Source organism: Chryseobacterium lactis (genome assembly GCF_003815875.1).
Classification (GTDB): domain Bacteria; phylum Bacteroidota; class Bacteroidia; order Flavobacteriales; family Weeksellaceae; genus Chryseobacterium; species Chryseobacterium lactis.
The window spans coordinates 4267459-4325129 of the sequence record NZ_CP033924.1 but is presented as its reverse complement, the minus strand read 5'-3'; the positions used below and the strand labels follow the sequence as shown (position 1 = coordinate 4325129).

Here is a 57671-nt window from a genome sequence, read left to right as displayed (position 1 = left end):
GCAGGATCACAGCTCCATTTCCTCTGTCATAAGCTTCTCTGCTTTGGGTTTCGGTACTGCCGTCTTTTTTTGAAACGGTATAAGTGACTTTATTTAAAGTATACCAGTTATCTGACAGCACTTCTGTGTTTAGAATTTTAATATCGGGATTTTGCATAAAGAATATCAGTTGTATAGTAAATTATTTTTCCTTTTGTAATAAATCGTGTAATGCTTCTTTCAGATCAGGAAACTTAAATTGAAAACCTGCTTCCTGAATTTTATGTGACGATGCTCTTGAACCTTCTAAAATAGCTGTTGCCAGTTCTCCAAACATCAGTTTTAATGCAAAAGCAGGAACATTGGGCATGAATAATGGTTTTTTCAGTGTCTTAGCAATCTCTGATGTCAATTCTGTATTGGTCGCAGATTGAGGAGAAACTGCATTATAAGCACCGTGAATATTGGATTTTTTTAAAGCAAATTCATAGATCGAACAAATATCATCAATATGAATCCAGGGCATATATTGTTTTCCGCTGCCTAAGGGAGATCCGATATAATATTGAATGGGAGGAATCATCTTCTTCAATGCTCCTTCTTTTTCAGAAAGTACGACTGCAGTACGGATTTTGACTACTCTTTCAGCTAGATTATGTTCTTTAAAATGATCGGCAGCTCTTTCCCATAAAACCACGACTTCGCTTAAAAAATCATTTCCCGGAGGATCATTTTCAGTATAGATTTTCTCTGTTGTATGAGTGCCATAAAAATTGATTCCTGAAGCCGAAATAAATGATTTGAGTTTAATCTCGTTTTTTGTTAATACATGACGCAATAAGGCCGCTGAATCAACTCTGCTGGAAATTAATTCTTTTTTTCTTTCTTCCGTCCAGCGTTTCTCCGAAATATTGGCTCCTGCCAGGTGTATGATATGGGAAATGTTTTCAAAAGCAGCTTCATCAACTGTTTTCTTTCTGATATCCCATTCATATTCGTTGTCATGTTTTTTTTTTCGGGTCAAAAATCTCAGGCTGTAGTCATTTCCGATCTTTTTTGCCAGCTCCTGAGCGATCATACTGCTGGCTCCGGTAATCAGAACAATTTCTTTCATAGTAATAGATTTTAGGTGTGTAAGATTATGCCTGATTTTTAACAATCAAGATAAAATCATCTTCCAGAAGTTTATAACCATAATCATAAATAAATTTATATTCAGAACCATTTTTATAGACTTTCAGATTGGTGAAATAATCGAAATCAAAGCCTAAACTTTCCAGTTTAGACCGGGTTATTTTTGTTTTACCATCGATGTTTACCTCAACAAGGATACGGTAATTTTTGCGGAGTTTGTTGTTAACATTCCGCATCAGATTACTGGAATCTTTATTTTGTTTATTGTTGTAGGCGTTCCGGCAGGCGTCATTGCAGAACTTTTTATCTGATCTTCCGATAATTTTTTCGCCACATTCCAGACAATTCATGATGTTTATTTTTTCAATTTATGTGGATTCACATGTCCGTGAGCATGTTTCTTTCGAAGCAATTTTTTAAATCTACTGTGTGTAGGATAACTTCTGTTGGGAGTAACATTATTAAAAAACAATGCTACAAGCAACAAGATAATACATCCTGAGAGAACAGGGGAGATAACATACCAATATCCTAACTCCGGAATTTTTCCGGTAGAACTCACCGCAATCAAGGCGGTAGCACCTCCTGGTGGATGCAGGGTTTTTGTGTATTGCATTAATACAATAGAAAAGGCAACTGCCAAAGGTGCAGAAAGCCAGATGATATCGGGAACAATTTTATACACCGTCACTCCTACCAGGGCTGAAAGTACATGACCACCCACCAGATTTCTGGGTTGTGCCAAAGGACTTTGAATAGCTCCGTAAATCAATACACTTGAGGCTCCAAAAGAACCAATCAAAAATATATTTTCTGTTTCTGTTAAAGAATGAGATTGGATAAATGCAATCAATCCGATTCCAAAAAATGCTCCCAGGAATGACCAGAAATGTTCTTTGTAATCAACAAGTGTTTCTTTATAGATTACATATTTTGAGACTCTGAACGTTCTTTTTAGGCTCTTCTTCATTTAGTCTTCTTTATTTTTAGTATTTGAATTAAATTTTCTATAATGTAATGAGAACAAAGATATGGATTTATCCGTTTACAAATGGGTAGTCTTTTGTATGTGATTGATTTTTAACAGTAATTTACTTAGTTATACTGATTTGGTAAACAGCCGTCATACCTGAAGTTACGGGTTGCTTATTATCCTGTAAGTAATTTCCTGCTTTAAAATAAACTGATTCTGATTTCCAACTGTTACCAAGATCAAATGTGACAATCTTCTGATTAATCTTCACCTGAATTTCCAGATTGCTTTGTTGAATAGTATAATTAAATATTTGTCCCAGAGCTACATTTTTAAGAAGAGTAATTCTCTGTTCCTTATCATTGATTTCTTTTTTGTATCCAACCTGAAGGTCACCATTATTCCACCAGATTTTTAAAGCTTCTGTTCCTTTGGAATTACCATGTATTTGACCAATAATAATTTTCCCTGTGCTGGGTTGTGTGAGTACAGCCATTTTTACCTGCAGGATATGTTGTTTGTCGAAATGCCATTCATCCGTTTGGCGCAATTCTGTTCTTGGGTAATGAGAACCTTGAGTTGTTTTGCCATCAGAGGTACAAAAGAAACGAATGCTATTATCCTGTGGTGAAAAATAAAAATTCTCTGATGAAAAGTTTGCTATTTGTGCTCCTTTAATAATAGTGATTGAATTATTTTTTTCAACGGGTAATTGAAGATTAAAAGCATTAAGATTAAACTTATCTGCTGGCACCGTTGAATAGTTTTTTTGTGCGTCAATAGAACCTGAAATTATTAAAAGTCCTGTTATTATTAGATTTCTAAAACGATTTTTCATACTTAAGATGTGATGGCTGATCAATGATTACTAATTTATACAATTTCTTCAATACAATTTTTTATTTATTAATCTTAACAGATTTTAGATGTACAACCAATGAATCAATGATTTTTATAGGAAGTGAGAATTAGTTTTTTATCCGATTACAAACGACTACAAACGAATTTAAATAGTTTATAACCGACTGGCTTGTGATGACGTCGCAATCTTTGCAGCAGAGATTTGAGAAAGCAGTGAACGTCTCGGATCTATAATATTAATCTTTAAATTTAAAAGTTATGTCACTAAGAAACAAAGTAACATTAATCGGTTACACAGGTAAAGAAGTAGAAATGGTAAACTTCGAAAATGGAAATGTAAAAGCAAGTGTATCTCTGGCAACAAGCGACCATTACACGAATGCCAAAGGAGAAAAAGTAGAAGAAACCCAATGGCACAATCTGATTGCATTCGGAAGGGTAGCAGAAATACTGGAGAAGTACGTACCAAAAGGAAAGGAAATTGCCATAGAAGGAAAACTTACGTACCGATCCTATGATGATAAGGATGGCGTAAAAAGATACATCACAGAAATTCGTGTAGACGAAATCCTGCTTTTGGGAGGTAAATAATTCTAAAAACAACAAATGATGAAAGTGAAAATTTTTAAAATAAGACTCCCCGAAGAATTTCTCTACCGGGATCAGAAAATGCTCGATGATTTTCTGGAAGTGAATGATATTATAAAAGTAGAAACAGCTTTTGTAGGTGATGAACGCTATTGGTCCGTAATATTATATTTTGAAGAACAAAAATTGGTGAAAAATATAGTAAAAGAACCCAAAATGATTAAATATTCTGCAGAAAATGATCTTCTGAGCGCCAATGAAGAGCAAATTCTGGATGCATTGAAACTCTGGCGATCTGAAAAAGCCAGGGAGCAGAATCTCCCCACTTATTTTATTGCAAGCAATAAAGAATTAATGTCTGTGGCCAAATATAAACCGGCTAAAAAAGAGGAATTACTTGAGATCAAAGGATTCGGGAAGCATAAAATTGAAAACTATGGCGAAGAGATACTGGATATTCTTGAAAGTGTCTGATTTTTCAGGATAAATGATAGCGTAATTACAAAAGCTGAGGAAGATTATTTCTTCAGCTTTTTTATCCTGTGTAAAGTCCCCGTAATTCCTTATTTTTGCGTTTATCAAAATGACATACAAAAAATGAAGCCAAGTTTAGCAAAAGGAACGAGAGATTTTACAGCACAGGAAGTTTTCAGAAGAAAATATATTATCAATATTTTACAGAATAATTTTGAATTATTCGGATTTCAGCCATTGGAAACCCCAAGCTTTGAAAATCTTTCTACGTTGACAGGAAAGTACGGAGAAGAAGGTGATCGATTGATTTTTAAAATTTTAAACTCAGGAGAATACACTGCAAAAGTAAATCAGGAAGATTGGGATAACAAAAACCATCAAAAGCTGACTTCACAAATTTCGGATAAAGCCCTTCGTTATGATCTTACTGTACCTTTTGCAAGATTTGTAGCCATGAATCATGGGAAATTGACTTTCCCTTTTAAACGTTACCAGATTCAACCGGTTTGGAGAGCAGACAGACCTCAAAAAGGTAGATTCAGAGAGTTTTATCAGTGTGATGCGGATATTGTAGGAAGTGAAAGCTTATTCCAGGAAGTAGATTTGGTTCAGCTGTATTTAAAATCATTTGCAGATCTGAAAGTTCCTGTAACGATTCACATGAACAACCGAAAAATCCTTTCCGGATTAGCAGAATATGCCGGTATCACAGATCAGCTGATTGATTTTACTGTAGCTTTAGACAAGCTTGATAAAATTGGAAAAGATGGTGTGGTAAAGGAATTACTGGAAAGAGGAATTTCTCAGGAATCAATCGATAAACTGGATTTCTTATTCGAACAATCTGATGACGCATTAGAAAATCTTCTTTTGCTCAAAGAAAAGTTTACAGGTAATGAAATAGGATTAAAAGGAGTTGAAGAACTTGAATTCGTACTTACACAATCTTTAAATCTTGGGGTTGATATGCAAAACCTTGTATTCAATATTACGTTAGCAAGAGGATTAGAATATTATACCGGAGCTATCTTTGAAGTAAAGGCAGATGAAGTGGCCATGGGATCCATCGGTGGAGGCGGTCGATATGACAATCTTACCGAAGTTTTTGGTGTTAAAAATGTTCCGGGAATCGGAATCTCTTTCGGATTAGACAGGATCTATCTGGTAATGGAAGAACTGAATCTTTTCCCTGAAGAAGCTTCTTCTAAGATAGAATATCTGTTTGCCAACTTTGGAGGTGAAGAAACAACAGAAGCTTTACGACTTATTATGCAATTGAGGGCCAAAGGAATTTCTGCAGAATTGTATCCGGAGAGCGCAAAATTGAATAAGCAGTTTACTTATGCTGAAAAGAAAGGTATTAAAAATCTTGTTTTCCTTGGAGAAGAGGAACTTAAAAACAATACCGTAACTTTTAAAAATCTGGAAATAGGAGAACAAAAGACAGTTTCTTTAGAAGAGTTTTTAGGATAAAAAATATTTAAAATGATATAAAATAACTCAAGGTCTTTATTGGCTTTGAGTTATTTTTTTATAACCCATGAATTTTAAATATTTTTAGACTTAAAAATCAAATCAGAATTTGTAATTTGGGTCAAAATAACAAAAATAGAATAGCAGCACGCTGTCTTGATAAACTTAAAAACTAAAAACCAGATGAATTCTATTTGCGCATTATGTGGAACTCCGTTAACATCTGCTGACATGCTTGTCGGGAAAAATAAGCTTGCAGATGGTGGTTATTTATGTTCCGGATGTTTTAATAAAGCCATTCAAATCAATAGAGATCTTATCAATAACCTCGATCAGTTTTATTTTGCTGAAATAACGGGGATGTTTCTTAAAAGTAAAATTGATGCCAGTCAAAATGCTGGCGGAACACCATTTTCCACGGGAAATAAATATGAATATGATGCTCCAACCAGGCTTGACGAAATTAAAGACCAGATCGTAGCTCTTAATGCAAGACTCAGTGTCCTTGCCAATGAAGAGGTCAATATGCTGGATACTATACTTGATAAAAACGAAAATCTAGTGGCGATTGCTGAATGTATCTATCTTCAGAATAAGCGGGAAGGGATTATCTTCGCAACACCATGGAGAGTTGTTTTTATTGATAAAAAGATTTTGGGAGGAGTGGTTCGAAACGAATTTCCTATTCGTGAAATTATTTCCATTGAGCACATTGAAGACTTACTGTATTCTATTTTGAAAGTCAATATTAAAGGTGTTTCAGCAGAATTTAAACTCCACAACAAAAATGATGGAAGAGCATTTTCTTCGATTGTAAACGGGAATATTCAAAATCCGGAAACATATCAAAAACCACAAACGGAAAATTTACAGGCATTTCAGCAAAATATTTCCGGCTTGGTTCAGGAAGATGTGTATGCAACAAGTAAAGAAGCTTCCGTAACTATTTTTGAACAATTGGAAAAACTGGGGAAATTAAGAGAAATGGGAGTTTTAACTGAAGAAGAGTTCGCAGAACAAAAGAAAAAGCTTCTTGATAAATTGTAAATATTGAAAAATGAGTAATACTTGTTCATTGTGTGGGACAGCGTTAACATCTATGGATACGCTTTTGGGTGAGAATAAACTTTCTGATGGTGGTGTTATATGCAATAAATGTTTAGATAAAATAAGTTACATCAATCAGGAAGTGCTGTATAATCTTCATCAGTTCAACCTTGATGATATTCACAAAGTCATTCAAAATAAGAAAACAGAAGAAAGTTCACCTGCTATAAGACAGGAAAATCTTCCTATGACGAAGGAAGAAGAACCCCAAAATATTTCTAAGGAAGTATACAAAAGAAGAAAGCAGAAGATAAAATCAGAACTGGAAAAGTTGAATGCCAATCTTTCAGTATTTACAAAAGGAGAGGTTAAGGAACTTCCGTATCTAATTTCTGAGGATGAGAAAATCCTTGCCATTACAGATGCCCAATTTGTCAATACACTGGCCGCGGGAATACTGCTGGCGACCTCCAAAAGAATGATTTCTATTTCTAAAGCAATGTTTGGAGCAGCTAAAATCAATGATTATCCAAATGAGACGATAAAATCTGTAAGTTTTTTAACAGATCAGAGATCTCCAATCATTAAGCTGCACCTTGATGAAAGATTGGTAGAATTTGAGTGCTTTATGGATAAAGAAGATGCAGAAGCGTTCTATGGCATCATAAGACCCATTTATAACAATCCGGTACAGCAATCTCAGGAGCAGGCAAGTCCTGTAAATGTAGTTACAAATACAGTTGCAAACTCAATATTTTCCCTTGACATTCTTGAACAGTTGGAAAAACTGGGTAAATTGAGAGAAAGTGGTATTCTTACCGATACTGAGTTTACAGAACAAAAAAGAAAATTGCTGGAACAATTAAAATAAAACTTTTGATTCCTAATCATGAAGGATAAAGCAGAAATCGTAGAAAACTGGCTTAAAGGATGGTGTTTATCAAGAGAAGTATCTCTTCCTGTTCATTATAAGTCGGGATTTTTTGTCTTCGTGGGAGACGAAAAACAAAAAGAACGTTATGTTTTTCCTGAACCCAATGAAGACTTTTTTCACCTGGCCAACTCAATCGATGAACCCTGGGTTTATCTGAAAGTAAGTACCTCTCCTGATCAGTTTATAGAAAATATTCCCGAAAAATGGGAACTTCAGCCACAGGGATATCTGATGACCTGTTTTCATCCGATGATTTTCCCAGAAATCAGTCTGGCAGAAGGATATCATTTGGAATTTTCTGAGTACAATACAACTTTTGTTGTCAGAATTGTTGCTGAGAATGGTGAACAGGCTTCAATAGGTCGTGTTTCTTTAATAGATGATGTTGCCGTTTATGATCGGATTGTTACCGAAATAGATCATCAAAGGAAAGGACTGGCTTCTTTTTTATTGAAAGAACTGGAGAAAATAGCTTTATCAAAAGGATTTTCAAATAATCTCCTGGTTGCAACAGAAGAAGGAAGGTTATTGTATGAAACTTTAGGCTGGAAAGTGTATTGCTTACATTCTTCAATTGTAATTCCATCTGAAAATTAAAAATTAAGATAATTGTTTTTTGAACAAGAAATAGGAATTTAAACCCATAAACTATAACCATGAGCGAAAAATCAAGACTCGACGAGATAAGAGAAGAACTTGAAAAGCTGGATATCAGCCCTACCATATTTGCCCGAAAGGAAATTCATGAGTTACCGGATATTCTTTCAAAAGACGAAAGAATTGTTTATCTCGTTGAAGGCAGAAATAAAATAAACAATCATCATATCATTTTAGTAGCTACAGACAGAAGATTGATCTTTGTAGATAAGGAATTCATGTACGGATTGAAAGTAGAAGATTTCTCTTATGGCAAAATCAGTTCAATACAATACGAGACTGCATTATTACTGGCCTCTATAGATATTCAGGTTACTGATGATGTTGTAGAGATTGATGGAGTAGGAAAATACCATGCTGAGCTATTTTGTGAAAAGGTTAGAGACTTTATGTCCCGTCCTGAAGAATATACTCAACATCAATCTGAACCTAGCGTTTTAGACCAGCTGGAACAATTGGGAAGGTTAAAAGAAAGCGGAGTTTTGAGTGAAGAAGAATTCAATGATCAGAAGAAAAAAATTATAGATAAGTTATGATAAAAGAAGTCGTTTTTAGAGCATTAAACTGGAGATGGTATTTTACCTCTTTTATTGCATTATTTATAGGCGTTTTTTGCTGGTTACTGATCCTTATTTTACCAATTAGCAGCTTTACATGGAACTTTTTCTCGGCTATTCCATTTTTGGCTGCGGGTGTAAGTTTTATATTGGGAATTTCAAGGATGTTTAAAAAAGGCGAATTTAAAAATGGGCTTTGGCAATGTCTTTTAAGCTTTATAATGTTTTTTATCATTGGTGGCATGTTTGCTTTTTATCCGCCTAAAAGCCCTTATAAGCCTTATAATAATGATATTAAAAACCCCAAAAATGTAAAATTTTCAATGCCTTTGAAGCTGTTTTCGAATGAAAAAGAGCTTGTAGAGGTTACCCAGCCTGATATCCTTATCTATGATTACTTACAGCCTGGAACTTATAAATACGATGTTTTCCTGAATAGAATAGAAAAAGGTAAGGTCTATTTAAGAGTCTATGATTTTAATACCAACCGGATTCTTTCCGAAAAAGAAATTAAAAAGCAATCGATGAGGGAAGTCTTTAATCCTAGTGATGAACTGAAAGAATTTTCAAGTGGTGACAAAGATTTTACAGTGAAAGAAGGAGATTGGGGAGATTATTATGGAAGCAGGGTTGAGGTTTGGTTTCAGCCGGACAATCCCAATGAACCTGAAAGAAAATTAATAGAGAAAAATTATATTATTCAGGGAAATTAAAATTATTTAAAAATTAAAACAATGGAAGATTACCTAGAAATCAATAAAAAATCCTGGAATGCCAAAGTAGAACCACATTTAAAGTCTGACTTCTATTTTGTAGATGAATTTTTAAAAGGCAGGACCTCATTAAATTCAATAGAGCTGGAGCTACTCGGAGATATACAAGGGAAAAGCATTCTTCACCTTCAATGTCATTTTGGGCAGGATTCTATTTCGCTTTCAAGAATGGGGGCAAAAGTTACCGGAATTGATTTGTCTGATAAAGCAATTGAAGCAGGAAGAGATCTGGCTCAAAAGTGCAGTACAGACACTGAGTTTATTTGCTCCGATGTCTATGATTTGCCTAATATTTTGGATCAGAAGTTTGATATTGTTTACACAAGTTATGGAACGATAGGCTGGCTTCCTGATCTGGAAAAGTGGTCCCGTGTTATCAGTTATTTTTTAAAGCCTGGTGGTCAATTTATTATGGCAGAATTTCATCCGGTGGTTTGGATGTTTGATGATGACTTTACAAAAGTAGCGTACAATTATTTCAATGAAAAGCCTATTGTAGAAACTTATGAAGGAACATATGCCGATCAATCAGCACCTATTGTACAGGAATATGTAATGTGGAACCATTCTTTGGCCGAAACTCTCGACAATCTGTTGAAGCAGAATGTGAAACTGGAAACCTTCCGTGAATTTGACTGGTCGCCATATCCTTGTTTCAAACATGTAGAAGAATTTGAAAAAGGGAAATGGAGAATTCCTCAGTTTGGAAATAAAATACCAATCGTTTTTGCTCTGAAGGCGCAGAAGAACGAAGAGTAAGTCTGAACTTTCTATCTATTTCATAAAAGGATATTTTTAAATTCAGTACTTACCATTCAATTGTATAAAATTAAAAAGTCATCGTATTAAAAATTACGATGACTTTTCCATATATGAATGTTAAAAAAACTACTGTCTATTTTTTAGCTTAAAGTATCTTCAGCCTTTGTTTTAGCTTCATCAACTTTATTCTGTACCTGAGAAGCAACATCATTGGCTTTACTTTTTAGATCACTTCCCCATTTGTTAAGGTTGTCTTTTGCTGTATTGATTTTGTCTTTTACAGCTTGTTGGTCTTCAGGAGACGAATTTTTATATTTCCAGTATGCTAAAGCACCTAAACCTAATAAAGCTAATAAACCTTTTGTCTTGTTTCCCATGATTTCTATTTTTATGAATTAATATTAAAATTTGTTATTAGTAGTTATGTAAAATACGTGCCAAAAAAATAAATATAATTATAAAAAAATGTTAAAATTAAGAAAAGATATCAAAGTTTTCCCCGTCGAAACTGGCGAAGACCATAGTGGGATAGGAGTCCTGATGATATACATTTCCTTCTTTATCAATAGCGATGGCACCTGCAAATCCGTCAATGACCTTAAGCTCATCAAATGTTTTGGTAAATGCATTTTGAAGGCTCATACCATCGGTAACCCTAGTTACAATTTTGGCTGCGGTAGCATTGCTGACAATATCTTCCCCCACACCTGTGCAACTTACGGCACAGAAGGCATTGGCATAGTTTCCGGCCACCGTGGCAGAATCTGATATTCTTCCGGGAATCTCAAAACCTTTTCCTCCTGTAGAAGTGGCAACTGCCAGTTTTCCTTCCTTATCAATCGCTACACAACCTACCGTTCCTTTTCCTCCATTATTGAGTTTAGCCTCATATTCACTTCTTCTTTGTGGAATTTCCGTAGAGAAGTTTTCGAAACCATGCTCTGTCGCATATTGTTTTGCTCCTCTTCCGCCTAAAACCCTGTCATCTTCCCCAATCAGATCTTTGGCAACAAAAACCGGGTTCTTGACGTCCTGAATATTGATTACTCCACTTAATTTCTGAGTTTCTCCATTCATAATGGCAGCACTCATACGAATAACGCCATCACTTTGGATCTGAGAGCCGATTCCGGCATTGTACAGCGGATTGTCTTCAAGAAGAGAAACAGCGTAGGCAGCCGTATCAAAAGCAGAATGAGTCTGAAGATATTCAAAAGCTTTTTGAGCAATTTCTTTTAAAGAGTTCTGTTTTGCAGTTTTTACTTCATGGCTTTGATCGCTTTCTGAAAAAAAACCACCGTGAATGATGAGCTTCATAAATAAAGTTTAGTTTTATTTTTTTAATTATTATTTTGTCCGAAAATACTATTAAAATGGTATTGAAGTTCTTCTAAAGTGAACCTTTAATTCCTGACAAAGTTTTGATATCCTTTCTACATTATGTTTTTCTATAATGATAAGCTGCAATTCATCAGAATAGCTATCGGCGAGTTCAATAATTTCCAGTGGTGGATCTTCCTGATCGAGCTTAGGTTGCAGCCATTTAAAATAATCACCGGCATATCTTATTTCTATTGGAAAATCTCCAATGATGTTATGGAGGCTTTCATCAATAAGTTCATGTACTTCATCTATTTTATCACCCCGAATCAGAAAATTAAAAAGTTCGTTTGAAACTGAAAATTCAAATGCACCGTCTTCATCACTTTCAATTACCCATTCAGCGTCATTATTCTTAATATATTCAACTGGGTTTTCATAGCATAAAGTACAGTTTGAAATGATTTCTTCCCTATTTTCCACCTCATAACCTTCCAGAAGAAGATCTATAAATTGTTCAATTTTTTCTTCTTTCATTTAGTTTTATTTTCAACTAAAATAAGAATTAGTTTTGAACTATTTATCCTGCGGTATCGGATTAAATTGTGAATTTTCAATAGTCAATGTCTTTGTGATAAGATCGTAATGATCATTCATAGACATTACATGTACCGTTAAATTATCAATAGAGATAGGTTCTCCAAGATTAATATTGGTAAGGTTGGTATCTTTAATAAATCTTCCGTCTACAAGAATTACCAGTCCGGATCCAACAGCGGTCATGACATCATTATGAATGAAAAGCCCCGTATCTTCACCTAATCCAATTCCCAGTGTTCTAGGATTATTAACCACAGCCTGGAAAAGACGCCCGATTCTACCTCTCTGTACAAAGTGGGTATCAATGATAACATTATCAATTAAACCCAATCCTTGAGTAGTTTTGATTTCGCCTTTCAACAAAGCTTCAGAGCTGCTTCCCTGATAAATCATATTTTCAGATGCAGCGGCGGCTCCCGCAGAAGTTCCGGAATAGATAAAATCCTGTTCCTGATATTTTAGTAAAATTGTATCATGAAATCTGGTTCCACCCAGAATAGATGTTAATCTCAATTGGTCTCCACCGGTAAACATCACTACATCTGCTGCATTGGCTCTAGCCACCATGGCATCAGAATTGGCTTCTTCACGATTGTGAATGTCAAGAATGTTTACATTTTTTGCCCCTAGAAATTCAAAAGCTTTTTTATATTCTGTACCTACGATCTGTGGTATCTGAGAAGCCGTAGTTACAACTTCTATGATAGAATTTTCTTTGTTTTTTGATTCATTGATGATCTTTCGTAAGATTCCTCGTTCAAAAAAATTAAGATTCTTTTCGATGTTCTGATCGTAATCGGTTTCTGCAAAACTTCCTTTGTTTACAGCTCCTCCAATAACTATTAATTTGCCAACAGGTTTCGTCATGGTACAAAATTAAAAAATAATTAACATTCTTTGGCGAAATTCGTGCCATCTTTCGTTGATTTTTAATGTTTTAAGATTGTTAATGAAAATTAATTTTTTTTTAATAAATCTTTAAATGTGGTATAGTTTCGTTTAGGGTTTTACATTATCTTTGGCTATGAAAGGAGTTATCGTTAACTGTAAAACTGCCAATAGACTATGAAAATCGAAAAGATTCAGGCACTACGTGGTCCTAATATCTGGAGTATCAGAAGAAAGAAACTGATACAGATGAGATTAGACCTTGAAGAAATGGAAAATTACCCTACCAATAAAATCGACGGATTCAGGGAAAGGATTGAAAAATTAATACCGTCGCTGATCACACACCGATGCTCGGAAGGAGTGGAAGGCGGCTTTTTCCATAGAGTGGAAACAGGTACCTGGATGGGACATGTCATTGAGCATATCGCACTGGAAATTCAAACACTGGCCGGAATGGATGTCGGGTTTGGAAGAACCCGTGAAACAAAAACTCCGGGAGTATATAACGTTGTATTCAATTATATCGAAGAAAATGCCGGGATTTATGCGGCAGAAGAAGCCGTGAAAATTGCACAGGTATTGATTGAAGGTAAAGAGTATGATTTAAATGCATGTATTCATAAATTAAAAGAAATCAGAGAACGTGTTCGTCTGGGGCCATCTACAGGAAGTATTGTAGAAGAAGCGGTTTCCAGAAAAATTCCATGGATCAGATTAGGCACAAATTCATTGGTACAGCTTGGATATGGAGTAAACCAGCAACGTTTTCAGGCTACCATTACTGGAAAAACAAGTTCCATTGCAGTAGATATTGCATGTAATAAGGAACTGACCAAGAAAATGCTTCATGATGCAGCGATACCGGTTCCGATCGGAGATCTTGTCGTTGATGAAGAAGGATTACAGGCGGTGATCAGAAAAATTGGCTATCCCGTTGTTTTGAAACCTTTGGATGGAAATCATGGAAAAGGGTCGTCAATTAATGTTAACGATTGGGAAGTTGCTAAAATAGGTCTTGAACACGCTCAGAAATATTCCAGAAAAGTAATTGTTGAAAAATACATTACCGGATATGATTTCAGAGTGCTGGTGATAGATAATAAAATGGTCGCCGCCGCAAGAAGAGTTCCCGCTCACATTGTAGGAGACGGAGAATTGAATATTGAGCAGCTTATTGAAAGAGAAAATAAAGATCCGAGACGAGGGTATGGTCATGAAAATGTTCTTACTGAAATTGAAGTAGATAAAGATACGCAGGAGCTGCTCGAAAAACTTCATTATACCCTTGAAACCATTCCTCAAAGAGGAGAAATCGTCTATCTGAAGTCTACGGCTAATCTTTCGACAGGGGGAACTTCCATTGATGTTACAGATATGGTGCATCCGGAAAACATTACTATGGCTGAAAGGATTTCCAAGATTATCGGACTTGATGTTTGCGGTATTGATATTATGGCAGAAAACTTAACTCAGCCTTTAAAGGAGAGTGGTGGTGCGATCATAGAAGTAAATGCTGCTCCCGGATTCAGAATGCATCTCGCCCCCAGTGAAGGGTTGCCACGAAATGTTGCTGCTCCCGTAGTAGATATGCTATATCCACAAGGGAAACCGTTTACCATCCCGATTATTGCGGTCACAGGTACCAACGGGAAAACAACAACAACAAGATTGATTTCACATATTGTCAAAAGTAATGGCTACAGAGTAGGATTTACCACTTCCGACGGTATTTATATTCAAAATACAATGCTGTCTAAAGGAGATACTACCGGGCCATTATCAGCAGAATTTATATTGAAAGACCCTACCGTTGAATTTGCGGTTCTTGAAACAGCCAGAGGAGGAATTCTGCGCTCCGGATTGGGCTTTTCCCAGTGTGATATCGGAGTTCTTACTAATATCGAGGAAGATCATTTAGGAATGAATGATATTCACAACCTGAGAGATCTTACCAAAGTAAAACGGGTAGTACTCGATAGTGTAAAGAAAAGCGGTTGGAGCGTACTGAATGCCGACAATAAATATTCAATGAAAATTGTAAATGATCTCGACAGTAATATTGCGATTTTCAGTATGGATGAGAATAATCCTCATATCGTAAAATTTGCAAAGGAAGGGAAAATTACCTGTGTTTATGAGGAAGGTTTTGTAACCATTAAAAAAGGAGACTGGAAAATCAGAATCGGAAAAGCGAAGGATTTTCCGATTACGATGGAAGGTAAAGCCCGGTTTATGATTGAAAATGTGCTGGCTGCGAGTTTGGCAAGTTATCTTTATGGTTTTGGAATTGAAGATATTTCCAATTCTTTAAGGACTTTCATTCCAAGTGCTCAGCTTACTCCGGGAAGATTAAATGTGTTTAAATTTAAAAGCTTTAAAGTTCTCATTGATTTTGCACACAATCCTTCAGGCTATGAAGCCATTGAAGATTATCTTAAAAACGTAGAATCCACCAAGAAAATAGGCATCATTTCAGGAGTTGGAGACCGACGTGACGGAGATATCAGAGAGTGTGGAAAAATTGCCGGAAGAATGTTTGATCATATTATCATCAGAAATGAGAAGCATTTGCGCGGGAGAACTGAAGAAGAGATCAATGGATTGATTATTGAAGGCATGCAGTCTTCAGGAAGAGATGTAAGCTATGAGATCATTCCAAAAGAAATTGAAGCCTTGAAACATGCCATGGGAATGGCTGAAGATGGAACTTTTATTACTGCTCTAAGCGATGTAATCTCCAATGCAATTGATCTGGTACAGGAATATCAGGCCAGAGAAGTTCTGGAAGACGATAAAAATTTATAAGAAATATTTTTCAGAAATAAAAAACCTTCGAAATTTCGAAGGTTTTTGTTTTTATAAGTTTTCCCAGGTTTTTTGAATTTTCTGCATTCTTGTCAGATAGGGAATGAGTGCAACAAGTTCAAATCTAATAGTGAAATGTGTTGAATCCGTTACGAAAGGTAAAATAAACATAACGACTCCGCAGATGATGATCCCTAAAACAGCATCGGCAATTGCCGCTTTAGGTGCCCATTTTTGTTCAAACCAAAGTCCATACGCGACAATACCCTTGAAAATAAAAAGATAAGTGATGATGAAGCCGGTTACACTATAAGGTTGTGTAGTTTGCAAACCATACAGTGACAGATCCGTATTATCAAGGAAAAATCCAAATCCCAGTATCAAAACACCGACAATTCCTCCTAAGAAAAAAATCCAGGTGAAAATCTTGATCCATAAAGGGAGTAAACTCCTCCTTCGTGCAAAATTGTTGTTAATCTCAAACTCTTCAAAAGTTGATTTTTGTTCCATGTATATTAGTTTTATTAAAAGTTTTTTAGGTTTGATAAAGCTGAAAAAAACAACTGTTCTAAATATTTTAAGTTATCCTTCGCCAAAAAAAGCATTGGAACTTCCAATCCAAATGGCGTCTTTCTTGTTGAAATCTACATTTATCATAGCTGCTTTGGTCATTCTTCCCAAATTTTCCAATAGAATAGGGCGTTCATCATTTTCACGCCAAATATACAACAAACGGATCTCTGCTTTTGAAAAATCTCCGTTGATATCTTCAAAAACAGGTTCATAGGTTACTTTTCTTTGCAAAATGTAATTTTCTTTGTCATCAATAGCGTTCGTAATTTCTTTTGTTGGATTTAAATTCACTCCGCTGCCGGCAAATGAAAATAAAGGTTTTAATACAAAGTTTTCCAAACTTTCATCTTCTGGAAATTCATGAAGGAAATAACTTTTAGGAACGAATTGATGTTGTAATAATGGGAGAAGGAACTTGGAAATTTTAAAAAACCAATTAGGATGGGTAATCCATTTTACATCAACTTCTTCACGGAAATCGAATTCGGTAACAAGATCAGGGGTTTTATCCAACTCATCAAATATCACACGATTGTAGATTCTTTTAATTTCCACCGGCTCACCATTATTCTCATAATACAGTTTTTTGCCTTTCTTCTTTACTTTTGTCAGACATAAGGTTTTTATTCCTAATAATTGTTCTGTTAAAGCAAAATCAATGGCGGTTTTCTGTTTTTCCGGAAGGATTTCAAGAATAATTACGTTTTCAGGATTTTCACCACCTACAATCAAATCTTTCAAATAGCTTTTAAAAGTTTCATGAGGCATTGTATTCCGGATATCTGATAAAAACGGATAGACTTCACAGAACGTATTTTCAAACGTTTTTTGAAAAGCATATAGAGAAGGAAACGCCTGCAGTTCTATCAACTGAGGCTCAATTTCTCCATTTTCACTTCTGCAGATTCCAAAATCTATGGTAAAAAAGTGTGGCTGATCAGTATCATTAGGAACTTTACAGTTTTCAGGAATGGCTTTCTGAAGAGTTTCTGCCGGAATAGCTTTTATCTGGCTGATAACACTTTCACTGGCATCAAGCAATTTATTTTCAAAATCTTTAGTAAGAAATATTGGGCTTTCTGAAATTCTGAAGCCAGGTTCTATACCTCCTTTTTGCGTTAAAATATCTTTGAGCTGCTGGTATTTTTCTGGTGAAAACTCCTGATTAAATTGCTTTCTGTATTTTGGAATCATATTTTTTTTCTTTTGTGATGTTAAAAAAATCGAGCATTGGCCCGATTTGTAATTTAGATTGAGTTGCAAAAGCTACAAAAGAATTTTTTTGAATTGTATAAAATTCACATAATGGTAAATTTTTGATTTTCAAAAAACTTAAGTGTACTTCTCAAATAGGTAGTAGTAACTAAAAAAGAACTTAAGCGTTACATGCTTTTGTGACCTTTGCGGGTGATATTAATTAATTTTTTAAGCCAAAGATTCAGCTTCTTTTAAAATGTTTTCCTTTGCTAACTGAAGAAATCGTGGAAGAATCTGGTGTCTGGTCAGAATGATTTTATCTTCGTCATCTATCCTGTCCATTGTTTCAAGATACTTTTCCATTCCGAAATTCTCGATCATCGCTTCTTTGTTTTTATCATCTTTCAGATTCTCAATAAGTGCCTGAGGACTGGCCTCCGGGTGGAACTGAGTTCCAAATATTTCATCAGAAAAACGAACAGCCATTACCGCTCTTTCCAGGTTGATATGAGGACGGAATTTCTCAATAGCCATCATCTTCATTCCAAGCTTTTCAAAACGATCCAGATCAGGCTCAATAAATTGATATGCTCTGGAATCTACGGCATAAAAAGGATCCTGAAGGTTTTTAAACAAAAATTCATTCTTGCCTTCTTCCGTTTTATGAACGGGCATCACTCCAAAAGAATAAGATTTTCTCTTGCAGATATTCCCTAATTTCCAGTGGATACTTGCCAGTTGGAAAGAGTGGCAAATCAGGAAGAGGTATTTTTTATCTTCATGATTTTTATTGTGTTCGAAAATGGTATCTAAAAAATCAGCAAACCGATCTTCCCACGCAAGACCTTCTCTGTGCGGATCTCCCGGGCCACCTGAAGAAATAAATATATCAAAATCTCCGATTTCCGGCATTTCATCTTTAAACCTCACATCAAATGTTTGGATCACTACATTTTCTTCAGAATTCTGCTGAAATGTTTCAGAAATTTCTTTAATATTTCTAAAGCCTTGATTAACATGGTTGTTGTTCATGTCCAGCAGAGCAATTCGAATATCTTTCATTACATCATATTTTTTGTAAAGTTACCAAAAATATTATGAAGCGGTTTCTCCATGAGTGATACCATATTCTGTTTCAGAGATCATATAATCCACGACTTTGGTAAGATCGCCTGTTTCCTTGAAGATCTGAAGTTGTCGGTCTGCACCGGTTCCGTTTTCCAGTATTTTCCAGGCATATTCTACTTCTTCTCTGCATCCCAGATCGTCTACTACGTCGTCGATAAATTCTAAAAGTTCTTTCAGTAAATGAGGATATGGCACTGATTCTTCCTTCCCAAAATCAATAAGATGAGCTTCAATACCGCTTTTGGAAGCACGCCATTTATTTTCATTTAACAACAGCCTTCTGTAGCTTCTGAAGCTTAAATTTTGCTGGTGCAGTTTATAGATTTTTGCTACGAGACTTTGCATGATAGCAGCCAGACAAACGGTTTCATCAATTCTTAACGGCATATCACAGATTCTGAATTCAATCGTAGGATAGAAGGGGTGTACCCGCAGATCCCACCAGATTTTTTTGGCATTGTCGATGGTTCCGGTTTTTACCAGAAGATCAACATAGCTGTCAAATTCTGCCAGAGAATTAAAATAGCTCGGAATACCGGTTCTGGGAAATTTCACAAAAACTTCCTGTCGGTAGGATTTAAATCCTGTATATCTTCCGATCCAAAACGGGGAATTGGTAGAAAGAGCGTAGACATGTGGTAAAAAATAACGCATGACATTCTGGATTCTTACCCCTTCTTCACGGTTGGGGATTCCAATGTGTACATGAAGCCCGAAAATAAGATTTTCACGAGCAACATCTCCCATGTCGTCTACAATTTTGACGTATCTTTCTCCTTGGGTAATGTTATTATCTGACCAGTGGGAGAAAGGATGTGTGCCGCCTCCGGAAACCCGTAATCCCTGCTCATGAGCAATATTGATCAGGTGACGCCTCAAGTTGGTTAATTCTGCTTTTGCCTCCTGAATATTCTGACAGATACCCGTTTCCATTTCAATCATAGATTCGTGCATTTCGTGCTTTAGGTTTTCACTTAAAACAGCCTTTCCGCCTTCAATGATCTTTGAAACATGAGAAACAAGATCTCTGCTTTCAACATCAATGATTTGATATTCTTCTTCGATTCCAATAGTAAATTGATGCATTTTCCTTGTGTTTTTTATTTCTTTTTCAATCTTTATTTTATTGAATCTTTCACGAAAGTTCCCCAAGTGATATTAGGTTTTCCCGGAACATATTCTTTTGCTTTTTCAACGGCCAGTTTGGCGGCATGTTCTACAATCCATGCGAAATTTTCTTCACCCACAGAATTCTTATCTGCATCCGGAGCAGGATTACAGAAGTCAATGGCATAAGGAATCCCATCTCTTACTGCAAATTCTACCGTATTGAAATCATAGCCCAATGCTTCATTCATTGTAATGGTATAATCATGAATGGTTTTCAATAGTTTTTCAAGCTCTGCACCTTCAGTTTGGTGCGTTGTTGCATATCTTAAATGAGGAGCATTTCTCGGCTCATAAGGCATGATGTGGACATATTTTCTGCCAAGACAATATACTCTGTAATAATCATCAAATACAATTTCTTCCTGTACCATCATTACCAATTGTTCTGTTTCTCCCAGTTTATTCCAGAGATCATCCGGATTTTCTACCCGGTATACGCTTTTCCATCCACCTCCGTCATGAGGTTTCATGTAAGCAGGAAATCCAACATAATTAAAAATATATTCCCAGTCATGGGGGAATTTCAGATTTCTGAATGAGGTTTCCGAAGTATTGGTCGGTCTTTCATGCGAGGGTAGAAGTACAGTTTTTGGTAACGGAATTCCCAGTTTGATCATCAGGGCATTATTGAAAAACTTTTCGTCAGCACTCCACCAAAAGGGATTATTGATTACATAAGTGCCATTAAGTGCTGCGTTTTTCAGATACGCTCTGTAAAAAGGAACATCCTGTGAAATTCTGTCAATGATAACGGCATATCCATAATCTGCACCTTGTTCAAGTTTATCAATCGTTACAGGTTCAGCTATGATTTCTCCACCTCCCAATTCATTTACTTTGTCTATAAATGCCCAGGGAAACGTATCTTCCATACCAAATAGAATTCCTACTTTTTTTGCCATAATTTTTGTTTTTAATAGGTGTATATTTTTTTCTTTTTTGTCCTTTTTAAATAATGGGTGAATATTGATTTTTGGTTAAAATTTAAACCACCCCGTCAAAAATTCTTTGAATTTTCGCCACCCCTCCGGCGGAGAGGAATATCACGTCTTCAATTGTGATATTCTGGCAAAGTTGATAATCTTTCCTTTTCAAAAAATTTTTTTATAGTTGAATTCTTTTTTAATTTAATTTTTTAAGAAAAATAAGCTCCTATAAAGGTTGGAAATACCATTCTCCACAATGGCCAGTCATGGCCGATCCATTTTCTTTCATCATACCAGAAATCGATGCCTTTAACTCTTAATATTTCTGCCATTTCAATGTTTTTATCCCTGCATATATCCTGATCGGAAGTACTCAATACAATATGCATATGTTTGTACTTCCATGCTTCGTCATTCCTTATAAATTCTCTGGGACAATTGTAGTATACCAGATCATCAGAATATCCGTCCATAAAATTCCTTATACTGAAAGCGCCGGAGAGACAAAACAAATGCGAAACCACATCCGGAAACCTGAAAGCAAAGTTGGCGGCATGATATCCTCCAAAGCTGGCTCCTGCAACGGCGACACGATGTGTTTTATGCAGCTTTTGAATGTATGGTACAAATTCTTTAATGAGAAACTGCACATACCTTTCGTAGTTTCTTATCCTTTGCTGGGGTGATATTTTATCATCATAAAAGCTCCAGCTATCGATGGTTTGGATGTTATAAAGTTTTACTTTTCCCTGTTCTACAAACCAGTTGATACTTCCGTTAAGGTGGAAATCATGATTTTGGGTATATTGTCCCTGGGAAGTAGGAAACATGATGACGGGATGGCCAAAATGCCCGGTTACTTCCACTTTAAGGCTTGTTCCCAATATGTTTGAATAATAATCTGTATGTTCTATATGAGGCATTGATTTTTTCTTTAAGTTATGTTTAGCTGCTCAGCTTAGTGCTTTTGGGAGGCAAAATGTTGAGCATTTCTGCATGGATCTTTTCAGCGGCGGCGTCTAATCTTTCCTGGATGATATTGGCATCACTGGATTTATAAACAATTCCGACATGGTACTCTATGGGAAGAAATTTTACCACTTCCTCACATTCAAAACTATTATAATCCGGTTCTTTATCTTTGATTAAGGCTACAATGAGTCCTGAATAATATTCGGTAGGAGGGAGAGCTGTGTAAGTTTTGTTTCTTAGTAAGGCGTCTTCAATTTTTGCCCATTCCCGCCAGATATTAATACTGCTTGAAGCTTCTACAAGGTCAGGAATATGAGCGCCTCCCACTCTTGATGATGTTTCAAGGAAATACCATTTTCCATCCTCTTTTCCGTGAATAAACTCCGTATGAGTGGCGCCGTTCATAAGTCCAAAATTGGAAAGCACTTTGGAATTGATCTCATCAAGTGCTTTAAACTCTTCAGAATATCTTCCCAATGTTTTGGATCGGAATACGCCTCCTTCATGTGAAACCTGCATCGGCGGAGCCAGGTATTTTGATGCGGAAGTGAACACAATTTCTTTATTAAAAGTAAGACTGTCTACATGGTATACATCACCGGGCTTAAAACTTTCCAGCAAAAAGAGATGACGTTCTTCACCAAGGACATCTAATGCTTCATGAAGCTGTTCTTTAGAAGTAATCTTCTTAATACCGGATGCTGATGCCTCCGAGCGGGGTTTCAATACCCATGGAGCCGGGACTCTGTCTGCAAATTCATTGACGGTATCATCATTGAAAACAGCAGTGAACTCAGGTACATTGATCCCGGAATCTTTAGCCTTCTGGCGCATAGCCAGTTTATCTCTGAAATAACGGTGTGTTGTTTGTCCCATCCCTGGAATACGAAATGTTTCCCTGATCAGAGCAGCTTTTTCCACATCATAATCATCAAGGGCAACTACAGCATCCACTTTTCTGGTTTTCATTAAGTGTGAAAATCCTTGAATCAGATGTTCCAGATTCCAGACAGACGGCTTTAGCTCCGGCATGTAGAATACTTCGTCAATAGCGTGCCAGGGCCAGTTTTTTTCTTTAAGGTTTTCTGATGTTACTAAGATTATTTTATTACCAAGCTTTTTCATTTCATCCATGAAATCATAGCCTTTGTAATAGCACGAAATGCATACAATAGTTTTCTCCTCCATATAATGTTTTTTAAGTTTTAGTGATTTTTCAAAAATAAAAGCATTTCTTTATTGTTTGATTATTATCAAAACTATGAATATGATGCGCTTTTGAAAAATCACTAATCAAGTATACAGAGAATTTTTGTAATAAACTAATTTTTAATGATAATTTTCAATTAAATCCGCGAGCAATTGAACCCCAAAACCAGTTGCTGCTTTTTCTTTAGCATATCCTACATTTCCGAAGGCGACACCGGCTATGTCCAAATGCGCCCACTTAGGGTGATTTTCAATGAATTGCTCTAAAAATTTGGCGGCAATAATACAGTCTCCGACAGGTTTCAGGGAGATGTTTTTAAGGTCTGCTACATCAGATTGAATGTCATTATTCCAAACATCCCACAAGGGAAGATTCCATAGCCGTTGGTTGGTCTGATCCCCTGTTTTTATCAATAGATTTTTCAATTCTTCATTATTGGAAAACATGGCTCCGCAGGTATCCCCGAACATTCGTACTGAACTTCCCGTTAATGTAGCCAGATCGATCATGAAATCTGTTTTATAATTTTTGGAAAGATAAGACAGTCCGTCAGCAAGGATCAATCTTCCTTCTGCGTCAGTATCTATAACCTCAATGGTTTTTCCGTTGTAAGCGGTGATAACATCACTTGGAAGCAATGCTTTTTCCGAAACGGCATTGTCGGTGATAGGAAGAACTGCTACAATATTAACTGGAAGTTCCATTTCAGCAGCATAGATCAATGTTCCCAGAACAGTTGTAGCGCCGCCCATATCGGATTTCATATAATGGAGATTAGCTGAATTTTTGATGGAAATTCCTCCGGTGTCAAACAAGACACATTTTCCGACCAGACCGAAAGTTTTGGCATTTTTAACAGTGGTTTTATATTCTAAAATAGTAAATGCTGCATCATAGGCGCTTCCCTGATTCACTGAAAGATAAGCTCCCAAACCTAGTTCCTCGCATTTCTTCCTGTTAAAAACCGTGTATTTTAATTCATGCTTTTTGGCCAGGGTTTTAAGGTATAAACTGAAAGTATCCGGCCTTTTAAGATTGGCAGGTTTATTCAACCATTCCTGACAGGCAATCTGTCCGTTACTTAATGCTTCAGCTTTCTGACCAATATGATCTAATTTTTTCTGACTTAAATTCTCGAAATGAAGCTCAAACTTAGTATTCCAGAAAGGATGTGTTTTTTCAAAAGGATAATTGTATGTTCCGATTAAAAGCCCTTTTACGAATTCTTCAAACTGTTTTTCATTCATAAAATCTGCAAGCATCAAAGTTGGAACAGCTTGTAATTTTTCCTTTTGACTTTGCGAAAACTTTACGGCAACCTGTTGTATTTCGAAAGATTGTAAAGTCGATTTTCCAAGGCCAATAAAGTAAGTGATTCCTTCTTCATGGGCATTGATGAAGACTTCATGTTTCTTGCCTGTAAAAAAGGTAGCGATGTTTTTGTTAAAATTTTTATTTGATTTCGTCCATTCTTCTTCTGTGAATACATGGAAAACCTGAGTGTAATTTTTGTTTTTTTTATTGATTAATTTCATAGTAAATATATTTTTCCAAGTTGTAAGCCATCGGTCGGTTTTATCTGACGACTTCATACTTTTTAGTTCTTAATGCTTTGTTGTTGTGGTTTTACTTCGACAGGGTTTTCTGTATTATCATAAAACAGCCATTCAATGGCTCTCGGGAACTCCTGTGACCAGTAAAATTCGCTGTGTGTCCCTTCAGGATTGATACTGGTTCTGAATTCAAAATCAAAAAGATTCTTTTTTTCCCATCTTTTTAAATACTCTTCAAAAATACGGATCCTTTTCACCATTTTGGATCCTTCCTGCCCACCGCCATATAAATAAATTTTTGTTTTAAAAGGAACCCGGAAGTTCATCATTGGGAAATTATTATTTGGTTCAACCCAGAGAGAAGGAGAAAAAATCAACAATTTAGAGTAGACTTCAGGATAAAGAAATCCACTATATATGCTGATAAGAGCTCCCAGGGAACTTCCTCCGATTCCAGTGTTGTCACGATCTTTTTTGGTGCGGTAATTTTCATCCACAAAAGGCTTTAAAGTGTCTGTAATAAAACGGATATATTTTTTTCCTTCTGAACCGTTCGCAATATTATCATTGTCGAAAATATATTCCTTAATTCTATTCTGACTTCCATGTTCTATGGCAATGACGATTACATCACCCCGCCCATATTCTGCGAGGATAGATAGCTTTTTATCTATTTCCCAGTTTCCGAAATCACTTCCTTCATTAAAAAGATTCTGTGCATCCTGTAAATATAGAACAGGATAACTTTTTTCAGAAGTATGATAATCATAGGGAAGTACAGCCCAGACTTTACGATGTCGGTCAAGCTGTGGAATATAAAATTCTTCAGAAATTACTTCTGCAATTGGAAAGAATTCTTTCTTAAAAGGTCCCCAGTTCAGCCTCCATTTTTCAACAATATCGGAAGATTTTCCGGCAGCCTTTTTAATTTTTCGGTTAGGAGTGATGTTTCCATATTGATCCAATTCTACATTTTCCCAACCTCCTTTGGTGAATTTATACTCAATATCATCAGGAAGAGGCTCGTCTTTAATTTCAATATAATAATTGCAAGAATCCGTTTGTACTAGCTGATAGTTGTAATCTTTTGGGTTCCAGTTGTTAAAATTTCCGGTGATAAATACCGGTCTGTCGTCTTTTTCTTCGGTATAAAGTTCAAATCTCATCCTAAGTGTTTAATATATTAGATGGCTAAATTTATAAAAAAGATTGTTTTTGAGATGATAAAAAAGTGATTTAAAAATTGATATATTTGATAGATAGACGAAAGAAGAAAACTAACTTGTTAATTATTTGATGAATAATTAACCGCTGTTGTCAGTATTTTTCGTAGTTTCAGGGAAAATATAAATACAATCTGATCTTGATGAATTCTGTTAAAACCTATACGCTTTTCACTGATCAAGATGTCTACCTTTTTAAAGAAGGAAGGCATTATAAGCTATATGGTAAATTTGGAGCACATTCTGTAGAGAAAGATGGAAAGAAAGGAGTATATTTTTCAGTCTGGGCACCCAATGCCAGAAAGGTTTCCGTGATTGGAAATTTTAATAACTGGAATCATAAAGATCATATTCTGTTCCCAAGATGGGATGGATCAGGAATCTGGGAAGGATTTGTGGAAGAACTGCCCTGGGGAACATTATATAAATATGCTGTCGAGACTGCAAGAGGTGAAATCCTGGAAAAAAGTGATCCTTATGCACTAAGCTGGGAGCAGAATATCCAGGCAGCATCATTGGTTTCAACTACCTGGTATGAATGGAATGATCAGGATTGGATGGAAAGCCGATGGCAAAAAAATAGTCTGGAAGCCCCTATTTCAGTGTACGAATTACATCTTGGTTCCTGGGTAAGAGACGACAAAAATCCAGATAAGTTTCTAAATTACCGGGATATTGCAACAAAACTGGTTCCTTATGTAAAAGAAATGGGCTTTACTCATGTAGAATTCATGCCCATTATGGAATATCCTTACGATCCCAGCTGGGGATATCAGATTACAGGCTTTTATGCAGCGACTTCACGTTTTGGTGCTCCACAGGATTTGATGTATTTGATTGATGAGCTGCATAAAAATAATATTGGAGTCCTGCTCGACTGGGTGCCTTCGCACTTTCCGGGAGATGCTAACGGACTTTATCTTTTTGACGGTTCACACCTGTATGAGCACGAAGATCCGAGAAAGGGATTTCATCCGGATTGGAAATCGCATATCTTTAATTATGGAAGGAATGAAGTGAAGTCTTTCCTTATTTCCAATGCCATGTTCTGGCTCGACCGTTATCATGCTGACGGATTGCGGGTAGATGCGGTAACATCAATGCTTCATCTGGATTATTCCAGGAATGAAGGAGAGTGGGAGCCTAATATATATGGTGAAAACGTAAATCTTGAGGCCAAGGCCTTTTTACAGGAATTTAATACAGCTGTATACAAAGAATTTGGAAACAGTATTATAACGATAGCCGAGGAGAGCTCAGATTTTCCGATGCTTACGAAACCTGTTCATGACGGAGGGGTAGGTTTTGGAATGAAATGGATGATGGGATGGATGCATGACACACTGGATTATTTTAAAGAAGATTTTGCCAATAGAAAATTTCATCATCATAAACTGACGTTTGCTTCCATGTATATGTATAATGAAAATTATATGATGCCTTTGTCACACGACGAAGTTGTACATGGTAAAGCAAGTTTAATTTATAAAATGAAGGGTGATGAATGGCAAAAGTTCGCCAATCTTCGTACCTTGTATGTCTATATGTTTACCCATCCCGGTGCCAAATTGCTTTTCATGGGAGATGAATTCGGACAGACCAGTGAATGGAATTTTACTCAAAGTTTAGATTGGCACCTGCTGAAATATCCCGTTCATAAAGGATTACAGCAGCTTGTAAAAGAACTGAATCATATGTATACGACTGAAACTGCTCTGTATGAAAATCAGTTTGATAAAAGCGGTTTTGAATGGGTGGAAGCAGATGATCTTGAAAACTCAGTCTATGTATATGCAAGGAAAGGAAAAAGAAGGGATGATGTTTTAATGATTGTTTTGAATCTGGCTCCAAAAGTAATGGATTATAAAATTGGCATCCCTACAGGAACGCATTGGGAAGTTATTTTTAATTCCGATGATGAGCAGTACGGTGGCAGTGGAGTGGAATCTGAAATACTGGATGAAAAATACGAAGACTGGATGGAACATCAGAAGTCAATAACGTTAAAATTACCTCCGTTGGCAGGAATTATTTTAAGACAGAAGAAAGATAAAAAGTATAAATTACACAGAATTAAACACAGAAGATAAGAGGATGGTTATTTATCATTTAAGTACAGAATGTTATCCGATAGCAAAAGTAGGTGGCCTGGCAGATGTTGTGGGAGCATTGCCCAAATATCAGAATAAAATAAAAGGAATAGATGCCAAGGTGGTAATGCCGTGGTATAATAAACCGTTTGTCTATGAGCATGAATTTGATATCGTTTTTGACGGATTTATTCACCAGGGATCGAATATGCTGCAGATTCAGGTTTTCAAAGAAAAAACGAACACGCTGGGCTTTGAATTGTTCATGGTGAAAATTCCCGGACTGCTTGATCGTGACAATCCATACGGGTATCAGGATGAAAGTTTTCAGTTTTTGGCTTTTCAGCAAGGGATATTACATTGGCTGACAGCTATGGAAATCCGACCGGATGTTTTACATTGTCATGATTATCATACCGGGTTGGTACCTTTTATGGTAGCACACTGTCCGGAATTTGAATTTCTGAAAGGAGTGAAAACGATAGGAACCATCCATAACGGAGAATATCAGGGAATGATGAGCTGGAATATGGCGAATTATTTACCTTCTTTTGATGCTTATAAATGGGGATTATTGGACTGGAACGGGTTTATCAATCCTCTGGCAAGTATGATTAAATGTGCTGATGCCTTTACCACTGTGTCAGAAGGCTATCTTGAAGAACTTTTTATAAGTTTCCGCGGACTGGAAAGTCTGGTACGGCAGGAATTCGGAAAAGCGTACGGAATTATCAACGGTATTGATACCGAAGTTTGGAATCCCGAGACAGATCCGATGCTGGATTTTAATTTTAATATTAAAAATGCCGTTGCCCAAAAGAAAAAGAACAAAGAAAAACTTTGTAAAGAATATGGTTTAAAACCGGAACTTCCGTTATTTGCTTTTATAGGAAGATTTGCTACGGAAAAAGGAGCTGATCTTTTGCCGGATGTGGTCTGGAAAAGTATTAAGCAGAGTTATGGTGCTTTAAATATCATGATCCTGGGTTCAGGAAATTCATACATTGAGAATAAACTGAAAGAATATGATTATACTTACACCAATTTTGCATTGGATCTGGGCTATAAAGAACATCTTTCACATAAAATCTATGCATCTGCAGACTTTCTTTTAATGCCATCGAGAGTAGAGCCCTGCGGATTGAATCAGATGTATTCTATGAGATATGGTACTGTTCCTGTGGTGAGATTTACCGGGGGACTCAGGGATACTGTAGAAGATATTTCAACCGGAGGAGCAGGATTGAATTTTACCTATCCGGGAGTAGATGATATTGTTCATGCCATGAACAGAGCCATCGCGATTTATAATCAGAAAGGAGCAATGAAAGACCTTATCTATGCCAATATGAATTTTGATTTTGCATGGGAGAAATCTGCTGAAAAATACATAGCTTTATATAATCACTGATATGATAAGGAGTTTTCTTTTTTTTATATTGGTGATTAATGTTGTTTCCTGTAAAATGAAAAATACTACTGATTATTTAAAAGAAAATAATAAATTTCAGGATACTTCTTATTATACAATTTTGTATTATGGTTATCCAAACACAAGTAGACTTGAACTCATGGAAATGATTTCAGAAAAATGGAAAATAAAGCACATAGAAGCTGCCGGATGTGATGTGGAGGAAAAAGAAATGATTAAAATAGATCGTCAAAATAAAAAAACATATGCTGCGATTGAAAAGAAATATGGTAAGGACTGGAAGGTAAAATATGAAGATGATCTCCAGAATGTAGCCATGAAAAAGGTTGATATAATGGATGTTTTAATTACCAACAAAACTTTCAGGACACAGCTTGAAAAATGCAACATAGAAATTGATGGAGTTGATAAAGATGTAAAACCGCTGAATAACTCAACATATGAAGTGAAAGTATATGGCTTTACTCAGGACAATAAGAAAATAGACTGCTGTACAGTCAATGTAGATCTCATTAACAGAACCGTAAACATAATAAAATAAAAAACGCAATATACTTATGAACCGAAATGTAATCTCTATTGTATTGGGAGGAGGCAGAGGCACAAGATTATTCCCATTAACTTATACAAGATCAAAACCGGCAGTGCCTATCGCAGGAAAATACAGATTGGTAGATATTCCTATTTCAAACTGCTTGAACTCGGGATTGAATAAAATTCTGGTTCTGACTCAGTTTAACTCAGCATCTTTGAACTCACATATCAAGAATTCTTATCACTTTGATATCTTCAGTAAAGGTTTTGTGGATATTCTGGCTGCCGAACAGAACGTAGAAAATGAAAGCTGGTACCAGGGAACAGCAGATGCCGTACGACAGTCGATGAAGCATCTTGAGAAATATGATTATGATTATATTTTAATCCTTTCCGGAGATCAGCTTTACCAAATGGATTTCAGAGAAATGCTGGACTTTCATATTGATAATGGAGGAGATCTTACCATAGCTACCATTCCTGTAAATGCTAAAGATGCAACAGGCTTTGGGATCTTAAAATCTGATGATGAGGGAAATATTACCTCTTTTTACGAAAAGCCGGATTATGATATGCTGGAAGGCCTGAAATCTGAAGTTTCAGAAGAAAATAAACATAAAGGGAAAGAATTCCTGGCTTCGATGGGAATATACATCTTCACCAGGACTATCCTTAAAAAGATGTTTGAAGAAGGAGCCGGTGATGATTTCGGAAAGGATATCATCCCTAGTTCGATAGGAAAATATAAGACTTTAAGCTATCAGTATGAAGGATATTGGACAGATATCGGAACCATAGAATCATTCTACGAGGCCAACCTGGATCTTTGTCTTGATCTGCCTCAGTTTAATCTTTTTTCATCGTCACCTATCTATACCAGAGCAAGGATGCTTCCACCTTCTAAAATCAACGGTTCTTACGTAAGCAAAGCCGTTTTTGGAGACGGATGTATCATCATGGCAGATAAAATTGAAAATTCAGTTATTGGAAACAGAACGAGAATTGATAAAGGGAGTACCATCGTCAATTCCTATGTGATGGGTGCCGATTTTTATCAAAATACCACCGAAATTGTACTAAACGACAGAGCCGGTCGCCCGAATATGGGAATCGGAAAATACTGCTATATAGAAAAAGCTATCCTTGACAAAAACTGTTATATCGGTGATAACGTGAAAATCATTGGTGGAAAACAACTTCCTGACGGTGATTACGGAACTCATTCCGTACAAGACGGAATCGTAGTAGTGAAGAAAGGAGCAGTGTTGCCTGCGGGAACGCATATAGGATAATAAGTAAGGAAGCCGGAAGCTATTGAAGTCGAAGAATGATTAGAGTTTAGTTTATTAATTATTTTTTGACAAATAATCATTCAATCAAAGAACCGGTGGTAGTCATCGGAATAGCAGTGACTTCCAGCTTCTATCACCCAACTTTCATCCTGTTTATAGGTTAATTATTGTTAAACATAAAACTAGAGTGATCAGCATATTGGTCACTTTTTTTATTTGTATTACTTTTGTGCGATGCGTATTTTTAAGATATTAACGGTTATCATAATTCTGTTGGGTGGAGCTTATGCTGCTTCCATGTATTATTTTGTGGACGAAAGCAAAAATTTTACGATTGAAAAAGAGATTGATTACCCTGTGGATAAGGTGTTTTCTCAATTTAATAATCTTCAGAATTTTACAAGGTGGAATAACTTTTTTTCAAGTTCACAATCTATCGATATAGATTATTATATGCCTTATGAAGGGCAGGGAAGTGCCATCAGTTATGTTGATCCTAAAAATGATACCGATGGTGAAATGTTCATCAGGTATGAAAACCCTAATAAGACTTTAAAATATCAGCTTTTTGAAGATGAAAACGCCAACCCCACGCTGGTTGATGTTAAATTTAAGCCCGTTTCAGCAGAAAAAACCAAAATTATATGGTATGTGCATACTCCAAGGCTTTCGGTTTGGAGAAGGGTAGAAAATTTCTGGACAGAAGACCGTTTTGCTGAAAATATCACCAAAAGTATGGTCAATCTAAAGAATGTTTTAGGAAATAAAGTGGAAAAAGACAACCAGATGGCAGCCATAAAATATGACAGCCTGATGGTGGAAAAAGAAGAAGATAAACTGATTTTGGGAATCAATGTAAGTACATCAAATAAAAAAGATGCCCTTTATAAAAATATCGTGATGAATTATAACAAAATCTATAATTTCGTATCGATGGATCTGGGCAAAAAAGATGATGAATTCGGGTATCCTGTTTTGATTACTGATGCGGATAATTACAAAGACAAAGAGGTGTCATACTTTCTCGGAATTCCACTTTCCAAGAAAATTGGAGTAACGGATAATAATTTTAATTTTAGAACCATAAATCCGACCGAAAATTACGTGATTTACTACAAAGGAAGCTACGAGGGACGAATTAAGGCGATCCAACAACTCATCCAAAAAGCCAAAAAAGACGAAATGCGCTTCGGAGATATCCGTCAAACCTTTATCGAACGTCCGATGGAAGGAGAATCTGTGAATGTTAAGCTCTCATTATCAGTGTTTAAGTAATTTTTTAAAAATTAAATTTTTCCTAACTTTTTTTAACGGTTTGAGACTGTTCTAACTCGGTTTTTTTTATTAAATTTGAAGATTAATTCTACAAATAAATTTTAATAAATAGATAAACTGTAATAATGGACAGATTTTCATTCCTAAACGCAGCTCATTCTCAGTTAATTGAGGATTTATACCAACAGTACTTAAAATTCCCGGACTCTCTAGAACCATCATGGAAAGCTTTCTTTCAAGGCTTCGATTTTGCTTTGGAGAACTATGGAGATGACGATAACATCCAGTTTATTCAGGCTTCGGCCAACGCTGCTCCGGCAGTACAGCAGATCTCTCAGGCAGTATCAAACGGAGAGGTTCCTGAGCACATCAAAAAAGAATTTAAGGTAGTTAACCTTATTGAAGCGTACAGAACAAGAGGGCACTTGTTTACAAAGACAAACCCGGTAAGAGAAAGAAGACATTACACACCGACTTTAGATATCGAAAATTTCGGTCTTTCTAAAGAAGATTTAAATACAAAATTCAACTGCGCTGTTGAAACAGGAATGAAAGAGCCTGCTACATTGGCAGACCTGATCACGCATTTGGAAAATATCTACTGTGATTCTATCGGAGTAGAATATACATACATCAACAATGTCGAAGAAAAAGATTTCATCAAGAAATGGCTACAGGTAAACGAAAACCACCCAAGCCTTTCTGCAAATGAAAAAACAGAAATCTTATTAAAATTAAATCAGGCGGTAGCTTTTGAAAATTATCTTCACACAAAATTTGTAGGGCAAAAAAGATTCTCATTAGAAGGAGGTGAAACATTAATCCCGGCTTTAGATCAGTTGATCTCAAGATCTTCTCAATTAGGAGTAGATGAAGTTGTTCTGGGAATGGCTCACAGAGGGAGATTAAATGTACTTACAAATATTTTCGGTAAATCTTACAAGCAGATTTTCTCAGAATTTGAAGGGAAGGAATTTGAAGAAGATGTATTCTCTGGTGACGTTAAATATCACTTAGGATCATCTAAAAAGATCAAAACTGCTTCAGGAGAAGAAGTAAGCATCAACCTTACACCTAACCCGTCTCACCTTGAAACTGTAGCTGCCTTGGTAGAAGGTATCTGCCGTGCAAAAGTAGATGATAAATACAAAGACTATTCTAAAGTATTACCAATCATCATTCATGGTGATGGTGCTATTGCAGGGCAAGGTATTGCTTACGAAGTAGCTCAGATGATGACTTTGGAAGGCTATAGAACAGGAGGTACAGTTCATATCGTTGTCAATAACCAGGTTTCATTTACAACCAACTACATGGACGCGAGATCTTCAACATACTGTACAGACATTGCAAAAGTTACAGAATCTCCTGTAATGCATGTTAATGCTGACGATGCTGAAGCTGTTGTTCACGCCATTCACTTTGCTGCTGATTTCAGAGCGAAATTTGGAAAAGACGTGTATATCGACCTTTTAGGCTATAGAAAATATGGTCACAACGAAGGTGATGAACCAAGATTTACTCAGCCTAATCTATATAAAACAATTTCAAAGCATCCGAATCCAAGAGAAATTTATAAAGAAAAATTACTTAAGGATAGTATTACTTCAAATGATGTAATTGCTAAAATGGAAACGGAATTCAAAGCACTTTTAGATAAAGACTTTGATGCTTCCAAGGAAATTGAGAAAAACGTAATGGATTTGTTTATGGCCGATGATTGGACAAACTATCCGATTGGAAAAAGAGGAGCTGTTCAATCCCCGGTTGATACTCAATATGACTTAGCTAAATTGAAAGAATTAGCACTTAAAATGTCTACGCTTCCTGCTGATAAAAAATTCCTTAACAAGATCACAAGACTGTTCGAAAACCGTATCAAAGCTATTGAAGGTGATTCATTAGATTGGGCGTTAGGAGAGTGGTTAGCCTATGCTACACTTTTGGTAGAAGGTCATAATGTAAGAATCTCCGGAGAAGATGTGGAGAGAGGTACATTCTCTCACAGACATGCTGTAGTAAAAACAGAAGATACAGAAGAAGAATATATCCCGTTAAGACACGTTTCAGAAAGCAGATTTGATGTATTCAACTCTCACCTTTCAGAATATGGTGTTTTAGGTTTCGATTACGGATATGCAATGGCATCTCCAAATACCTTAACGATCTGGGAAGCTCAGTTCGGTGATTTCGTGAACGGTGCTCAGATTATTGTTGACCAATACTTAGCTGCTGCAGAAGAAAAATGGAAACTTCAGAACGGATTGGTAATGTTATTGCCTCACGGTTCAGAAGGACAGGGTGCTGAGCACTCTTCAGCAAGATTGGAGAGATTCCTTACTCTTTGTGCAAATGAAAATATGGTGGTAGCAAACATCACTTCACCTGCCAACTACTTCCACTTATTAAGAAGACAGTTGAAATGGGCATTCAGAAAGCCATTGATCGTGATGAGTCCTAAATCTTTATTAAGACATCCGAAAGTAGTTTCTCCACTTGAAGATTTTGCAACAGGTTCATTCCAGCCAATCTTGGATGATCCTACAGCAGATCCTAAAAAAGTAGAAAAATTAGTTCTTTGTTCAGGTAAATTATATTTCGAATTATTAGCGAAAAAAGAAGAATTAAACTGTGAAAACATCGCATTAGTAAGATTTGAACAGTTGTATCCGCTTCAGGCAGATGCTATCGAAGCGATCTTCAACAAATACGAAAATAAAAAACAATTGGTTTGGGCTCAGGAAGAACCTGAAAACATGGGAGCATGGTCTTATATCTTAAGAAACTTCAGAGATACAGGAATCCAGGTGGTTGCTCCGGTACCAAGCGGTGCTCCGGCTCCAGGTAGCCACAAAATGTTTGAGAAAAACCAAAATGCAGTGATCAACAGAGTTTTCGATAGAGATGATGCTCCTGCAAAAAGACCAGTTACAGCTTAATTAAAATAATAATCCATTAAAAAATAAAAAAATACTCATATGTCAGTTTTAGAAATGAAAGTTCCTTCACCGGGCGAATCCATTACAGAAGTTGAAATTGCAACTTGGCTTGTAAAAGATGGTGATTATGTAGAAAAAGATCAACCAATCGCTGAAGTAGACTCAGACAAAGCGACTCTTGAATTGCCGGCAGAACAAAGTGGTATCATCACTTTAAAAGCAGAAGAAGGTGATGTGGTACAAGTAGGTCAGGTAGTTTGTTTAATTGATATGGACGCTGCTAAACCAGAAGGTGCTGCACCTGCTGCTGAAGCTCCAAAACAGGAAGAAGCTCCAAAAGCTGCTGAACCTGCTAAACAAGAAGCTCCGAAACCGGCTGCACCAGTTGCTGCTCCTCAAACGTATGCAACAGGAGCTCCATCTCCGGCTGCTAAGAAAATTCTTGACGAAAAAGGAGTAGATGCTGTACAGGTTTCAGGAACAGGAAGAGACGGAAGAATCACTAAAACTGATGCTGAATTAGCGGCTGTTCCTGCTTTAGGAGGAAGCCCTCTTACAGCTACAGGGGCGAGAACTACTACGACAACTAAACTTTCAGTTTTAAGAAGAAAAATCGCTCAAAGATTAGTTTCTGTGAAGAACGAAACAGCGATGTTAACTACTTTCAACGAAGTGGACATGTCTGAGATCTTCAGATTAAGAAAGCAATATAAAGAAGAATTCGCTCAGAAACACGGAGTAGGACTTGGTTTCATGTCTTTCTTTACAAAAGCGGTTACAAGAGCATTGCAAATGTATCCTGATGTAAATGCATCGATCGATGGAGATTTCAAAATAAACTATGATTTCTGCGATATTTCAATTGCAGTTTCAGGTCCTAAAGGATTAATGGTTCCTGTATTGAGAAATGCAGAAAACATGTCTTTCAGCGCTGTTGAAGCAAACATCAAGGATCTTGCTATTAAAGTAAGAGACGGTAAAATTACGGTTGATGAAATGACTGGTGGTACTTTCACAATTACCAACGGTGGTACATTCGGATCTATGATGTCTACTCCAATCATCAACCCTCCACAATCTGCAATCCTTGGAATGCACAACATTATCCAGAGACCGGTTGCTGTTGACGGACAGGTGGTAATCAGACCAATGATGTATGTAGCAATGTCTTATGACCACAGAATTATCGACGGTAAAGAATCTGTAGGATTCCTTGTTGCGGTAAAAGAAGGTATCGATAACCCGGTTGAAATATTATTGGGAGGCGACGAAAGAAAAGGCCTTGGATTATAAGTTTTTAATAAAATTATAATGTAAATATATAATCTCGCCTTAAAAAAGGCGAGATTTTTGTATTCGCTAAGGAAATACAAAAATGATGTTTTCAAAAATGACTTCTAATATCAAAGTTTCAGTAATACCTGAATATGATAGTAAAAACAGTTATCCATCCGAAAACCGTTATGTTTTCAAATACAATATTACAATAGAAAACGATGGAGGTTTTCCTATAAAAGTATTGAAAAGAAAATGGCTGATCTTTGACGTAGGATTTGGATACACAGAGATTATAGGAGACGGCGTAATCGGTCTGACACCTGAAATAGGAACAGGCGAAAATTTCGCTTACTTCTCTAATGTAATGCTTCGTTCCGGAGTAGGAAATATGAGCGGAAAATACCTGGTTAAAAACTTAGAAACGCAGGAAACTTTTGAGATTGATATCCCGAAATTTAATTTGCTTTCAGAAGTTTTAAGTAACTGATGATTTTTCTCTCAAGAAAAGATGAAGATAATTACAGACGATGAACCCGGGTTCATTAGTCTGTTACTAAAGCTTTTTGATTTTTGCTTTCATATATTCATTTACCTCGTCATTACTGGTGAGGAAGAGCTTCTCAAAAGCCAACAACGATATTTTTGCACAAACTTCAGCGTCAGCACCAGCTCTATGGTGGTTGAAGTCGATTTTATGATACTCTGCCAGAGGTTTTAGTCCATATTTTGGGAGATAATTCCATGATTTTTTGGCAAGCTGGATACTGCAGAGATAATTGAGATTGGGAGTAAACATTCCATAATGCTGTAGACATCCTCTTAAGACAGAAGCATCGAAACCTGCATTGTGAGCAATCATTAAACTTCCATACATCATATCCTGAGCTTCATACCAGATCTCATCAAAAGTAGGAGCGTCTTTCACTTCTTCAGGCTGTATTCCGTGTACGGCAATATTAAATTTGTTGAAATAAGGATAGCTAGGTGGCTTGATTAACCATGTTTTGGTCTCCACAATCTTAGAATCCTGGACAATACAAATTCCCATCTCACAAGCTGAATTTTTCTCGTGAGTTGCCGTTTCAAAATCTATTGCGCAGAAATCCATTGTTTTAGAGTTGTTAATTAGTTGCTGGTTGCTGGTTTTTTAGTTTAATGTTTCAGGTTTAAAGTTTATGGTTTTAAGTTATGAATAAAAAAAGCTGTAGCCTTCCTCTAATCCCTATCATCTCCAACCTATCCCTTCTACCTTTTACTTTCCACCTAAAAAGTGTTTAAAAATCAACCATTTTGACTGATAAAAATCCTCTTTTTGATGTTTTTGGCGAAGCTTCCATGTTCCGGCAGCCTGTCCGTAAAAGCCAAAATGTGCTCTTACAACTGCCCAAAGATGAGGGAATCCATTTTTTAATCCAAAATAAATTCCGGCAATTCCATCCAGGCAAAGTCTGAAAAAAATCAACCAGATTAATCTAGGAAAAGGAAGGTTTTTAAGCATCATTGAAAGGTTATTTCTGATGTTTAAATATGTTTTTTGTGCGCTTTGTTTGTTTAAAGTTCCACCACCAACATGATATATCGTAGATTGTCCGGTATAAAAGATCTTTTTTCCTGAATTAATCAGTCGCCAGCAAAGATCAATTTCTTCCTGATGGGCAAAAAACCTTTCATCAAAACCTTTCTGATCCCAAAAATCTTTTGACCGGATGAAAAAACAACATCCTGAAGCCCAGAAGATTTCAGTTTCATCATCATACTGGCCTTTATCTTCTTCCACATCATCAAAAACTCTTCCTCTGCAGTAAGGGTAACCAAGATTATCAATCAATCCTCCGGCCGCTCCAGCAAATTCAAAATGGGTTTTATGATGATAGGATAAAACTTTAGGTTGAATAGCGGAAATGGATGTATTCTTTTCAAATAATTCCAATACAGGTTTTGTCCAGTTTTCGGTAACTTCTACATCCGAATTAAGAAGGCAATAGAATTCATTGTTAATCTCTTTTAAACCTTCATTATATCCGCCTGCAAATCCGTAGTTTTTATCATTCTTAACAATCTTTACGGTTGGAAAATGGGTACTTACAAATGCTATGGAATCATCCGTAGAAAGATTATCAATGACATAAATATCTGCATTCTGAGAAAATTGAACGACACTTGGAAGAAACTTCTCAAGCCAGTTTTTCCCATTCCAATTTAAGATGGCAACAGCCAGTTTTTTCTGCATTACAACTCTTTTTTTTCAGAATCAAATGTTTTGATCGAATCCTGATATTTCCATTTTCTGTGTGACCAAAGGTAATTGTCCGGACGTTTGCGTAAGGTATTCTCAAGTAATTTATGGAATTTCCTTACTACCTCGTTTTCTGTAAACTTTTCGTTATCCGGATATATTCTGTAATAATTGACCTGATAGTAACCACGTTTCACTTTCTTCATTTCACAGTAGATAAAAGCAAGATCCATGCGGGTTGCGAGTTTATCGTATCCTATAAAAGCCGGTGTTCTCTGATTCAGGAACTCCAGTCCATAAGTGACATTTGAAAAGTGGGGCGTCTGGTCAGCAACAAACATATAAATAGAACTTCCGTCATTTTTAGTTCTGAAAATATTTCTGATGACTTCATTGGCTTCCAACGCTTCATTTCCGAATTTATTACGGACTTTTTTCATCTGATTTTCCCAGAAGTCACTATTAACCTTTCTGTAAACAGGATGGCAATGCTTCTGAGGAACAATTTTGGCCAAAGCATTAATCCATTCCCAGTTAAAAACATGTCCGGCAAGCAGAATGATATTTTTACCTTCTTTTTGAATGTCATGAAATACATCCTGATTGATGTGCTGCATCCGTACTCTGGCTTCTGTTTCAGAAATACTGAAGGACTTTATGGTCTCTACCAGATAGTCGGAGAAATTGCGGTAAAATTTTGTTCTGATTTCTTTGATCTCTTCTTCTGATTTTTCAGGAAAGGAGTTTCGTAGATTTTGAGTAATCACTTTTTTTCTATACCCTACCAGATAATAGTTTAGGAAGAAAATAACGTCCGAAAAAATATACAATACTTTAAGCGGAAGTTTAGAGATGAAATATAATATTTTGATTAGGATATTCATAAAGCAGGCAAATTTAGTGATAATAAAATTATGGTTCTATTTTTGCAGAGGGATAAATATTATTTTTTTACCTTTATGTTATGAAAAAAATGACAATATTAGCTTTCCTGGGTTTGGGTTTTTTCGCTTTTTCACAAGATGTAAAGAATTTACCGGATAAAGGAAAGCAAAAAACCGCACTAATTGTACCTACAGGACAAGCTGAATTGGACGCGAAGAAGAAAGCGGCTGAAGAAAAAGCCAAGCTTCCAAAACCTTATGATCCAAAGGCAGATGCTCAGGCAGATATTAATAAATTAGTTGCTCAGGCTAAGAAAGAGGGGAAGAACATTATGATTCAGGCCGGTGGAAACTGGTGTATCTGGTGTCTTCGTTTCAACGAGTTTGTTCAGAAAACTCCTGAACTGAAGCAAATTGTAGATAAGAATTATTTATATTATCATCTGAATTTCTCTCCGGATAATAAGAATGAGAAAGTTTTTGCTCAATATGATAATCCGGGTGATAAGTTTGGATATCCTGTTTTTATTATTTTGGATAAAAATGGTAAAATGATCAAAGTTCAGCAAAGTGATGTCTTAGAGGAAGGAAAAGGGTATAGCAAAGAAAAGGTAAAAGAGTTCTTTAATACCTGGACTCCTAAAGGATAAAATAAAAATTGTATTTTTTAATACAATTTTTTTAAAGCTTAACCACAGAGTACGCGGATTTTCACAGATTTTTTTACAAAATACAGGTGAAAATTAATGTATTCTGTGGTTCTTTTTTTATCTCAAGTTAATAAAGCATTCATGTAAATCAATAGTTCTTTATTTTATTAGCGTTTATTTGTGACAAAATTTTTGATATTTTTGTTTGAAATAAGAATTACAAAAGCTTTTTAATCCAGCTTAATTTTTTCTCAGAATACGGTGGATACTTGATATTAGGTTCGCCCCAGGTCGTTTTTTCAAGAACAGATTTTTGGTGTGAGAATGTTTCAAAACCATATTTTCCATGATAACTTCCGATCCCTGAACTTCCGACGCCTCCAAATGGTAAGTGATCATTACTCAAATGCATCACGCAATCGTTAATACACCCGCCTCCGAAAGATAGTTTTCTTGTAAAGATTTCTTTTTCCTCTGAATTATTGCTAAAAAGATAGGCTGCCAAAGGCTTTTCCTGCTCCAAAACGGTATTGACCGCCATATTGAAATTATTAAAACTGATGACCGGTAGAATAGGACCAAAGATTTCTTCTTCCATCACGGGATCATTCCAGTCAATATTGTTGAGAATAGTAGGCTCTATGTATAATTTTTCTTCATTAAAATTTCCCCCAAAATAGATTTTTTCCTGATCAATAAGGTTGGTAAGGCGATGAAAATTTTTAACATTAATAATCCTCGTATATTGCTCTGAATCCGTTTCATATTTGAATTCTTTAATGTATTTTCTGACTGTCTCCAGAAATTGTTCCTGAATAGTTTCTTCAATCAGTAAATAATCAGGAGCCACGCAGGTTTGCCCGGCATTGAGAAATTTGCCCCAAACAATTCGTTTAGCTGCAATTTCAAGGTTGGCTTCTTTGGTAACAATGGCAGGAGATTTTCCACCTAATTCAAGAACAACGGGAGTCAGATGCTCTGCGGCTGCTTTATATACAATTTTTCCGACTTTGGTACTTCCTGTAAAAAATATTTTATCAAACTTCAATTGTAAAAGCGCTGTAGTCTCATCAACTCCTCCTTCATATACATACAGATATTCCGGTGGAAAGTTTTCGTTAATAATTTTTGACATTGCTTTCATTGTATTTTCGGCAATTTCACTGGGCTTAAGAATACAACAATTTCCTGCAGCCATAGCAGCAATAATGGGTGAGAGTGAAAGTTGATAAGGATAGTTCCATGCACCGATCACCAAAATACAACCCAGCGGATCGGAGTAGATTTTACTATTTCCCAGTTGATTCGCAAGATTGGTACTTACTTTTTTAGGCTTTGAAAGGGTTTTTAAGTTTTTTAAATAATAATCAATATCCTTGAGAACAAAAGATATTTCTGTGGTAAATGTATCAAATCTGGACTTTCCAAAATCTTTGTCGATGGCTTCATACAAAAGGCTTTCATGAGAGATAATGAGGTTTCTGAGTTTTTCAAGATACATTTTCCGAAAGGCAAGACTCTTGGTTTGCTGGGTCTTGAAAAAGTCTCTCTGACTCTGTAAAATTTTTCCAATTTCCATACGTAAGCTTTTGTTTTTTAACGTAAAATCTAATGATTGATGAAGCAACAAGAAATCGGCCAAAGTCATAAGAGTTGGAAGGTGGGAGTGTGAAACTGGATGTTTCTTTTTGTCGTAGGAATACTGGTGATTATTTTAAGAAAACTATTACCTTGAATTAAATATTAATTAAAACGAGTTTTACTTGTTATCTAAGACTTCAATAACTTCCTATCTCCAGCTTCCGGCTTCTTTCTTTTATCACTACATAATATTTCTCACTGCTATTTTTACCGGATGGTAAAGTAATAAAAGTAGAGCGGTAATAAATGCGAGCCAGAATAATCCCGTAAAAATTTCCATATTGGAAAGTAAAATGGATTGCGCTGCTATTTTGGCTTTAAATGCACCGGCAGTCATCGATAACGATTCGTTAACAGGTAATTTTGAAATATTGGCTCCTAACAGCTGATTCCATTGACTATAGAAAACCGGATTGGTATCTGTAAGGTTAAAACTTAATACATCTGAATGTTTTAATGTTAAAAATAACATCAGATTTTGCATTAAAGCATACCCGATGGCGGTGGCCCAGAATCGGGTAGTGGTTCCCATAGCACTGGCATTTGCTACATAATTTTCGGGCATTCCTGAAATCAGAAAGAAAACTAAAGGTGTAAATAATAAGCCCTGTGCCACCCCCTGTAAGAATAGCGGAGGACAGATGGTAGAAAGTGTTGTATCCGGATAAAAGGTATAGGTAAACCATGCACAATCTACTGCCAATAAAAGGAATCCTGTGAAAAATACAATCCTGGATGAAACACCACGAACCAAGCAGATTCCTGATAAAAAAACACCAATAAGTGTACCTGCAACGTTCCAGTACTGAATATTGACGATATAATCCCATGGCCACTTCCAGACTGTAGCCATAATGCTGTAGACATTATTTAACCCTGAACGAATAAGATAGAAGATGAAAAATAAAATCATTCCTACAATTACATTTTTTGAGTTGAAAACTTCAAAGTGAAATAAAGGCCGTTTGGAGCTTCTTTGTTTCAACATAAATAAACCTCCGGAAAGCAGAAAGATTAATAGGCAAATAACCACAGTATCAGATTCAAGCCACATCAGTCTCTTTCCATAAACAATGGCATAGGCTCCGGATTGAAGGCATGCCCAAAGCAGAAACCAGCTTGTAATATCCATTTGATATAACGGCTTTTTTGGAAAGAAACGATTTTTATTGAAAATGACGAAGCCCAGGATCAAAACAAAAACATGGAAATAAGCCATCATCAGGATCATGTGTTGATAGTCATAATCCTGAATGCTTGATTTTAGCAAAGTTGTAGTCACCGTTCCTCCTGTAAGCATAAGCGCATACATGAAAAGATAAGCAATGACTTTTGCATGTCTGGTCTTTAATTCAGCTATAATTAAAGGCAGAAAGATTGCTCCTTCCAGCAATCCGAAGAATCCCTCTAAAAACCGGATGACCAAAATAACATGATAGTCATTGGTAACGGATAAGATGTAAAGAAGAATCACAGAAACGGAAGACATCAGCAGAACATAATATTTCACACTGAAATAGGACATAAATCGCTGTAAAACCAAAAGTGTTACTACAAACGTCCCATACATCAGCATCATCAGATATTGAATATCGTCTGAGTCTACATCCATAAAGGAAGAAGTAAAGGCACTATTGGAGTGAAGCAATGATAACAACATGATATGTGGAAATAATGCCAGGATGAGTAATGGCAGTTTCAACCATTGCGGTAACCATTTATGATAAACTGTATTGTGTTGCATAGATTAATAATAAAGCGGCTAAAAATGCTAAGAAAGCAATTGGTTTCACCTTAAGAAAAAATGCGAAAAGACAAAAGGGCAAAGGTGTAAAAAGGTAAAATGGCAAATATGCTGTAAGAAAAAATTCGCAGATTCGCTATTTTGCAGTTTTGCCTTTTCGCAGGAAAAAAAATCTAATTTTAATTTAAAGATTTGAAAATGAGTTGATTTAAAAATAGTAGTAGACCACATATTTTTGTACTCTAGTACTCTAGTACTCTAGTACTCTAGTACTCTAGTACTCTAATACTCTAATACTCTCAAACACCACCAAACCTATATCTTCTTCGCGCTCACCAGAACATTCATTCCGGAAAGCAGCTTTTCATTGTCTTTATTATGATCAAGTATTATTTTAACAGGAAATCTTTGCTCGATTTTTACGAAGTTTCCTGTCGCATTATCAGGCTTTACCAGAGAAAACTGCGATCCTGAAGCTGGCGAAATGGAAAGAATCTTTCCTTTGAATTCAATACCGGGATAAGCATCGGCAGTAATCGTTACTTCTTGTTTCTGATCAATTTGTCCCAGTTGTGTTTCTTTGTAGTTGGCAATGATCCACTTTTCTTTGCTTACCATTTGTACCAAGGCCTGACCTTCTTTGATCAACTGACCTTCCTGAATGGTCTTTTTGCCTACCCATCCGTCGTAAGGTGCTGTGATAACTGTGTATGACAGGAAAAGTTTAGCATTATTCAGACTGGCAGAGCTTTGCTGGATCTGGCTTTTAGCAGGGGCAACCTTAGTTTGCTGTTCATTGGCTCCGGCTCTTACAGCGTTCTTTTGTTGTTCCAGTGCTAAAAGATTGGCTTTTGACTGTTCGTAAGACGCTTTTACATTTTCAAAATCCTGTTCTGTGGCAGCATCTTCTGCCAGCAGATTTTTGTATCTTTTATAATCCTGCTCAGTTCTCCAGATATCAATTTTGGCAGATGCCATTTTTGCATCTATAATTTTAGTATCACTTTCTTTCGTATTGACACTACTTTGAATAGTCGTAATATTTTCAGTGTTGGCGTGAAGACTAGCCTCTGCCATATGAACCTGATTAACAAATTCTCTGTTGTCTATGACGATTAAAGTGTCACCTTCATGAACAAACTGATTTTCATTAAATCTTATTGTTTTGATAAAGCCTGAAATCTTGCTTGATACGGGTGTTATATACTGCTCAATCTGTGCATCATTCGTCGTTACATTTTTTCTTGAGAAAAGATAAAAACTTATCATTCCTGTGACGCCGCTGATAATAAGGATCCAGGCCAGTAAAGTAATCGTCTTGTTGATTCTTTTTTCCTTTTGTGTCAGTTGTTTCTGTGCCATAGTTTTTATAAGTTTCCAATCGTATATTGGAGTTGATAATATTTTAGTTGTCTGTTAATTTTTACGGAAATAAGATTGGATTCTGCTTCCAGATAGGTGTTGTCTGCATCGATGAGCTCGGTAATCAGACTTAGTTTATTGGCATATTTTGTTCTTACGATCCTGTAGTTTTCTTTAGCCTGATCGATAGCTTCCTCAGCAATTTTTACTTTCTGATCGGTTTCTTCAAACTTTTTATAGGCTTCAAAGACGTTGTGTCTGATTTTCTCTTCATTTTCTTCGATCTGCAGCTTAGCAAGATTAATATTTTCTTTAGCTTCCTGCATTTTGTACTTGTTTTTGTACAGATTTTCGATAGGATAGGTAAGGTTCATCCCGATCATTCCCAGGCGATATGCATAAGGCTCAGGCGGAAAAAACATCATATTCGGGTACTTTAAAAAATATTCTCCACCTGCGGTAATCTTCGGTAGATAATTCGCTTTGGTGATTTTCTGATCCAGTTCTTTTAAGGATAAGTTTTTGTGAGTCATCCCGACGGATTCGTTTTTGTTTAAAGCTGTTTCTGTCAACTCTTCAATATAAGGAATGGCTACTTTATCAGAAATCAGATCTTCTGTATTCGTATGCATTTCCTGATTTTCCGGAAGTGAGAGAATGGTTTTCAGCTTATGTTCGGCAATTTGTATATCATTATCCAGTTCCGTCCAGCTCATTTTGTGGTTGGAAAGTTGTAATGAGGTTCTCAATACTTCATTAACGGTCACTACACCATTTGCTTTTAAAGTTTTAACCTGTTTGATATTGACAGAATCTTCTTTCATTTTGTCGTTGATCAGGTTCTGTTGTTCTTTTAAATGATGAATCTGCAGAAAGGCAGTAATGATCTCCATTTTCAATTGTCTTTCGTCAAGATGTGTTCTTAAAGTTGAAATTTCAGTGTCAATCGCTGCTTTTTTTTCTGTATTCTTAATTTTACCACCCATGTATACAGGAATAGAGGCTGATAGGGTAAAATCATACATTGCATTAATGGCATTGTACTTTGTAGCTTTGTTGAATACACCGTCCTGATGTTGGTAAAGATTGGTCACCTGCATGTAGCTTGTATGAAACTCAATGTCCGGAAGTTTTTCCATTTTGAGATCTTTCTCTCTGGTGACCGACATTTCTTGCTTCAGATGACTTATCTGAATGTTTTTGTTGTTTTTTAATCCGATTTCAACAGCTTCTTGCAGGCCTAGATGTCGGTAATCAATCATCTGTGTGTATAAAAGGTTGCTCAATAATAAGCACAACGCGATGCACAGATATCTGCATGCGTTAAATATCATATTCATAAATTAATTAAAGGATTTTTGCTAAAATGATTTCGATATGGCAAAGGTACGGCGACTAGTATCCGACATGATTTGTGAAACCAGAAAAAGATTTGCTCATTTACGCCAATTTAAAAATTCTTCTTATCTTTATTCCATGGATAATAGTCATTTTAAAGCCGTGGAAGAAGATGATGCTGAATTTTATATACACCACGTGCTTACAGGAAATATAACTACAGAAATTCATTATCACAGTTCTGCCCAGCTGGTCTATGCGGAGGGTGGAATTGTGCATGTTTTTACAGATCTTAAACACTGGTATCTTCCGGCAAGATATTTTATGTGGATTCCTGCCGGAACGCCTCATTATCTTTTTTCTACCAGTCCGAAAGTGAATTTATATAATTTTTATTTTAAAAAAGAAGAAAATGAAAATGGCTTTTTTGATGAAATTAATATTTATTCAGTTAATGATTTGCTGAGAGAAATGATTTTATATACAAAAGAATGGAATGGAAAAATCACAAAAAATGATGGTTCTAAATATTACTTTCTTAAAGCTTTAAAAGGCATTTTACCGGAAAAAATAGATAAAAAACTCCCTTTTCCTGTTCAGCATCCCTTTCCAAAAGATGAAACTTTATTAAAAATAGCCAGATACATCCATGAGAATCTGGATAAGCCGCTTACCATTGAGTCTACGGCCAAAGAATTTGGAATGAGTACCAGAACCCTGTCGAGGAAGTTTAAGGAGACTTTAGGGATGAATTACGTTCGTTTTCTGCGTGCTTTAAGGATTACCCGCTCACTTGAATTGATGTTGGAAGGAAAGTACAATATGTACGAAATAGCAATGATGGTAGGCTACAATAGCTTATCCTCCTTTAGTAATATTTTCAAAAAAGTAATCGGAGTCGCTCCTACGGAATATCAGCAGAAATTGAGAGGTGACAGGTAGTTAGGGTGGAGTGTTTGAGAGTTTTAGAGTAGGAGAGAGTGTGGTGAATGTTTCAAGTTGTGGGTTATATGATCTATAATGTCGTTATGACGATGTTGCCAGTAGTATAAATTAGTTATATAAGCCAAAGAGCAACTTTAGACAAAGATTTATTAAAACACTCTATATTCCGCTTCTCTGAAGGGGTGGCTTTTTGCAAAGCAAAAAGACGGGGTAGTCTGGGCAGTAGCAGTACTTCGTATAAAATCACAAAAAAACCACCTCAAATTAAATTGAAGTGGTTCTTTTGTATGGTGAGAAAATCTCAGTTGCTTATTAAGCTTCTTCAGATTTAGCTTCTTCTTTTTTCGCAGCAGGTGCAGCAGCTACAACTGGAGCGTCAGATACGATATCGAATTCGAAATTGTACTCAACGTTTCTGTGTAATCTGATGTTTGCAGTTACTCTACCAGTTCTCTTAATAGTGTTCCCTGGAATTTTGATGTATTTCTTCTCTACAGAAACTCCAGCTTTAGCAAGAGCAGCAGAAAGATCTGCATTGTTGATAGATCCGAATAATTTATCACCAGAACCTACTTTTGCAGGAATAGTAATAGAAGTTTTCTTTAATTGATCTACTACAGCGTTAGCAGCAGAGATTAATTTAGCTTCTTCTTCTTTTCTAGCTTCCAAAGTAGCTTCAAGAGCAGCTTTGTTTTTAGGTGTAGCTAAAAGTGCAATTCCCTGAGGAAGTAAGAAGTTTCTAGCATAACCTGGCTTTACGCTTACTGTATCAAACTCAAGTCCTAAGTTTTCTACGTCTTGTTTTAGGATGATATCCATTGTTGTTGTCCTTTTTTAAGATTTTAGAGTGGTCTAAAATCAAGTTAGAATTAATTATTTATTCAGCAACAAAAGAAGAGATTGCTCTCTTCTTTTATTTATTTTTTGTCTTATTTCAATAAGTCAGCTACGTAAGGTAGTAAAGAAAGGTGTCTTGCTCTTTTGATAGCAGCAGAAACTTTTCTTTGGTATTTTAAAGAAGTTCCAGTGTATCTTCTTGGTAAGATTTTACCTTGCTCGTTTACAAACTGTAATAAGAAATCAGCATCTTTGTAATCAACGTGCTTAATTCCGTATTTTTTGAATCTACAATATTTCTTTTCAGATTTTGTATTGATATCAAGTGGAGTAAGGAATTTTACTTCTGATTCTCCTCCAGCTGAGGCTTGTTTAGCCATTTCATCTATTGCCATGTCTTGTCTTTTTTAAAAAATAGGGTTAATTAATTAAGCTTTAGCTGCTTTTACTTTAGCTCTTCTTGTTACAGCGTACTCAATAGCATGCTTGTCAAGTTTTGTAGTAAGGTAACGGATTACTCTCTCGTCACGCTTGAATGCTAATTCTAAGTCAGCTACTACAGAACCTTCTCCTTTAAATTCGATTAAAGTATAGAACCCATTCTTTTTCAATTGGATTGGGTAAGCTAATTTTTTTAATCCCCAGTTTTCTTTAGCAACGATTTCGCAGTTCTTTTCTTTGATAAGATCTACATACTTGTTCACTGCTTCCTCTACCTGTGACTCAGATAGAACGGGAGTTAAAATGAAAACAGTTTCGTAATTGTTCATAATGTTAAATGAATTTGTTAATTATTTCGAGGTGCAAAATTAGAGAATATATTTGTAATATGCAATAGTTTCTGTGGAATAGTTAAGGGTTAAATGCTGTAGATTAAAAGTTGTCTGTTATTAATATGGAATAGTGGTATTGAACTACAAGATATTTAAACCAAGAATAATAAATATTGAACTAGTGTAAATGCTTATTATCATTGACTTTTTTGAAAAACGGCGATTTTATTAATGCTGATTTACAGGGTTTTAAAAATAGACTTCTATTTCTCATTTAAAATAACCGCATTTACGATTGTTTTTTGTTGTTGAGGACTGATTTTTGCATTCTGGTTTTGACTTTTAATCAGAAAAACAAATTTTATCATACAATGAAAATTAATTATTACGTATTACCATTACTCCTGACCGGAAGTTTATTCTATTCTCAGGACAAAATCACCAAAAAGAACGGAAGCACTGTAGATGTTAAACTTATAGAAATTGGCTCCTCCAATATTACTTATAAGGAATTGGACAATCCTGATGGTCCAAGTCATTCTATGGATAAATCGGAAGTTTACGAAATAGCCTACAGCAATGGAAAAACAGAAATTTTAGGAAAATATAAAACCGCAGATGAAGCCAAAAGCCTGATCATTGCGAAGATCAATGAATACGGAATTGACCGTGACAGGAATGATTTGTCCTTGCGCTCTGAGTTTGATGGTGATAATATTAAGATCAATTCTGTGAATATGAAAGGACGGGTTGTCCATGAAGGAGATCTGTGGGATTTAAGCAAAGTGATCGCATTTCACGAAATTTCAAAAAGAAAAGATAATATCGCATATTTAAATATTATTACTTATAAAATAACCAAATCCAAAAGAGAGTTGAGTAAGCTGGTCATTAAAATGACCGACTATGAAGCTACAGCTCAGATATTAGAAGCGATGAAAGACCTTAGGATTATGTTGAAAAAAGACTAAAGTCTAATTATTGCCAGCTAATCCTGTTGTCTGGCTTCAGTAAGAAAATTCGTTTTCAATACATCATACAATGAATGTCTGCTTACCAGAATAGAAGCAATTGAGGAAACCATACCGGCAAGCATCAAATGAAAAATCAATGAATGCCTGTCGGTCATTTCCAGAACAATAATTGCTGATGTAAACGGAGCTCTGGTAATTCCTGTGAGAAAAGCAACCATTCCACCAAGAACGACGACATTGGTTTCATTGGGCGTTAAATGAATTGCTCCTGAAATGACAGAACCGATACTTGCTCCCGCAGTAAGAGCCGGCGCAAAAATCCCTCCTGCACCTCCCGAAGTAAAAGAAAGGGCAGGGCCAAGCATTCTTAAAATAGGAACATACCAGTCTTCATGTTTATTCTTTGTAAAAAGTACCCGTTCCATAATTTCTTTTCCTGAACCAAGAATTTCTCTATTGATGAAATAGGCTATCGACGCGATAAATAGGGCACAAATCACTAAAAATATAACATTAGCCTTATCGGTTTTTAATGTTTTCTTTTTCCAGTTGTTAATTCTAAGCATAATGACTGAAAGATGGCTTGCCAGAATTCCCGCGGTGGCTGCTACCAGAATAATCGGAAACATAACCATTAAAGAAACATCATTGGTTTTTGGGTATCCCAGATACAAATAAGAGCCGGCGAGTGTCTGAGCTGTTAATCCGGCAATAATGACTGCGGTAAATAATGCTGTTTTAAAGTAGTTGATATGCGTTTTTGAAAGTTCTTCTACTGCAAATACAATTCCACCCAAAGGCGTATTAAATGCGGCAGCAAGTCCGGCTGCGGCTCCGGTCATGATCATGTTTTTTTTGGAAATCTTAGGCCACCATTCCGGAAGATATTCGTTTACTTTCCTGAAAACAGAACCTGCTATTTGGATAGTAGGGCCTTCACGTCCCACTGCGCCTCCACCAATAACCAGAACTACGGAAGAAATGATTTTAAAAATAATGATTTTAAGGCTTAAAAGACTTCTGATCTTTTTGTGTTCTTTTGGATTAGCGAGTTCTACAGCGGCCATCACCTGTGGAATTCCACTTCCTTTGGCATTGGGTGCGAACTCCTTGACCAGCCACCATGAGAGCACAAAACCGATGGGTGCAATAATGAAAATCATCCAGGCATGCCAGTCAAAGATAAAATTCATCAGATTTTCACCCCAGGCAAATATTTTAGCATAGAGTACAGCAAAAAAACCGGTAATAACAGAGGCAATCCAGAACGGAATAGCCTGAAGCAGATTGTACTTCAGCTGCTCATTTCGAATATTGTCAAAAGAATTTTTAATGGATTTCCGTATAAGGATCAGGATTTTCAGCATTTGTCGGTTTTGTGGCATGAAATTACGACAAAAATCCGAAACTTATATTTCTTCAAAAAATTTTGAAATCATTAAAGCGTTATCAACGCGCATAGCTTTTGGTATTCTCAGACCTATGATATTGTTTTTAATCTGAAGGTTAAAATCTTCATCAGAAATAGATTTTATGGTAACCTTTCTTTGTGAAGTTAAAAATGCCATGGTTTTGTACGGATCACTTCCCAAAACATAAAAATCCTTAAAATCTCTGTTTTCCTTAGAATTGATATTAAAACGGCTGAAAATTCCTGCAATCCTATCTGCCAATTTTTTCTTATTAATTGAAATGAAACCATAGTCTTCATGTGTTTCCTTTAATCCCCAAAGCTCCAGACTATCATATTTATCTGTTGTTCGGGCTCCCCTGATGGATGTTCCTATAAGATTGACTATGAAAAGATAGAAAGTACTTGTATTCCTTTTGTTTGTAATACTGTAACAGAGTTTTGGCTCTTGTAAAAAGTCTACATAATGAGATTTGAATTGATCATATGGAGAATTTTCAATGTCTATTACTGAAATGTCATAGATTGCTGATAAATGATCATATATTTCAAAAATTAACTCTTCATCTTCCTTGGAAAAATCAAATAATTTAGTAACGTAAAGTTTTCGGAAGTCTAATTCCATGATTATAGAATTGATATTTTGCGGAATAAAATTATAATTTTAAATCCTAATAATATAACAAAACTTATAAAACAAAATCTCACTCAGTAACGAGTGAGATTTTTATATTTTTAAAATCCTCCTAAGAAAAGAGCAGCTCCTATTGCATAGAGTACTATAAGGGCTATACTGAAAATCACATTGATGTCTCTCAGTTTGGTTTTTCCATTACCTTGGAGAACCACAGCCTCAATAATGATAAAAAGAAGCCATAGGGCATGGAAAATCATCATAAAGAAGAACCAGCCCAATCCGTCCCATCCTTTTGCCTCATTCATTCCAATGAAGAAAACAATGGATCCCGAAACAAGCACTGCCAGACGTATTACAATGTGTTTTTTTACATTATGATCCGTTATTGGCTTCTTGTTTCCGTCTTCCTGCTTTATTTCAAAAAGCTCTCTTAATTCGGGATTCATTCCTTTTGTTTATTGTATAATGTAACAAAAAACTGCAGAATCCCGGCATAACCCAGAAGGTTTAATACCCCAAAAACACGAAACAGATTCATCGAATAAAAATCAAAAAAGCTAGTTGCCAGTTGAATAAGGTCAATAAGGATGATAGCACTTAATGAAATTATAGCAATAATAGTTGCATTTTTCATAATCTGTTGGGTTGTTTGGTTATTATTATTTTTTCTTAAATCTCTGTATTCAGATCCCAGTTTTCAAGGTAATCGTGAACATGTTTTAACATCATTCCTCCCAGAGAACCGTCTACGACTCTGTGGTCATAAGAATGAGACATAAACATTAAGTTTCTGATTGCAATTACGTCTCCGTCTGCTGTTTCAAGAACTGCCGGTTTCTTAACGATCGCTCCGATTGCAAGGATAGCAACCTGCGGCTGAGGAATAATCGGTGTTCCCATAAGGTTTCCAAAGCTTCCTACATTAGAAATAGTATAAGTTGCCCCTTGAGTATCCTCAGGTCTTAATTTTTTGTTTCTTGCTCTGTACGCTAAGTCATTGATTGCTTTTGCCAATCCTGAAAGAGATAGCTGATCAGCGTTTTTAATAACAGGAACGATAAGGTTTCCATCCGGAAGGGCAGTAGCCATACCAATATTGATGTTTTTCTTTTTGATGATATTTTCACCGCTAACAGAAACATTGATCATTGGGAAATCCTGGATCGCTTTTACTACTGCTTTTACGAAAATTGGCATGAAAGTAAGTTTTTCACCTTCACGTTTTTCGAAGATTGCTTTGTTTTTATTTCTCCACTTTACAACGTTGGTAACGTCTGTTTCGATGAAAGAAGTAACGTGTGGAGCAATTTGTTTTGCTTTTACCATGTTTTCAGCGATGATCTTTCTCATTCTGTCCATTGGAATGATCTCATCACCTGCGCCTGCAGAAATCGTGGCTGCCGGAGCAGAAACTGCTGGTTTTGGAGTAGAGGCTGCCTGTACCGGAGCTGCTTGTTGAGCAGGTTGGCTACCTCTGTTAGCAACGTATGCTAATATATCTTCTTTAGTGATTCTACCTTCTAAACCGCTTCCTTTGATGGTTTTCAGTTCAGTTTCAGAAATTTTTTCCTGTTGTGCAATTGATTTTACAAGTGGAGATAAATAAAGGTCTCCTGAGAATTCTACATTTGAAGCAGCTACCGTTTGTAATGGCTCTTCAATTGCTTTTAATGTTTCAGCATCCGGGGTCGCTGCCGGAGTTGTAGCTGTTGATTCTTCTGAAACGGCACCTTCTCCTTCAATTTCTAAAATAGCAATGGCCTCACCTACTTTTGCAACTTCATCTTTTTGCTTTAAAATTTTTACAATTTTCCCCGAAACTGGTGTCGGAACGTCTGAATCTACTTTATCTGTAGCAATTTCTACTACAGAATCATCTTCTTTTACGTTATCACCTTCATTGAATAACCAAGTGATAATTGTCGCTTCCATAACACCTTCTCCCATGGAAGGAAGCAATAATTTGTATTCTGCCATTTTTGATTTTTAGATTTTGACAAATATATAAAAAAAATCGGTTTTTTTATGAAATATATAATGTTAGGTGAATTCAATATAAATATTTTCACCTACATTCAATCCAAACAGGCTTTTAGCTCCATTTTTTTTGCTTCCCTTATAAATGGTAAGCTCCAATAGCTGACTGTCATTGAAAATAGCCGCAGACTGCCCATGGAATTCCGTCTCCCTTTCCCAGTCTGAAACCAACTCGGTATGCCCCGAAAATATCCTTGAAAGACTCAAGTTCCTGAATTTTATTGTAAAACCATCATACCCTTTGCTGATATTTTCGAAGAAATCTTTATTGATATTTGAGATTATATTTCCGAAATTATCAATGTAGGTAACTTCTCCGATGATCATTCCTTCAGATTCATTGTAGACCGCTCTCGGAAACATCAGCTGCTTTGCCGTATCTATTTTTCTTCCGATTACTTCAGGAAGACCACCATTAGCAAGATGTACCGCTGCAGGAACAAAAATGTCTGTAGAAGTAAAGTCTATGATATCATCAAAACGGTTGTTGAGTGTCAGCTCGTAGATGCCTTCCGGTTTAATGTCGAAAAAGATAAGGCTTAAGAGTCCGTTATCTGACGCCAGAAAATAAGAACCATCTGCTTTGTAAAGAATATTTTTTCTTGATTTATTGTAAAAACTGTCTACCGAAAGGATGTGAATAGTTCCCTTCGGAAAATATTTGTATGCATTTCTTACAATATACGAAGTTTGTATAAGGTTGAAAGCCTGGATATCGTGGGTTATATCAATAATATTAACCTCAGGGTTTAGAGACAGAATTTTGCCTTTCACAGCGGCAACTCTGTAATCTAAATTTCCGAAATCCGAAGTAAGGGTAATAATTGACATGCGCAATGTATCGAATAGTGTAGTCTTGCAAAGTTATTTAAAATAAAAAGAAAGCCCGAAAGATTGTTGAAAAGAATTTGATATAAATTTGAAAAAAAGCTTTAATTTTAAAATCTAAAAATAAAAATACTGCATGTTTGAATTAACATTTGATTTGGAAGATATCGACCCAAAAATCTTCTATGGAGTTAATAACCAATATTTCAACTTATTAAAATCAAGCTTTCCAACCATTAAGATTACAGGAAGAGATCATTTTGTATTTGCCATGGGAAATCAGGAAGCTTTAGATATACTGAAACAAAAACTGGATGATATTGTAAAATTTATCTCAAAAAACAATTCAATAGGCCTTAAAGACGTTGAAAATATCCTGAATATTAAAGATGAAAATGAAAAACAATTAGTTTTCGATCAGGATATTATTGTAAAAGGGGTTAATGGAAAAGTAATAAAAGCTAAAACAACCAATCTTAAAAGGCTGGTAAAGGAAACAGAGAAAAAAGATATGGTTTTTGCGATAGGTCCAGCAGGAACTGGTAAAACCTACACCAGTGTGGCATTGGCGGCAAGAGCTTTGAGAGATAAAGAAGTAAAAAGAATTATTTTAACCAGACCTGCCGTAGAAGCAGGGGAGAGTCTTGGTTTTTTACCGGGAGACCTTAAAGAAAAGCTTGATCCTTATTTGCAACCATTATATGATGCTCTCCGAGATATGATTCCTCACGAAAAGCTGGAGGGATTTATGGAGAAAAAAGTAATTGAAGTTGCTCCTCTGGCATTTATGAGAGGGCGTACTCTTGATGATGCTTTTGTAATTCTTGATGAAGCTCAGAATACAACCCATGCCCAGATGAAGATGTTCCTTACAAGAATGGGGATGAATGCGAAATTTATTATCACAGGAGATCCAAGCCAGATAGATCTTCCTAAGAACCAGCAATCCGGATTAAAAGAAGCGATGAGAATTCTTAATGGCGTTAAAGAAATTGGTTTTATACATCTTACGGAAGAAGATGTGGTAAGACACCCGGTGGTAAGGAAGATTATTTTAGCCTACAATGATGAAGATAAAAGATTGAGAAATGACTAAAAAAGATAAGTAAAAGTTTCCATTAACCTTTTGTTAACCTTAATTTTTTAAGCTAAAATTTGTTAATTAGTAAAAAATAATTAGCTTTGCAGTCCTTAATTAAAAACTAGTTAACAATGAAAAAACTTTTACTTATTGCAGCAGTCGCTGTGTTGGGCGCAAACGTAAATGCTCAGGAAGTGAGATTCGGTGCTAAAGCAGGATATTCATATTCTACATTAAAAGCAAAGGGCGATGGTCACTCTGAAACTTCTGATCCTCTACATACTTACTATATCGGTGGATTGGTGGAATATAAACTAAGTGATAAATTTGCTCTTCAAGGAGAACTTTTATATTCTCCACTTGGTGGAAAAATGAATGTAGAAGCTGCTGATCCTGAAGATCCAACTACATTTTTAAACGTTAAAGCAAAACAAACGTATCATACACTATTGATTCCTATCTCTGCTAAATATTTTATCACTGAAGGATTATCTGTTTCTGCCGGAGCTAATGTAGGACTTATCTTATCTGCAAAACAAAAGTATTCTGCTGATTTAGGATTAGGACCATTGGTTGAGCTTGAGGGAAGTGATGAAGTGGATATCAAAGATCAGTTAAATACTCTAAACCTTGCTCCGTTTTTAGGTGCTGAGTACATGTTGGAAAACGGGTTGTTCTTCGATGCAAGATATAACCTTGGTGTTTCTAACCTTGCAAAACATGCTGAAGGAGGGTATAAGCTTACCAATAGCTTTATACAAGTAGGTGTTGGTTTCAAATTTGGAGGAAACTAAGAATTATACAAATTATTGATATAAGCAGGGCAAATTTTTGCCCTGCTTTTTTGTTGTTCAGAATGTAAATTCTTGCCTATATCGCTATGAAGAAAATTATTAGTACTTTTGGGGCCGTAATTCAAAAGCTACTAAAAAAATGAAAAAACTATTAGTACTAGGTGCATTTGCACTTTTAGGAGGTGCAGCTCAAGCACAGGAAGGTTTTAAAATTGGTGGGCACATTGGTGTTCCTGTGTCTGATGCGAGCGACGTATCTTCATTTACATTAGGTGTAGACGCAGCTTATATGTGGAACATTACTAAAGGTCTTGATCTTGGGGTAACGACAGGATATTCTCACTTCTTCGGAAAAGATCATTTTGATGATTTCGGATTTATCCCGGTAGCCGTTTCGGGAAAATATAAATTTGCCGGAGCTCCTATCTTTGTAGGATTAGACCTAGGTTATGGTATTTCTACAAAAGACGGAGTAGATGGTGGATTCTACGCTCAGCCAAAATTTGGATATCAAATGAAGAAAGGAGAGTTGTATTTAGGATATCAGAGTATCAGTAACAGACGTGACTACGGATGGTACAGACATAACTGGAATGTAGGAGCAATCAACCTGGGATATAATTTCTTTTTAAAATAGAAAGTTGTTATAAATTATAGAAACTCCGGCCGAAGGCCGGAGTTTCTTGTTGTTATTTATAAGATTGTAAGGGCTGAAGAAGTAGAATAAGGTCATTTATACCTTAAATCTTGTTAAACTTCAATTTTTCGTTTGTAAACAAGTGTTTAATTTTAAAATATTAATGGCTTAAATGTTAATGTTTTAACTCTGTACGTTAAGTTTATATGTGAAATTGGGATGTTTTAGCAGAAATTAACAAA

The 57671-nt window shown here is 35.9% G+C and carries 58 protein-coding genes (1 of these 58 running past the window's edge); 24 read left to right on the top strand and 34 right to left on the bottom strand.

The genetic code is table 11. The annotated features are described in order from the left end of the window. The 5 genes from nudK to EG342_RS19240 all read right to left on the bottom strand — a co-directional run. Positions 1-157: the 5' portion of a GDP-mannose pyrophosphatase NudK gene (gene nudK, locus EG342_RS19260; protein ID WP_103292188.1), read on the bottom strand. The gene continues 425 nt to the left of window position 1, outside the view; 157 of the gene's 582 nt are visible here — the first part of the coding sequence; the start codon lies at positions 155-157; its stop codon lies beyond the left edge, outside the window. Positions 158-181: 24 nt separating this feature from the next. Beyond that, on the bottom strand, positions 182-1093 hold the full coding sequence (locus tag EG342_RS19255; RefSeq protein WP_103292189.1) for a TIGR01777 family oxidoreductase: 912 nt from the start codon (positions 1091-1093) through the stop codon (positions 182-184). Between the two features lie 25 nt (positions 1094-1118). Further along, positions 1119-1463, bottom strand: a complete 345-nt coding sequence (locus tag EG342_RS19250; RefSeq protein ID WP_103292190.1) for a hypothetical protein — start codon at positions 1461-1463, stop codon at positions 1119-1121. 5 nt (positions 1464-1468) lie between these two features. Then, positions 1469-2083 (bottom strand): HPP family protein, encoded by a 615-nt coding sequence (locus EG342_RS19245; RefSeq protein WP_103292191.1) that lies wholly within the window; start codon positions 2081-2083, stop codon positions 1469-1471. A gap of 121 nt (positions 2084-2204) precedes the next feature. Further along, positions 2205-2924, bottom strand: coding sequence for a polysaccharide lyase family 7 protein (locus EG342_RS19240; protein ID WP_103292192.1), 720 nt, complete (start codon positions 2922-2924; stop codon positions 2205-2207). Between the two features lie 281 nt (positions 2925-3205). Here EG342_RS19240 and EG342_RS19235 point away from each other — a divergent pair, with 281 nt between their 5' ends. The 9 genes from EG342_RS19235 (at position 3206) to EG342_RS19195 (ending at position 10209) form a co-directional block, all read left to right on the top strand. Beyond that, positions 3206-3538, top strand: a complete 333-nt coding sequence (locus tag EG342_RS19235; protein ID WP_103292193.1) for a single-stranded DNA-binding protein — start codon at positions 3206-3208, stop codon at positions 3536-3538. A gap of 15 nt (positions 3539-3553) precedes the next feature. After that, positions 3554-4009 carry an HRDC domain-containing protein gene (locus tag EG342_RS19230; protein WP_246008665.1) on the top strand — a complete coding sequence of 152 codons (456 nt, stop codon included), beginning with the start codon at positions 3554-3556 and terminating at the stop codon, positions 4007-4009. A 123-nt stretch (positions 4010-4132) separates the two neighbouring features. Further along, on the top strand, positions 4133-5482 hold the full coding sequence (gene hisS / locus EG342_RS19225) for a histidine--tRNA ligase (RefSeq protein ID WP_103292195.1): 1350 nt from the start codon (positions 4133-4135) through the stop codon (positions 5480-5482). Between the two features lie 183 nt (positions 5483-5665). Further along, on the top strand, positions 5666-6529 hold the full coding sequence (locus tag EG342_RS19220; RefSeq protein ID WP_103292196.1) for an SHOCT domain-containing protein: 864 nt from the start codon (positions 5666-5668) through the stop codon (positions 6527-6529). 10 nt (positions 6530-6539) lie between these two features. Further along, entirely contained in the window at positions 6540-7400 is an 861-nt protein-coding gene (locus EG342_RS25390) for a PH domain-containing protein (protein WP_103292197.1), read from the top strand. Positions 7401-7418: 18 nt separating this feature from the next. After that, positions 7419-8060 carry a GNAT family N-acetyltransferase gene (locus tag EG342_RS19210; protein ID WP_103292198.1) on the top strand — a complete coding sequence of 214 codons (642 nt, stop codon included), beginning with the start codon at positions 7419-7421 and terminating at the stop codon, positions 8058-8060. Between the two features lie 59 nt (positions 8061-8119). Then, on the top strand, positions 8120-8656 hold the full coding sequence (locus EG342_RS19205; RefSeq protein WP_103292199.1) for a PH domain-containing protein: 537 nt from the start codon (positions 8120-8122) through the stop codon (positions 8654-8656). Beyond that, a complete protein-coding gene (locus tag EG342_RS19200; RefSeq protein ID WP_123868133.1) occupies positions 8653-9390 on the top strand; it encodes an ABC transporter permease in 738 nt (245 codons plus the stop codon). Before EG342_RS19205 ends, EG342_RS19200 begins: the two co-directional genes overlap by 4 nt. A 21-nt stretch (positions 9391-9411) precedes the next feature. Next, complete coding sequence (locus tag EG342_RS19195; protein ID WP_185126904.1) at positions 9412-10209, top strand: class I SAM-dependent methyltransferase; 798 nt, start codon at positions 9412-9414, stop codon at positions 10207-10209. A gap of 143 nt (positions 10210-10352) precedes the next feature. On the opposite strand, the gene EG342_RS19190 is transcribed toward EG342_RS19195, so the two are convergent. The 4 genes from EG342_RS19190 to EG342_RS19175 all read right to left on the bottom strand — a co-directional run bounded on the left by EG342_RS19190 (position 10353) and on the right by EG342_RS19175 (position 12999). Continuing rightward, complete coding sequence (locus EG342_RS19190) at positions 10353-10589, bottom strand: YtxH domain-containing protein (protein ID WP_103292203.1); 237 nt, start codon at positions 10587-10589, stop codon at positions 10353-10355. A 97-nt stretch (positions 10590-10686) separates the two neighbouring features. Beyond that, on the bottom strand, positions 10687-11529 hold the full coding sequence (locus tag EG342_RS19185; RefSeq protein ID WP_103292204.1) for an isoaspartyl peptidase/L-asparaginase: 843 nt from the start codon (positions 11527-11529) through the stop codon (positions 10687-10689). A gap of 51 nt (positions 11530-11580) precedes the next feature. Next, positions 11581-12069 (bottom strand): hypothetical protein, encoded by a 489-nt coding sequence (locus EG342_RS19180; RefSeq protein WP_103292205.1) that lies wholly within the window; start codon positions 12067-12069, stop codon positions 11581-11583. 39 nt (positions 12070-12108) lie between these two features. Continuing rightward, on the bottom strand, positions 12109-12999 hold the full coding sequence (locus tag EG342_RS19175) for a cyanophycinase (protein ID WP_103292206.1): 891 nt from the start codon (positions 12997-12999) through the stop codon (positions 12109-12111). Positions 13000-13197: 198 nt separating this feature from the next. On the opposite strand from EG342_RS19175, the gene cphA reads away from it, so the two are divergent. Continuing rightward, positions 13198-15828 (top strand): cyanophycin synthetase, encoded by a 2631-nt coding sequence (gene cphA, locus EG342_RS19170; RefSeq protein ID WP_103292207.1) that lies wholly within the window; start codon positions 13198-13200, stop codon positions 15826-15828. Between the two features lie 51 nt (positions 15829-15879). Here cphA and EG342_RS19165 read toward each other — a convergent pair whose 3' ends face one another. The 9 genes from EG342_RS19165 to EG342_RS19125 all read right to left on the bottom strand — a co-directional run bounded on the left by EG342_RS19165 (position 15880) and on the right by EG342_RS19125 (position 25723). Then, on the bottom strand, positions 15880-16338 hold the full coding sequence (locus EG342_RS19165) for a hypothetical protein (RefSeq protein WP_103292208.1): 459 nt from the start codon (positions 16336-16338) through the stop codon (positions 15880-15882). 72 nt (positions 16339-16410) lie between these two features. Then, on the bottom strand, positions 16411-17595 hold the full coding sequence (locus tag EG342_RS19160; protein WP_103292209.1) for a hypothetical protein: 1185 nt from the start codon (positions 17593-17595) through the stop codon (positions 16411-16413). Between the two features lie 231 nt (positions 17596-17826). After that, the gene (locus tag EG342_RS19155; protein ID WP_103292210.1) at positions 17827-18660 is read right to left on the bottom strand and encodes a type 1 glutamine amidotransferase; all 834 of its coding nucleotides are present in this window, start codon (positions 18658-18660) and stop codon (positions 17827-17829) included. A gap of 33 nt (positions 18661-18693) precedes the next feature. Continuing rightward, positions 18694-19812 (bottom strand): carboxylate-amine ligase, encoded by a 1119-nt coding sequence (locus EG342_RS19150; protein WP_103292211.1) that lies wholly within the window; start codon positions 19810-19812, stop codon positions 18694-18696. Positions 19813-19844: 32 nt separating this feature from the next. Further along, on the bottom strand, positions 19845-20798 hold the full coding sequence (locus EG342_RS19145) for an ATP-grasp domain-containing protein (protein ID WP_103292212.1): 954 nt from the start codon (positions 20796-20798) through the stop codon (positions 19845-19847). Positions 20799-21031: 233 nt separating this feature from the next. Continuing rightward, positions 21032-21745, bottom strand: coding sequence for an alpha/beta hydrolase-fold protein (locus EG342_RS19140; RefSeq protein ID WP_103292213.1), 714 nt, complete (start codon positions 21743-21745; stop codon positions 21032-21034). A 22-nt stretch (positions 21746-21767) separates the two neighbouring features. Then, positions 21768-22982: an ATP-grasp domain-containing protein gene (locus tag EG342_RS19135; RefSeq protein ID WP_103292214.1), complete on the bottom strand. Its 1215-nt coding sequence runs from the start codon at positions 22980-22982 to the stop codon at positions 21768-21770. A 141-nt stretch (positions 22983-23123) separates the two neighbouring features. Next, positions 23124-24539, bottom strand: a complete 1416-nt coding sequence (locus tag EG342_RS19130; protein ID WP_103292215.1) for a leucyl aminopeptidase family protein — start codon at positions 24537-24539, stop codon at positions 23124-23126. Positions 24540-24601: 62 nt separating this feature from the next. Next, positions 24602-25723, bottom strand: a complete 1122-nt coding sequence (locus EG342_RS19125; RefSeq protein WP_103292216.1) for an alpha/beta hydrolase-fold protein — start codon at positions 25721-25723, stop codon at positions 24602-24604. Positions 25724-25923: 200 nt separating this feature from the next. Between EG342_RS19125 and glgB the strand changes: the two genes are divergently transcribed. The 8 genes from glgB to apaG all read left to right on the top strand — a co-directional run bounded on the left by glgB (position 25924) and on the right by apaG (position 37107). Then, positions 25924-27870 (top strand): 1,4-alpha-glucan branching protein GlgB, encoded by a 1947-nt coding sequence (gene glgB, locus EG342_RS19120; RefSeq protein ID WP_185126905.1) that lies wholly within the window; start codon positions 25924-25926, stop codon positions 27868-27870. A 4-nt stretch (positions 27871-27874) separates the two neighbouring features. After that, positions 27875-29281 carry a glycogen synthase gene (locus tag EG342_RS19115; protein ID WP_103292218.1) on the top strand — a complete coding sequence of 469 codons (1407 nt, stop codon included), beginning with the start codon at positions 27875-27877 and terminating at the stop codon, positions 29279-29281. 55 nt (positions 29282-29336) lie between these two features. Further along, positions 29337-29843, top strand: coding sequence for a hypothetical protein (locus EG342_RS19110; RefSeq protein WP_103292219.1), 507 nt, complete (start codon positions 29337-29339; stop codon positions 29841-29843). Positions 29844-29859: 16 nt separating this feature from the next. Continuing rightward, the gene (locus EG342_RS19105) at positions 29860-31128 is read left to right on the top strand and encodes a glucose-1-phosphate adenylyltransferase (RefSeq protein WP_103292220.1); all 1269 of its coding nucleotides are present in this window, start codon (positions 29860-29862) and stop codon (positions 31126-31128) included. A 234-nt stretch (positions 31129-31362) separates the two neighbouring features. After that, entirely contained in the window at positions 31363-32403 is a 1041-nt protein-coding gene (locus tag EG342_RS19100) for an SRPBCC family protein (protein WP_103292221.1), read from the top strand. A 125-nt stretch (positions 32404-32528) separates the two neighbouring features. Continuing rightward, a complete protein-coding gene (locus EG342_RS19095; RefSeq protein ID WP_103292222.1) occupies positions 32529-35342 on the top strand; it encodes a 2-oxoglutarate dehydrogenase E1 component in 2814 nt (937 codons plus the stop codon). A 39-nt stretch (positions 35343-35381) separates the two neighbouring features. Then, entirely contained in the window at positions 35382-36635 is a 1254-nt protein-coding gene (gene odhB / locus EG342_RS19090) for a 2-oxoglutarate dehydrogenase complex dihydrolipoyllysine-residue succinyltransferase (protein ID WP_103292223.1), read from the top strand. Between the two features lie 97 nt (positions 36636-36732). Further along, entirely contained in the window at positions 36733-37107 is a 375-nt protein-coding gene (gene apaG, locus EG342_RS19085; RefSeq protein WP_246008664.1) for a Co2+/Mg2+ efflux protein ApaG, read from the top strand. Positions 37108-37173: 66 nt separating this feature from the next. On the opposite strand, the gene EG342_RS19080 is transcribed toward apaG, so the two are convergent. The 3 genes from EG342_RS19080 to EG342_RS19070 all read right to left on the bottom strand — a co-directional run bounded on the left by EG342_RS19080 (position 37174) and on the right by EG342_RS19070 (position 39740). Further along, positions 37174-37728: a 3'-5' exonuclease gene (locus EG342_RS19080; protein ID WP_103292225.1), complete on the bottom strand. Its 555-nt coding sequence runs from the start codon at positions 37726-37728 to the stop codon at positions 37174-37176. A 144-nt stretch (positions 37729-37872) separates the two neighbouring features. Further along, positions 37873-38850 (bottom strand): glycosyltransferase family 2 protein, encoded by a 978-nt coding sequence (locus EG342_RS19075; RefSeq protein WP_103292226.1) that lies wholly within the window; start codon positions 38848-38850, stop codon positions 37873-37875. Then, the gene (locus EG342_RS19070) at positions 38850-39740 is read right to left on the bottom strand and encodes a lysophospholipid acyltransferase family protein (RefSeq protein WP_103292227.1); all 891 of its coding nucleotides are present in this window, start codon (positions 39738-39740) and stop codon (positions 38850-38852) included. The genes EG342_RS19075 and EG342_RS19070 overlap by 1 nt, the downstream gene beginning before the upstream one ends. A gap of 80 nt (positions 39741-39820) precedes the next feature. On the opposite strand from EG342_RS19070, the gene EG342_RS19065 reads away from it, so the two are divergent. Further along, positions 39821-40390: a thioredoxin family protein gene (locus EG342_RS19065; protein WP_103292228.1), complete on the top strand. Its 570-nt coding sequence runs from the start codon at positions 39821-39823 to the stop codon at positions 40388-40390. A gap of 217 nt (positions 40391-40607) precedes the next feature. Here EG342_RS19065 and EG342_RS19060 read toward each other — a convergent pair whose 3' ends face one another. From EG342_RS19060 to EG342_RS19045, 4 genes are all read right to left on the bottom strand, one after another. Further along, a complete protein-coding gene (locus tag EG342_RS19060; RefSeq protein ID WP_103292656.1) occupies positions 40608-41969 on the bottom strand; it encodes an aldehyde dehydrogenase in 1362 nt (453 codons plus the stop codon). A 243-nt stretch (positions 41970-42212) separates the two neighbouring features. Next, positions 42213-43775: an MFS transporter gene (locus tag EG342_RS19055; protein WP_103292229.1), complete on the bottom strand. Its 1563-nt coding sequence runs from the start codon at positions 43773-43775 to the stop codon at positions 42213-42215. Between the two features lie 315 nt (positions 43776-44090). After that, the gene (locus tag EG342_RS19050) at positions 44091-45137 is read right to left on the bottom strand and encodes an HlyD family secretion protein (protein ID WP_103292230.1); all 1047 of its coding nucleotides are present in this window, start codon (positions 45135-45137) and stop codon (positions 44091-44093) included. 5 nt (positions 45138-45142) lie between these two features. Next, positions 45143-46477 (bottom strand): TolC family protein, encoded by a 1335-nt coding sequence (locus EG342_RS19045; RefSeq protein WP_246008663.1) that lies wholly within the window; start codon positions 46475-46477, stop codon positions 45143-45145. A gap of 37 nt (positions 46478-46514) precedes the next feature. Between EG342_RS19045 and EG342_RS19040 the strand changes: the two genes are divergently transcribed. Further along, complete coding sequence (locus EG342_RS19040; RefSeq protein ID WP_246008662.1) at positions 46515-47417, top strand: helix-turn-helix domain-containing protein; 903 nt, start codon at positions 46515-46517, stop codon at positions 47415-47417. Between the two features lie 315 nt (positions 47418-47732). Here EG342_RS19040 and rplI read toward each other — a convergent pair whose 3' ends face one another. The 3 genes from rplI to rpsF form a co-directional block, all read right to left on the bottom strand. Next, a complete protein-coding gene (gene rplI, locus EG342_RS19035) occupies positions 47733-48239 on the bottom strand; it encodes a 50S ribosomal protein L9 (protein ID WP_103292232.1) in 507 nt (168 codons plus the stop codon). A 110-nt stretch (positions 48240-48349) separates the two neighbouring features. Beyond that, positions 48350-48652, bottom strand: a complete 303-nt coding sequence (gene rpsR / locus EG342_RS19030; RefSeq protein ID WP_034706728.1) for a 30S ribosomal protein S18 — start codon at positions 48650-48652, stop codon at positions 48350-48352. Positions 48653-48685: 33 nt separating this feature from the next. Further along, positions 48686-49027, bottom strand: coding sequence for a 30S ribosomal protein S6 (rpsF, locus tag EG342_RS19025; protein ID WP_068943529.1), 342 nt, complete (start codon positions 49025-49027; stop codon positions 48686-48688). 374 nt (positions 49028-49401) lie between these two features. On the opposite strand from rpsF, the gene EG342_RS19020 reads away from it, so the two are divergent. Next, entirely contained in the window at positions 49402-50001 is a 600-nt protein-coding gene (locus EG342_RS19020) for a hypothetical protein (RefSeq protein ID WP_103292233.1), read from the top strand. A 17-nt stretch (positions 50002-50018) separates the two neighbouring features. Here the strand turns inward: EG342_RS19020 and EG342_RS19015 are convergent, their stop codons facing one another. The 6 genes from EG342_RS19015 to EG342_RS18990 all read right to left on the bottom strand — a co-directional run bounded on the left by EG342_RS19015 (position 50019) and on the right by EG342_RS18990 (position 54920). Further along, a complete protein-coding gene (locus EG342_RS19015) occupies positions 50019-51371 on the bottom strand; it encodes a chloride channel protein (RefSeq protein ID WP_103292234.1) in 1353 nt (450 codons plus the stop codon). Between the two features lie 42 nt (positions 51372-51413). Continuing rightward, entirely contained in the window at positions 51414-52040 is a 627-nt protein-coding gene (locus EG342_RS19010) for a hypothetical protein (RefSeq protein WP_103292235.1), read from the bottom strand. A 110-nt stretch (positions 52041-52150) separates the two neighbouring features. Beyond that, positions 52151-52498: a hypothetical protein gene (locus EG342_RS19005; RefSeq protein WP_103292236.1), complete on the bottom strand. Its 348-nt coding sequence runs from the start codon at positions 52496-52498 to the stop codon at positions 52151-52153. Continuing rightward, a complete protein-coding gene (locus EG342_RS19000; protein ID WP_103292237.1) occupies positions 52495-52686 on the bottom strand; it encodes a hypothetical protein in 192 nt (63 codons plus the stop codon). Before EG342_RS19000 ends, EG342_RS19005 begins: the two co-directional genes overlap by 4 nt. A 35-nt stretch (positions 52687-52721) precedes the next feature. Next, positions 52722-54029 (bottom strand): dihydrolipoamide acetyltransferase family protein, encoded by a 1308-nt coding sequence (locus EG342_RS18995; protein ID WP_103292238.1) that lies wholly within the window; start codon positions 54027-54029, stop codon positions 52722-52724. A gap of 63 nt (positions 54030-54092) precedes the next feature. Continuing rightward, positions 54093-54920, bottom strand: coding sequence for an SAM hydrolase/SAM-dependent halogenase family protein (locus EG342_RS18990; RefSeq protein ID WP_103292239.1), 828 nt, complete (start codon positions 54918-54920; stop codon positions 54093-54095). Between the two features lie 133 nt (positions 54921-55053). Between EG342_RS18990 and EG342_RS18985 the strand changes: the two genes are divergently transcribed. The 3 genes from EG342_RS18985 (at position 55054) to EG342_RS18975 (ending at position 57429) form a co-directional block, all read left to right on the top strand. Then, positions 55054-56013, top strand: coding sequence for a PhoH family protein (locus EG342_RS18985; protein WP_103292240.1), 960 nt, complete (start codon positions 55054-55056; stop codon positions 56011-56013). Positions 56014-56129: 116 nt separating this feature from the next. Further along, positions 56130-56792, top strand: a complete 663-nt coding sequence (locus EG342_RS18980) for a porin family protein (RefSeq protein WP_103292241.1) — start codon at positions 56130-56132, stop codon at positions 56790-56792. Positions 56793-56931: 139 nt separating this feature from the next. Continuing rightward, positions 56932-57429, top strand: coding sequence for a hypothetical protein (locus EG342_RS18975; RefSeq protein WP_103292242.1), 498 nt, complete (start codon positions 56932-56934; stop codon positions 57427-57429). The last annotated feature ends 242 nt before the right edge of the window (positions 57430-57671 follow it).

Excerpts from the sequence above, each read along its gene's own strand:
- rplI (WP_103292232.1), bottom strand. The coding sequence starts at position 48,239 with ATGGATATCATCCTAAAACAAGACGTAGAAAACTTAGGACTTGAGTTT.
- EG342_RS19080 (WP_103292225.1), bottom strand. The coding sequence starts at position 37,728 with ATGGATTTCTGCGCAATAGATTTTGAAACGGCAACTCACGAGAAAAAT.
- EG342_RS19160 (WP_103292209.1), bottom strand. The coding sequence starts at position 17,595 with ATGATTCCAAAATACAGAAAGCAATTTAATCAGGAGTTTTCACCAGAA.
- apaG (WP_246008664.1), top strand. The coding sequence starts at position 36,733 with ATGACTTCTAATATCAAAGTTTCAGTAATACCTGAATATGATAGTAAA.
- rpsF (WP_068943529.1), bottom strand. The coding sequence starts at position 49,027 with ATGAACAATTACGAAACTGTTTTCATTTTAACTCCCGTTCTATCTGAG.
- EG342_RS19230 (WP_246008665.1), top strand. The coding sequence starts at position 3,554 with ATGATGAAAGTGAAAATTTTTAAAATAAGACTCCCCGAAGAATTTCTC.
- EG342_RS19245 (WP_103292191.1), bottom strand. The coding sequence starts at position 2,083 with ATGAAGAAGAGCCTAAAAAGAACGTTCAGAGTCTCAAAATATGTAATC.
- EG342_RS19150 (WP_103292211.1), bottom strand. The coding sequence starts at position 19,812 with ATGCATCAATTTACTATTGGAATCGAAGAAGAATATCAAATCATTGAT.
- EG342_RS19055 (WP_103292229.1), bottom strand. The coding sequence starts at position 43,775 with ATGCAACACAATACAGTTTATCATAAATGGTTACCGCAATGGTTGAAA.
- EG342_RS19015 (WP_103292234.1), bottom strand. The coding sequence starts at position 51,371 with ATGCTGAAAATCCTGATCCTTATACGGAAATCCATTAAAAATTCTTTT.
- EG342_RS19140 (WP_103292213.1), bottom strand. The coding sequence starts at position 21,745 with ATGCCTCATATAGAACATACAGATTATTATTCAAACATATTGGGAACA.
- EG342_RS19000 (WP_103292237.1), bottom strand. The coding sequence starts at position 52,686 with ATGAAAAATGCAACTATTATTGCTATAATTTCATTAAGTGCTATCATC.
- EG342_RS19020 (WP_103292233.1), top strand. The coding sequence starts at position 49,402 with ATGAAAATTAATTATTACGTATTACCATTACTCCTGACCGGAAGTTTA.
- EG342_RS19070 (WP_103292227.1), bottom strand. The coding sequence starts at position 39,740 with ATGAATATCCTAATCAAAATATTATATTTCATCTCTAAACTTCCGCTT.
- EG342_RS19165 (WP_103292208.1), bottom strand. The coding sequence starts at position 16,338 with ATGGAACAAAAATCAACTTTTGAAGAGTTTGAGATTAACAACAATTTT.
- EG342_RS19205 (WP_103292199.1), top strand. The coding sequence starts at position 8,120 with ATGAGCGAAAAATCAAGACTCGACGAGATAAGAGAAGAACTTGAAAAG.
- EG342_RS19240 (WP_103292192.1), bottom strand. The coding sequence starts at position 2,924 with ATGAAAAATCGTTTTAGAAATCTAATAATAACAGGACTTTTAATAATT.
- EG342_RS19005 (WP_103292236.1), bottom strand. The coding sequence starts at position 52,498 with ATGAATCCCGAATTAAGAGAGCTTTTTGAAATAAAGCAGGAAGACGGA.
- EG342_RS19100 (WP_103292221.1), top strand. The coding sequence starts at position 31,363 with ATGCGTATTTTTAAGATATTAACGGTTATCATAATTCTGTTGGGTGGA.
- EG342_RS19050 (WP_103292230.1), bottom strand. The coding sequence starts at position 45,137 with ATGGCACAGAAACAACTGACACAAAAGGAAAAAAGAATCAACAAGACG.
- EG342_RS19075 (WP_103292226.1), bottom strand. The coding sequence starts at position 38,850 with ATGCAGAAAAAACTGGCTGTTGCCATCTTAAATTGGAATGGGAAAAAC.
- EG342_RS19185 (WP_103292204.1), bottom strand. The coding sequence starts at position 11,529 with ATGAAGCTCATCATTCACGGTGGTTTTTTTTCAGAAAGCGATCAAAGC.
- EG342_RS19145 (WP_103292212.1), bottom strand. The coding sequence starts at position 20,798 with ATGGCAAAAAAAGTAGGAATTCTATTTGGTATGGAAGATACGTTTCCC.
- EG342_RS19175 (WP_103292206.1), bottom strand. The coding sequence starts at position 12,999 with ATGACGAAACCTGTTGGCAAATTAATAGTTATTGGAGGAGCTGTAAAC.
- glgB (WP_185126905.1), top strand. The coding sequence starts at position 25,924 with ATGAATTCTGTTAAAACCTATACGCTTTTCACTGATCAAGATGTCTAC.
- EG342_RS19220 (WP_103292196.1), top strand. The coding sequence starts at position 5,666 with ATGAATTCTATTTGCGCATTATGTGGAACTCCGTTAACATCTGCTGAC.
- EG342_RS19105 (WP_103292220.1), top strand. The coding sequence starts at position 29,860 with ATGAACCGAAATGTAATCTCTATTGTATTGGGAGGAGGCAGAGGCACA.
- EG342_RS19190 (WP_103292203.1), bottom strand. The coding sequence starts at position 10,589 with ATGGGAAACAAGACAAAAGGTTTATTAGCTTTATTAGGTTTAGGTGCT.
- EG342_RS19115 (WP_103292218.1), top strand. The coding sequence starts at position 27,875 with ATGGTTATTTATCATTTAAGTACAGAATGTTATCCGATAGCAAAAGTA.
- EG342_RS19200 (WP_123868133.1), top strand. The coding sequence starts at position 8,653 with ATGATAAAAGAAGTCGTTTTTAGAGCATTAAACTGGAGATGGTATTTT.
- EG342_RS19060 (WP_103292656.1), bottom strand. The coding sequence starts at position 41,969 with ATGGAAATTGGAAAAATTTTACAGAGTCAGAGAGACTTTTTCAAGACC.
- EG342_RS19095 (WP_103292222.1), top strand. The coding sequence starts at position 32,529 with ATGGACAGATTTTCATTCCTAAACGCAGCTCATTCTCAGTTAATTGAG.
- EG342_RS19130 (WP_103292215.1), bottom strand. The coding sequence starts at position 24,539 with ATGAAATTAATCAATAAAAAAAACAAAAATTACACTCAGGTTTTCCAT.
- EG342_RS18980 (WP_103292241.1), top strand. The coding sequence starts at position 56,130 with ATGAAAAAACTTTTACTTATTGCAGCAGTCGCTGTGTTGGGCGCAAAC.
- EG342_RS18995 (WP_103292238.1), bottom strand. The coding sequence starts at position 54,029 with ATGGCAGAATACAAATTATTGCTTCCTTCCATGGGAGAAGGTGTTATG.
- EG342_RS18985 (WP_103292240.1), top strand. The coding sequence starts at position 55,054 with ATGTTTGAATTAACATTTGATTTGGAAGATATCGACCCAAAAATCTTC.
- EG342_RS19135 (WP_103292214.1), bottom strand. The coding sequence starts at position 22,982 with ATGGAGGAGAAAACTATTGTATGCATTTCGTGCTATTACAAAGGCTAT.
- odhB (WP_103292223.1), top strand. The coding sequence starts at position 35,382 with ATGTCAGTTTTAGAAATGAAAGTTCCTTCACCGGGCGAATCCATTACA.
- EG342_RS19195 (WP_185126904.1), top strand. The coding sequence starts at position 9,412 with ATGGAAGATTACCTAGAAATCAATAAAAAATCCTGGAATGCCAAAGTA.
- EG342_RS19040 (WP_246008662.1), top strand. The coding sequence starts at position 46,515 with ATGGCAAAGGTACGGCGACTAGTATCCGACATGATTTGTGAAACCAGA.
- EG342_RS19250 (WP_103292190.1), bottom strand. The coding sequence starts at position 1,463 with ATGAATTGTCTGGAATGTGGCGAAAAAATTATCGGAAGATCAGATAAA.
- EG342_RS19010 (WP_103292235.1), bottom strand. The coding sequence starts at position 52,040 with ATGGAATTAGACTTCCGAAAACTTTACGTTACTAAATTATTTGATTTT.
- EG342_RS18975 (WP_103292242.1), top strand. The coding sequence starts at position 56,932 with ATGAAAAAACTATTAGTACTAGGTGCATTTGCACTTTTAGGAGGTGCA.
- EG342_RS19210 (WP_103292198.1), top strand. The coding sequence starts at position 7,419 with ATGAAGGATAAAGCAGAAATCGTAGAAAACTGGCTTAAAGGATGGTGT.
- EG342_RS18990 (WP_103292239.1), bottom strand. The coding sequence starts at position 54,920 with ATGTCAATTATTACCCTTACTTCGGATTTCGGAAATTTAGATTACAGA.
- hisS (WP_103292195.1), top strand. The coding sequence starts at position 4,133 with ATGAAGCCAAGTTTAGCAAAAGGAACGAGAGATTTTACAGCACAGGAA.
- EG342_RS19180 (WP_103292205.1), bottom strand. The coding sequence starts at position 12,069 with ATGAAAGAAGAAAAAATTGAACAATTTATAGATCTTCTTCTGGAAGGT.
- EG342_RS19065 (WP_103292228.1), top strand. The coding sequence starts at position 39,821 with ATGAAAAAAATGACAATATTAGCTTTCCTGGGTTTGGGTTTTTTCGCT.
- EG342_RS19235 (WP_103292193.1), top strand. The coding sequence starts at position 3,206 with ATGTCACTAAGAAACAAAGTAACATTAATCGGTTACACAGGTAAAGAA.
- EG342_RS19255 (WP_103292189.1), bottom strand. The coding sequence starts at position 1,093 with ATGAAAGAAATTGTTCTGATTACCGGAGCCAGCAGTATGATCGCTCAG.
- EG342_RS19110 (WP_103292219.1), top strand. The coding sequence starts at position 29,337 with ATGAAAAATACTACTGATTATTTAAAAGAAAATAATAAATTTCAGGAT.
- rpsR (WP_034706728.1), bottom strand. The coding sequence starts at position 48,652 with ATGGCAATAGATGAAATGGCTAAACAAGCCTCAGCTGGAGGAGAATCA.
- EG342_RS25390 (WP_103292197.1), top strand. The coding sequence starts at position 6,540 with ATGAGTAATACTTGTTCATTGTGTGGGACAGCGTTAACATCTATGGAT.
- EG342_RS19155 (WP_103292210.1), bottom strand. The coding sequence starts at position 18,660 with ATGAAAGATATTCGAATTGCTCTGCTGGACATGAACAACAACCATGTT.
- EG342_RS19045 (WP_246008663.1), bottom strand. The coding sequence starts at position 46,477 with ATGAATATGATATTTAACGCATGCAGATATCTGTGCATCGCGTTGTGC.
- cphA (WP_103292207.1), top strand. The coding sequence starts at position 13,198 with ATGAAAATCGAAAAGATTCAGGCACTACGTGGTCCTAATATCTGGAGT.
- EG342_RS19125 (WP_103292216.1), bottom strand. The coding sequence starts at position 25,723 with ATGAGATTTGAACTTTATACCGAAGAAAAAGACGACAGACCGGTATTT.